Annotated in this window: 51 protein-coding genes, 2 pseudogenes and 1 riboswitch (1 of these 54 only partly in view); of the genes and pseudogenes, 14 read left to right on the top strand and 39 right to left on the bottom strand. The window is 68.6% G+C overall.

What is annotated here, in order from left to right:
- The 4 genes from KCH48_RS26735 to KCH48_RS26720 form a co-directional block, all read right to left on the bottom strand.
- Positions 1-506 carry the 5' portion of a hypothetical protein gene (locus tag KCH48_RS26735; RefSeq protein WP_210577303.1) on the bottom strand. Its footprint begins 88 nt before the window's first position, so only the first 506 of its 594 coding nucleotides appear in the window; its start codon is at positions 504-506; its stop codon lies beyond the left edge, outside the window.
- Positions 507-541: 35 nt separating this feature from the next.
- Positions 542-1,114 carry a GNAT family N-acetyltransferase gene (locus KCH48_RS26730; protein WP_210577302.1) on the bottom strand — a complete coding sequence of 191 codons (573 nt, stop codon included), beginning with the start codon at positions 1,112-1,114 and terminating at the stop codon, positions 542-544.
- Positions 1,092-3,326 (bottom strand): MMPL family transporter, encoded by a 2,235-nt coding sequence (locus tag KCH48_RS26725; RefSeq protein WP_210577301.1) that lies wholly within the window; start codon positions 3,324-3,326, stop codon positions 1,092-1,094. Before KCH48_RS26725 ends, KCH48_RS26730 begins: the two co-directional genes overlap by 23 nt.
- 195 nt (positions 3,327-3,521) lie before the next feature.
- The gene (locus KCH48_RS26720) at positions 3,522-3,809 is read right to left on the bottom strand and encodes a hypothetical protein (protein WP_210577300.1); all 288 of its coding nucleotides are present in this window, start codon (positions 3,807-3,809) and stop codon (positions 3,522-3,524) included.
- Between the two features lie 191 nt (positions 3,810-4,000).
- On the opposite strand from KCH48_RS26720, the gene KCH48_RS26715 reads away from it, so the two are divergent.
- Positions 4,001-4,813 carry a cyclopropane-fatty-acyl-phospholipid synthase family protein gene (locus KCH48_RS26715; RefSeq protein WP_210577299.1) on the top strand — a complete coding sequence of 271 codons (813 nt, stop codon included), beginning with the start codon at positions 4,001-4,003 and terminating at the stop codon, positions 4,811-4,813.
- Between the two features lie 72 nt (positions 4,814-4,885).
- Here KCH48_RS26715 and gatB read toward each other — a convergent pair whose 3' ends face one another.
- The 9 genes from gatB to KCH48_RS26670 form a co-directional block, all read right to left on the bottom strand.
- The gene (gene gatB, locus KCH48_RS26710) at positions 4,886-6,400 is read right to left on the bottom strand and encodes an Asp-tRNA(Asn)/Glu-tRNA(Gln) amidotransferase subunit GatB (protein WP_210577298.1); all 1,515 of its coding nucleotides are present in this window, start codon (positions 6,398-6,400) and stop codon (positions 4,886-4,888) included.
- A gap of 15 nt (positions 6,401-6,415) precedes the next feature.
- Positions 6,416-6,655: a hypothetical protein gene (locus tag KCH48_RS26705; protein ID WP_210577297.1), complete on the bottom strand. Its 240-nt coding sequence runs from the start codon at positions 6,653-6,655 to the stop codon at positions 6,416-6,418.
- Positions 6,652-8,151: an Asp-tRNA(Asn)/Glu-tRNA(Gln) amidotransferase subunit GatA gene (gene gatA, locus KCH48_RS26700; protein ID WP_210577296.1), complete on the bottom strand. Its 1,500-nt coding sequence runs from the start codon at positions 8,149-8,151 to the stop codon at positions 6,652-6,654. Before gatA ends, KCH48_RS26705 begins: the two co-directional genes overlap by 4 nt.
- 7 nt (positions 8,152-8,158) lie before the next feature.
- Complete coding sequence (gatC, locus tag KCH48_RS26695) at positions 8,159-8,455, bottom strand: Asp-tRNA(Asn)/Glu-tRNA(Gln) amidotransferase subunit GatC (protein WP_007384860.1); 297 nt, start codon at positions 8,453-8,455, stop codon at positions 8,159-8,161.
- A 170-nt stretch (positions 8,456-8,625) separates the two neighbouring features.
- Complete coding sequence (locus tag KCH48_RS26690; RefSeq protein ID WP_374104717.1) at positions 8,626-10,719, bottom strand: putative bifunctional diguanylate cyclase/phosphodiesterase; 2,094 nt, start codon at positions 10,717-10,719, stop codon at positions 8,626-8,628.
- A gap of 419 nt (positions 10,720-11,138) precedes the next feature.
- Positions 11,139-13,331, bottom strand: coding sequence for an NAD-dependent DNA ligase LigA (gene ligA / locus KCH48_RS26685; RefSeq protein ID WP_210577294.1), 2,193 nt, complete (start codon positions 13,329-13,331; stop codon positions 11,139-11,141).
- A gap of 15 nt (positions 13,332-13,346) precedes the next feature.
- Positions 13,347-14,348 carry a methionine synthase gene (locus KCH48_RS26680; RefSeq protein WP_210577293.1) on the bottom strand — a complete coding sequence of 334 codons (1,002 nt, stop codon included), beginning with the start codon at positions 14,346-14,348 and terminating at the stop codon, positions 13,347-13,349.
- A 218-nt stretch (positions 14,349-14,566) separates the two neighbouring features.
- Entirely contained in the window at positions 14,567-15,265 is a 699-nt protein-coding gene (locus tag KCH48_RS26675; RefSeq protein ID WP_210577292.1) for an SDR family oxidoreductase, read from the bottom strand.
- A gap of 7 nt (positions 15,266-15,272) precedes the next feature.
- Positions 15,273-15,812: a TIGR00730 family Rossman fold protein gene (locus tag KCH48_RS26670; protein ID WP_210577291.1), complete on the bottom strand. Its 540-nt coding sequence runs from the start codon at positions 15,810-15,812 to the stop codon at positions 15,273-15,275.
- 51 nt (positions 15,813-15,863) lie between these two features.
- Here KCH48_RS26670 and KCH48_RS26665 point away from each other — a divergent pair, with 51 nt between their 5' ends.
- Positions 15,864-16,187 carry a DUF427 domain-containing protein gene (locus KCH48_RS26665; RefSeq protein ID WP_210577290.1) on the top strand — a complete coding sequence of 108 codons (324 nt, stop codon included), beginning with the start codon at positions 15,864-15,866 and terminating at the stop codon, positions 16,185-16,187.
- A gap of 51 nt (positions 16,188-16,238) precedes the next feature.
- Positions 16,239-17,018 carry an alpha/beta fold hydrolase gene (locus KCH48_RS26660; RefSeq protein ID WP_210577289.1) on the top strand — a complete coding sequence of 260 codons (780 nt, stop codon included), beginning with the start codon at positions 16,239-16,241 and terminating at the stop codon, positions 17,016-17,018.
- Positions 17,019-17,097: 79 nt separating this feature from the next.
- Here KCH48_RS26660 and mnmA read toward each other — a convergent pair whose 3' ends face one another.
- A complete protein-coding gene (gene mnmA / locus KCH48_RS26655; RefSeq protein WP_210577288.1) occupies positions 17,098-18,228 on the bottom strand; it encodes a tRNA 2-thiouridine(34) synthase MnmA in 1,131 nt (376 codons plus the stop codon).
- A gap of 60 nt (positions 18,229-18,288) precedes the next feature.
- Between mnmA and KCH48_RS26650 the strand changes: the two genes are divergently transcribed.
- Positions 18,289-18,990, top strand: coding sequence for an N-acetylmuramoyl-L-alanine amidase (locus tag KCH48_RS26650; protein WP_210577287.1), 702 nt, complete (start codon positions 18,289-18,291; stop codon positions 18,988-18,990).
- Between the two features lie 19 nt (positions 18,991-19,009).
- Here the strand turns inward: KCH48_RS26650 and KCH48_RS26645 are convergent, their stop codons facing one another.
- From KCH48_RS26645 to KCH48_RS26635, 3 genes are all read right to left on the bottom strand, one after another.
- Entirely contained in the window at positions 19,010-20,179 is a 1,170-nt protein-coding gene (locus KCH48_RS26645) for a cysteine desulfurase family protein (protein WP_210577286.1), read from the bottom strand.
- A gap of 186 nt (positions 20,180-20,365) precedes the next feature.
- Entirely contained in the window at positions 20,366-20,632 is a 267-nt protein-coding gene (locus KCH48_RS26640) for a DUF4190 domain-containing protein (protein WP_210577285.1), read from the bottom strand.
- A 32-nt stretch (positions 20,633-20,664) separates the two neighbouring features.
- Complete coding sequence (locus KCH48_RS26635; RefSeq protein ID WP_210577284.1) at positions 20,665-20,829, bottom strand: hypothetical protein; 165 nt, start codon at positions 20,827-20,829, stop codon at positions 20,665-20,667.
- 121 nt (positions 20,830-20,950) lie between these two features.
- On the opposite strand from KCH48_RS26635, the gene KCH48_RS26630 reads away from it, so the two are divergent.
- A complete protein-coding gene (locus tag KCH48_RS26630; RefSeq protein WP_210577283.1) occupies positions 20,951-21,577 on the top strand; it encodes a TetR family transcriptional regulator in 627 nt (208 codons plus the stop codon).
- A gap of 84 nt (positions 21,578-21,661) precedes the next feature.
- On the opposite strand, the gene KCH48_RS26625 is transcribed toward KCH48_RS26630, so the two are convergent.
- Positions 21,662-22,519: a thioesterase family protein gene (locus KCH48_RS26625; RefSeq protein ID WP_210577282.1), complete on the bottom strand. Its 858-nt coding sequence runs from the start codon at positions 22,517-22,519 to the stop codon at positions 21,662-21,664.
- Positions 22,520-22,664: 145 nt separating this feature from the next.
- On the opposite strand from KCH48_RS26625, the gene KCH48_RS26620 reads away from it, so the two are divergent.
- Positions 22,665-23,873, top strand: coding sequence for an esterase family protein (locus KCH48_RS26620; RefSeq protein ID WP_210577281.1), 1,209 nt, complete (start codon positions 22,665-22,667; stop codon positions 23,871-23,873).
- On the opposite strand, the gene KCH48_RS26615 is transcribed toward KCH48_RS26620, so the two are convergent.
- The 9 genes from KCH48_RS26615 to KCH48_RS26575 all read right to left on the bottom strand — a co-directional run bounded on the left by KCH48_RS26615 (position 23,782) and on the right by KCH48_RS26575 (position 33,608).
- Positions 23,782-24,438, bottom strand: coding sequence for a trimeric intracellular cation channel family protein (locus KCH48_RS26615; RefSeq protein ID WP_210577280.1), 657 nt, complete (start codon positions 24,436-24,438; stop codon positions 23,782-23,784). The genes KCH48_RS26620 and KCH48_RS26615 overlap by 92 nt on opposite strands.
- Positions 24,439-24,516: 78 nt before the next feature.
- Entirely contained in the window at positions 24,517-25,710 is a 1,194-nt protein-coding gene (locus KCH48_RS26610; RefSeq protein WP_210577279.1) for an ABC transporter ATP-binding protein, read from the bottom strand.
- An 11-nt stretch (positions 25,711-25,721) separates the two neighbouring features.
- Positions 25,722-26,819, bottom strand: a complete 1,098-nt coding sequence (locus KCH48_RS26605) for an ABC transporter ATP-binding protein (protein ID WP_210577278.1) — start codon at positions 26,817-26,819, stop codon at positions 25,722-25,724.
- Positions 26,816-27,814: an ABC transporter permease gene (locus tag KCH48_RS26600; RefSeq protein WP_210577277.1), complete on the bottom strand. Its 999-nt coding sequence runs from the start codon at positions 27,812-27,814 to the stop codon at positions 26,816-26,818. Before KCH48_RS26600 ends, KCH48_RS26605 begins: the two co-directional genes overlap by 4 nt.
- 111 nt (positions 27,815-27,925) lie before the next feature.
- Positions 27,926-29,719, bottom strand: a complete 1,794-nt coding sequence (locus tag KCH48_RS26595; protein ID WP_210577276.1) for an ABC transporter substrate-binding protein — start codon at positions 29,717-29,719, stop codon at positions 27,926-27,928.
- Between the two features lie 69 nt (positions 29,720-29,788).
- Positions 29,789-30,796, bottom strand: coding sequence for an ABC transporter permease (locus KCH48_RS26590; RefSeq protein ID WP_210577275.1), 1,008 nt, complete (start codon positions 30,794-30,796; stop codon positions 29,789-29,791).
- Positions 30,797-31,113: 317 nt separating this feature from the next.
- On the bottom strand, positions 31,114-31,905 hold the full coding sequence (locus KCH48_RS26585; protein ID WP_210577274.1) for an enhanced serine sensitivity protein SseB C-terminal domain-containing protein: 792 nt from the start codon (positions 31,903-31,905) through the stop codon (positions 31,114-31,116).
- Between the two features lie 142 nt (positions 31,906-32,047).
- A complete protein-coding gene (locus KCH48_RS26580; protein ID WP_210577273.1) occupies positions 32,048-32,839 on the bottom strand; it encodes an enhanced serine sensitivity protein SseB in 792 nt (263 codons plus the stop codon).
- 64 nt (positions 32,840-32,903) lie between these two features.
- Positions 32,904-33,608, bottom strand: a complete 705-nt coding sequence (locus KCH48_RS26575) for an AAA family ATPase (protein WP_246885917.1) — start codon at positions 33,606-33,608, stop codon at positions 32,904-32,906.
- 195 nt (positions 33,609-33,803) lie between these two features.
- A riboswitch (glycine riboswitch) is annotated at positions 33,804-33,903 on the top strand.
- A 145-nt stretch (positions 33,904-34,048) separates the two neighbouring features.
- Between KCH48_RS26575 and gcvT the strand changes: the two genes are divergently transcribed.
- From gcvT to KCH48_RS26545, 6 genes are all read left to right on the top strand, one after another.
- On the top strand, positions 34,049-35,167 hold the full coding sequence (gcvT, locus tag KCH48_RS26570; protein WP_210577272.1) for a glycine cleavage system aminomethyltransferase GcvT: 1,119 nt from the start codon (positions 34,049-34,051) through the stop codon (positions 35,165-35,167).
- Positions 35,168-35,266: 99 nt separating this feature from the next.
- Positions 35,267-35,644, top strand: coding sequence for a glycine cleavage system protein GcvH (gene gcvH / locus KCH48_RS26565; RefSeq protein ID WP_210577271.1), 378 nt, complete (start codon positions 35,267-35,269; stop codon positions 35,642-35,644).
- A gap of 14 nt (positions 35,645-35,658) precedes the next feature.
- Positions 35,659-36,921 (top strand): serine hydroxymethyltransferase, encoded by a 1,263-nt coding sequence (gene glyA / locus KCH48_RS26560; protein ID WP_210577270.1) that lies wholly within the window; start codon positions 35,659-35,661, stop codon positions 36,919-36,921.
- Positions 36,922-36,996: 75 nt separating this feature from the next.
- Positions 36,997-38,364: an L-serine ammonia-lyase gene (locus tag KCH48_RS26555; protein WP_210577269.1), complete on the top strand. Its 1,368-nt coding sequence runs from the start codon at positions 36,997-36,999 to the stop codon at positions 38,362-38,364.
- Positions 38,365-38,486: 122 nt separating this feature from the next.
- Positions 38,487-39,101 (top strand): type IV toxin-antitoxin system AbiEi family antitoxin domain-containing protein, encoded by a 615-nt coding sequence (locus KCH48_RS26550; RefSeq protein WP_210577268.1) that lies wholly within the window; start codon positions 38,487-38,489, stop codon positions 39,099-39,101.
- Positions 39,101-40,000, top strand: coding sequence for a nucleotidyl transferase AbiEii/AbiGii toxin family protein (locus tag KCH48_RS26545; RefSeq protein WP_210577267.1), 900 nt, complete (start codon positions 39,101-39,103; stop codon positions 39,998-40,000). Before KCH48_RS26550 ends, KCH48_RS26545 begins: the two co-directional genes overlap by 1 nt.
- A gap of 210 nt (positions 40,001-40,210) precedes the next feature.
- Here KCH48_RS26545 and KCH48_RS26540 read toward each other — a convergent pair whose 3' ends face one another.
- The 4 genes and pseudogenes from KCH48_RS26540 to KCH48_RS43470 all read right to left on the bottom strand — a co-directional run.
- A complete protein-coding gene (locus KCH48_RS26540; protein ID WP_210577266.1) occupies positions 40,211-41,146 on the bottom strand; it encodes a hypothetical protein in 936 nt (311 codons plus the stop codon).
- Entirely contained in the window at positions 41,146-44,616 is a 3,471-nt protein-coding gene (locus tag KCH48_RS26535) for a hypothetical protein (protein WP_210577265.1), read from the bottom strand. The genes KCH48_RS26540 and KCH48_RS26535 overlap by 1 nt, the downstream gene beginning before the upstream one ends.
- 222 nt (positions 44,617-44,838) lie before the next feature.
- Positions 44,839-49,803: a DUF3320 domain-containing protein gene (locus KCH48_RS26530; protein ID WP_246885916.1), complete on the bottom strand. Its 4,965-nt coding sequence runs from the start codon at positions 49,801-49,803 to the stop codon at positions 44,839-44,841.
- A 262-nt stretch (positions 49,804-50,065) separates the two neighbouring features.
- Positions 50,066-50,161: pseudogene (locus KCH48_RS43470) on the bottom strand (IS5/IS1182 family transposase); the annotation flags it as partial.
- Positions 50,162-50,213: 52 nt separating this feature from the next.
- Here KCH48_RS43470 and KCH48_RS26525 point away from each other — a divergent pair.
- Together KCH48_RS26525 and KCH48_RS26520 are read left to right on the top strand one after the other, a co-directional pair.
- On the top strand, positions 50,214-50,780 hold the full coding sequence (locus tag KCH48_RS26525; protein ID WP_210577263.1) for a HEAT repeat domain-containing protein: 567 nt from the start codon (positions 50,214-50,216) through the stop codon (positions 50,778-50,780).
- Positions 50,781-50,932: 152 nt separating this feature from the next.
- Entirely contained in the window at positions 50,933-51,490 is a 558-nt protein-coding gene (locus tag KCH48_RS26520; protein ID WP_210577262.1) for a glycoside hydrolase family 25 protein, read from the top strand.
- A 117-nt stretch (positions 51,491-51,607) separates the two neighbouring features.
- On the opposite strand, the pseudogene KCH48_RS43465 reads toward KCH48_RS26520, so the two are convergent.
- The 8 genes and pseudogenes from KCH48_RS43465 to KCH48_RS26480 form a co-directional block, all read right to left on the bottom strand.
- Positions 51,608-51,736 (bottom strand): annotated as a pseudogene (locus KCH48_RS43465) (endonuclease domain-containing protein); the annotation flags it as partial.
- A 338-nt stretch (positions 51,737-52,074) separates the two neighbouring features.
- The gene (locus tag KCH48_RS26510; protein ID WP_210577261.1) at positions 52,075-52,629 is read right to left on the bottom strand and encodes a hypothetical protein; all 555 of its coding nucleotides are present in this window, start codon (positions 52,627-52,629) and stop codon (positions 52,075-52,077) included.
- A gap of 127 nt (positions 52,630-52,756) precedes the next feature.
- Positions 52,757-53,419 carry an NAD(P)-binding domain-containing protein gene (locus KCH48_RS26505; RefSeq protein ID WP_210577260.1) on the bottom strand — a complete coding sequence of 221 codons (663 nt, stop codon included), beginning with the start codon at positions 53,417-53,419 and terminating at the stop codon, positions 52,757-52,759.
- Between the two features lie 137 nt (positions 53,420-53,556).
- Positions 53,557-53,769, bottom strand: coding sequence for an EF-hand domain-containing protein (locus tag KCH48_RS26500; RefSeq protein WP_210577259.1), 213 nt, complete (start codon positions 53,767-53,769; stop codon positions 53,557-53,559).
- Between the two features lie 46 nt (positions 53,770-53,815).
- Positions 53,816-54,730, bottom strand: a complete 915-nt coding sequence (locus tag KCH48_RS26495; protein ID WP_210577258.1) for a MerR family transcriptional regulator — start codon at positions 54,728-54,730, stop codon at positions 53,816-53,818.
- Between the two features lie 49 nt (positions 54,731-54,779).
- Positions 54,780-55,382 carry an ADP-ribosyltransferase gene (locus tag KCH48_RS26490; RefSeq protein WP_210577257.1) on the bottom strand — a complete coding sequence of 201 codons (603 nt, stop codon included), beginning with the start codon at positions 55,380-55,382 and terminating at the stop codon, positions 54,780-54,782.
- Positions 55,383-55,483: 101 nt separating this feature from the next.
- The gene (locus KCH48_RS26485; RefSeq protein WP_210577256.1) at positions 55,484-56,659 is read right to left on the bottom strand and encodes a YncE family protein; all 1,176 of its coding nucleotides are present in this window, start codon (positions 56,657-56,659) and stop codon (positions 55,484-55,486) included.
- Positions 56,659-57,330, bottom strand: a 672-nt coding sequence (locus tag KCH48_RS26480; protein WP_246885915.1) for a polysaccharide deacetylase family protein, incomplete at its 5' end; no start/stop codon positions are given. The genes KCH48_RS26485 and KCH48_RS26480, both read right to left, overlap by 1 nt.

Genomic DNA, 57,330 nt, shown 5'->3' with positions numbered 1-57,330 from the left:
CAGGAAACCGACTTGATCCAGACCGGCTGCGGCTTGCCCGGGACGCCGAACGCCGGACGGGCGAGGACCGCGACGCCGACGAGCAGCGCGACCAGCGCGAAGGTCCCGGCCCACAGCGCGGTGGCCTCCCAGGCGTCGCCGTAGACCGACTGGAGCTGCGTGGCGACGCTCGCGCTCTGCGAGGCCTGCATCTCCAGCTGGCCGTTGATCTCCACACGCGCCGAGGCCACCGTGCCGACCCAGCTGCCGGTCAGCGAGACCAGGCCGAGCGCGGCGGCGACGATGGCGCCGGCGCCCTGGCCCACTCCGGACGACTCCTTCACCTGCGCCACGGGCAGCTCGTCACCGTCCTCGTCCTCGGCGGACTCGATGTCGGACGGCTCGGCCGTGCCCTCGGCCTCGGTCCCGGTCGCTTCGTCGGCCTTGGTGACGTCCACCTTCTCCTCGTCGGTCGTGGCCTCGGTGCCCGTCTCGACACCGGTTTCGTCGTCTGTCTTGGTTCCCATGCTGCGCACCGTACGGATCCTGTCTGAGAAGTCTCTTAATGATCGCTGTCAGCGGCACGCGCGCGTGCTTCACGCCATTCGGGGGCGAGGATCGACCACACCTCCAGGTCGTGCCTTACGCCACCATAGGGGTGCGCCTCCCGCCGTGTGCCGTCGCGGGTCATTCCGAGCCGCCGGGCCACATTCAGGCTCGGCTGGTTGCCCGAGGCGGCGACCCACTCGATCCGGTGAATGCCGCGCTCTTCGACCGCCCAGTCGATGAGGACGCGCATCGCCCGGGTGACCAGACCACGCCCGGTCCCGGCGGGCTCCAGCCAGCAGCCGACCTCGCAATTGCCGCTCGCGGCGTCGAAGTTGAGGAACAGCACGCCGCCCACGAGCTTGCCGTTCAGCCACAGCCCGTGCAGCGAGCGGGTGTCGGCGGCGCGCATCTCGGCGTACCGCTGGAGCATGGCGCGCGCGGACTCCACGTCCGTCTCCTGCGACCCGAAGTTGATGAACCGCCCGATGAACTCCCTGCCCCGCTCCAGGTGCGCGAAGAACTCCTCCGCGTGCCAGGGCTCCAGGGGCCTCAGCTCGGCGTCGTCACCCAGGGATATCGCGTACATCCTGATCCCGCTCCTTCTCCAGCTGCTCCACGACGTCGACGCCGGCGAGCCTCTCATGGGCGGCGCGGGACTCGGGCGGCTCGATGCTGATGCGCGGGAGGTACTTCTCCAGCGGGCGCGGCAGCCACCAGTTGGCGCCGCCGAGCAGGTGCATGAGGGCCGGCACCAGCAACGTACGCAGGACGAAGGCGTCGAGGGCGACCGCGGCGGCCAGCGCGATGCCGAACATGGCGATCACGCGGTCGCCGCTGAGCACGAAGGCGAGGAAGACCGAGATCATGATGACGGCGGCGGAGTTGATCACCCGGCTGGTCTCGGCGAGGCCGATCCGGACGGCCCGCCGGTTGTCGCCGGTCTCCAGCCACTCCTCGTACATCCGGCTGACCAGGAAGACCTGGTAGTCCATGGAGAGGCCGAACAGCACGGACACCATGATGACCGGCAGGAACGGCTCGATCGGTCCCGCCCGCCCCAGCCCCAGCAGCTCGCTCCCCCACCCCCACTGGAAGATCGCGACGACGACGCCGAACGCGGCGGCGACGGCGGCCACGTTCATCGCGGCGGCCTTCAGCGGGATGCCGACGGACCGAAAGGCGAGCAGGAGCAGCAGACAGCCGAGGCCGACGACGACCCCCACGAACAGCGGCAGCTTGCCGACGATGACCTCGGCGAAGTCGTCGTAGGCCGCCGTCACTCCGCCGACGTGCACATCCAGCGAGGTGCCCGTCTCGGCACGCGGCAGCACCTCGGTGCGCAGCCGGTCGACGAGGGCGCTGGTCGTCTGCGACTGCGGCGAGGACTGCGGGACGACGGTGAGATACGCGGTGTGGCCGCCGGAGCTGTAGGTCACCGGCGTGACGGCCGCGACGCCCTCGGTGGCGCGGAGGGTGGCGTCGAGGTTGTCGAGGGCAAGCTTTTGCTCGGCTCCGTCGACGGCGGTGACAAGGGTCAGCGGCCCGTTGACGCCGGGTCCGAAACCGTCCGCGAGCAGGTCGTACGCCTGCCTGGTCGTCGTCGCCTCGGGGTTGTTGCCCTGGTCGGAGGTGCCCAGGCGCAGCCCGAGCGTGGGCAGGGCGAGCAGCGTGATCACGGCGAGGGCGACCGCGCCGAGCTTCTTGGGGTGCCGTTCCACGAAGGCCGACCAGCGGGCCGCGAACCCGGTCGGCAGCTCGGGCTCGGGACCGTGCTCGGCGAGCCTGCGGCGCTCACGGCGGCTGAGCGCCCGCATGCCGATGAAGGACAGCAGGGCGGGCAGCAGGGTCACGGCGGCGGCGACCGTGAGGACCACGGTCAGCGAGGCGGCGATCGCGACGCCGTTGAGGAAGTTCAGCCGAAGGATCAGCATGCCCAGCAGGGCGATGCACACCGTGGCGCCCGCGAAGACCACCGCACGCCCGGTCGTCGCGACGGCGCTGGTGACCGACTCGGTGACGGACAGCCCGCGTTTCAGACCGCGGCGGTGCCGGGTCACGATGAAGAGCGCGTAGTCGATGCCGACGCCGAGCCCGATCAGCATGCCGAGCATGGGCGCGAAGTCGGCCACGGTCATGACATGCCCGAGCAGCACGATCCCGGCGTACGCCGTGCCGACGCTCACCAGCGCGGTGGCGATGGGCAGCAGCGAGGCGGCGAGCGAGCCGAAGGCGAGGAACAGCACGACCGCGGCGACCGCCACCCCGACGATCTCCGCGAGGTGCCCGCCGGACGACTCGGTCAGCGCGATGGCACTGCCGCCCAGCTCCACCTGAAGCCCGTCGGACCGCGCCGACTCGGCGGTGTCGACGACGGCCTGCGCCTCGGACCTGTCGATCGACTCGGCCGGGTCGTCGAAGGTGACGGTCGCGTAGGCCGTACGTCCGTTGCCGCTGATCTGCGCCGCGCCCTGGCCGGCGTACGGGCTGATCACGGTGGCCACGCCGGGCAGTTCCGCGATCTCGTTCAGGGTGCGGGTCATGGTCTGTTCGACGTCGGCGGCGCGGACGGTGCCGGACGCGGTGTGCCAGACCACGGTGTCGCTGTCGCCGCCGAGTTCGGGGAAGCCGTCCCGCAGCAGCTGGGTGGCGTGCCCGGACTCGGTGCCCGGGGCCTCGTAGTCGTTCGAGTACGCGGCCCCGGCGACGGCGGCGCCCGCGGTCACCCCGCCGAAAGCGAGGAGCCACAGCAGAACGGCGACCAGGCGGCGTCGGACACACCAGCGTGCGAGGGCTGCCACGAAACGTGCTCCCGGGGGTGGGGATTTGTGGATCTTTGACCGGGAACAGTCGTTCAGGACGTGAACGGCCCGCAAAGAACGTATGAGCAATGCGGGGACCACTCTTGCAGGCGGAAGTGATCGTTCATCGCGTTCGTGGGCTTATTCACAGGAGTGGGAGGCAGATCACAGGACAGTAACGGTCACTCTGTCACCTCAGTCGAACTGGTCGCCCAGCGCCATCACCATCGCCCCGATGATCAGCAGCCACAACGCCCTTCGGGTGCGCCCCCGGGACCCCAGGACCGACGCGAGCGCGCACACCAGCGCACCGAAGGCGTACGCCGCCGGAACGACCGTCGGCGCGGAGCCGCCGGCCCGGAGCGCCGACGCGGCCAGACCGGCGAGGGCGAGCAGCACCCCGGTCCCGGCCGCCGTCCAGCGGGCCCGCCGCACCTCCCGCAGGGAGTCCTCGGGGGTCTCGGATTCACCGCTTCCGTTCATGGCGGGCGAGCGTAGCGCCTCCGGCTGAGAAACCGGATGCGGGGCATTGGAGGCGGCTGTTAGCTTCCGAAGGTCCTCCGTCCTTCTCGCGGCACCTCGCCGCCGGCCCAAGCAGGTGCGTTGTTTGAGCGTCCGACCGAGCTCCTCCGTATCCCTCTCCGCTTCCCAGGACTCAAGGAGCCCGTTCACCGATGCCAGACATCACCCCGCCGACGATGCGGCCCTCGGATGAGGACCTCACCCAGCGGCTGACCCACGCCCGCTACCCGCGCAGCAACAGCTACGACGCCCGCTGGGTCATCGAGAACCAGATGGGCCCGAACGCGCTGTGGCTGCTGGAGTGGCTGGCCCCCGCCCTCGGCCTGGACACCCTCCGCCCCTGCGCCCGTGTCCTCGATCTCGGCTGCGGCCGGGCCATGACCTCGGTCTTCCTGGCCAGGGAGTACGACACCCAGGTCACCGCCGCCGACCTGTGGATCGACCCCCACGACAACGCCCGGCGGATCGCCGAGGCCGGTTTCGCCGACCGTGTGCTGCCCATGCGCGTCGAGGCGCACGACCTGCCGTTCGCCGAGGGCAGCTTCGACGCGATCGTGAGCATCGACGCGTATCAGTACTTCGGCACGAATGATCTGTATCTGCCCACGCTGACGCGGCTGTTGAAGCCCGGCGGGCGGATCGGTGTCGTCGTGCCCGCACTGCGCCAAGAGCCGGAGGGCACGGAGCCTCCGGCACATCTCAAGCCCTACTGGGAGCCCGACTTCTGGTGCTTCCACACCGCCGACTGGTGGCGACGGCACTGGACACGCTCCGGCGCCGTCGAGGTGGAGACGGCCGACTGGCTGGACGACGGCTGGCGGGACTGGCTGCTGTGGTGCGACGTGGTCGCCGAGGAGAGCCCCGAGGAGTTCCATCGCACGATGGCCCGCCGGGTCGGCGAGACGGTGCGGGTGGACGAGGGCCGCGCGCTGGGCTTCGTACGGCTCGTAGGGCGCCGCACGTAGGTAACCGCTGTAGGCAAGGCAACGGCCCCGGAGGAATTCACCCGTGCCTCCGGGGCCGTACTGCGTATGGGCTCAGCCCTCGCTGACGCCCAGCTTCTCCAGGATCAGCTCCTTGACGCGAGCCGCGTCCGCCTGACCCCGGGTCGCCTTCATGACCGCGCCGACCAGGGCGCCGGCCGCGGCGACCTTGCCGCCGCGGATCTTGTCCGCGATGCCGGGGTTGCCGGCGATGGCGTCGTCGACGGCCTGGCCGAGCGCGCCCTCGTCGGAGACGACCTTCAGACCGCGCTTGTCGACGACCTCGTCCGGGGTGCCTTCGCCCGCGAGGACGCTCTCGATGACCTGGCGGGCCAGCTTGTCGTTCAGGTCGCCCTTCGAGACCAGCCCGGCGACCCGCGCGACCTGCACCGGCGTGATGGCCAGTTCGTCCAGCGATGTGCCGGACTCGTTGGCGCTGCGGGCCAGTTCGCCCATCCACCACTTGCGGGCGGAGGCGGCGTCCGCGCCGGCGTCGATCGTGGCGACGATCGCTTCCAGCGCGCCGGCGTTGAGGATCGCCTGCATCTCGGTGGCCGAGATGCCCCACTCCTCGCGGAGCCGGTTGCGGCGCACCAGCGGCAGTTCGGGCAGCCCGGCGCGGATCTCCTCGACCCACTCGCGGGTCGGGGCGACCGGCACCAGGTCGGGCTCCGGGAAGTACCGGTAGTCCTCGGCCTCTTCCTTCACGCGGCCCGAGGTCGTCGACCCGGTGTCCTCGTGGAAGTGCCGGGTCTCCTGGATGATCGTGCCGCCGCCGCTGAGGACGGCCGCGTGCCGCTGGATCTCGTAGCGGGCCGCGCGCTCCACGGAACGCAGCGAGTTGACGTTCTTCGTCTCGCTGCGCGTGCCGAACTTGTCGGTGCTGTTCGGGCGCAGCGACAGGTTCACGTCGCAGCGCATCTGCCCCATCTCCATGCGGGCTTCCGACACACCGAGCGCCTTGATGAGCTCGCGCAGCTCACGGACGTACGCCTTCGCCACCTCGGGAGCTCGCTCGCCCGCGCCCTCGATCGGCTTGGTGACGATCTCGATGAGCGGGATGCCGGCGCGGTTGTAGTCGAGGAGCGAGTGCGAGGCGCCGTGGATACGGCCCGTCGCGCCGCCGACGTGCAGTGATTTGCCGGTGTCCTCCTCCATGTGGGCGCGCTCGATCTCCACGCGGAAGGTCTCGCCGTCCTCCAACTGCACGTCGAGATAGCCGTTGAAGGCGATCGGCTCGTCGTACTGGGAGGTCTGGAAGTTCTTCGGCATGTCCGGATAGAAGTAGTTCTTCCGGGCGAAGCGGCACCACTCGGCGATCTCGCAGTTCAGCGCGAGACCGATCTTGATCGCGGACTCGACGCCGGTCGCGTTGACGACCGGGAGCGCGCCGGGCATGCCGAGGCAGACCGGGCAGGTCTGGGTGTTCGGGTCGGCGCCGAGCGTGGTCGAACAGCCGCAGAACATCTTGGTCTTGGTGCCGAGTTCGACATGGACCTCGAGGCCCATGACGGGGTCGTACGACGCCAGCGCGTCCTCGTACGACACCAGGTCGGTCGTGGTGGTCACGGTGAAACTTCCCTCTCAGCCCAGCAGGACGTCGTCGTCGCCCAGCCGCTTCAGTTCGCGGTACAGGATGGCGAGGCCGGTGACGACCGCGACCGCGGAGACGGTGGCGTCGATCAGGACCAGCGTGTCCTTCTCGGCGCGGGCCTTCTTGAGCCGCTTGGCGACGCCGAACGCGCCGAACGCGGTGGTGGCGATCGACAGGTACGTACCGGACTTGGACTTCTTGAAGTCCTTGGCCTTGGACAGCTTGCTCACAGCGACGGTGCCTCCTCCAGAAGCGGGTGCCCCCACTTTTCCACGAAGGCGGCCTCGACGGCTGCCCCCACCTTGTACAGGCGGTCGTCCTGCAGCGCCGGGGCGATGATCTGCAGGCCGACCGGGAGGTTGTCCTCCGGCGCGAGACCGCAGGGCAGCGACATGGCCGCGTTGCCCGCCAGGTTGGTCGGGATGGTGCACAGGTCCGCGAGGTACATCGCCATCGGGTCGTCGGCACGCTCGCCGATCGGGAAGGCGGTGGTCGGCGTCGTCGGCGAGACGATCACGTCTACCTGCTCGAAGGCCTTCTCGAAGTCGCGCGTGATGAGCGTACGGACCTTCTGGGCGCTGCCGTAGTACGCGTCGTAGTAGCCGCTCGACAGCGCGTACGTGCCGAGCATGATCCGGCGCTTCACCTCGGGGCCGAAGCCCGCCTCACGGGTGAGGGAGGTGACCTCCTCGGCGGAGTGGGTGCCGTCGTCGCCGGTCCGCAGGCCGTAGCGCAGGCCGTCGAAGCGCGCGAGGTTGGAGGAGCACTCGGAGGGCGCGATCAGGTAGTACGCGGAGAGCGCCAGGTCGAAGGACGGGCAGTCCAGCTCGACGATCTCGGCGCCCAACTCCTTGAGCAGAGCCACGGACTCGTCGAAGCGCTGGATGACACCGGTCTGGTAGCCCTCACCGCGGAACTGCTTGACGACGCCGACGCGCATGCCCTCGACGCTGCCGTTGCGGGCGGCCTCGACGACCGGCGGGACCGGGGCGTCGATCGAGGTGGAGTCCATCGGGTCGTGCCCGGCGATGACCTCGTGCAGCAGCGCCGCGTCCAGGACCGTACGGGCGCAGGGCCCGCCCTGGTCGAGGGAGGACGAGAACGCGACCATGCCGTACCGCGAGACGGCCCCGTACGTCGGCTTCACACCGACCGTGCCGGTGACGGAGGCCGGCTGGCGGATGGAGCCGCCGGTGTCGGTACCGATGGCGAGGGGGGCCATGTGCGCGGCCAGCGCGGCGGAAGAGCCGCCGCCCGATCCGCCGGGAATCCTGGTGAGGTCCCAGGGGTTGCCGGTGGGCCCGTAGGCGCTGTTCTCGGTGCTCGACCCCATGGCGAACTCGTCCATGTTGGTCTTGCCGAGGATGACGACGTCGGCGGCCTTCAGCCGCTTGGTGAGCGTCGCGTCGTACGGCGGGATCCAGCCCTCGAGGATCTTCGAGCCGACGGTGGTCGGGATGCCCTGGGTGGTGAAGATGTCCTTCAGGGCCAGGGGAACACCGGCCAGGGGCCCGAGCTTCTCGCCCTTCGCCCGCTTCTCGTCGACGGCGCGGGCCTGGGCCAGCGCGCCCTCGCGGTCGACGTGCAGGAAGGCGTGCACCTTCTCGTCGACGGCCTCGATACGGGCCAGGTGGGCCTCGGTGACCTGCACCGCGGTGAGCTCACCGGAGGCGATCCTCGCGGCGGTCTCGGCGGCGGTGAGCTTGATGATGCTGTTGTCCGTCATGGTGGTCTTAGTCCTCCCCCAGGATCTGCGGCACCTTGAAACGCTGCTGCTCCTGGGCCGGGGCGCCGGAAAGCGCCTGCTCGGGGGTGAGCGACGGACGGACCTCGTCCGCCCGCATGACGTTCGTCAGCGGAAGCGGGTGCGAGGTCGGCGGTACGTCTTGGTCGGCGACCTCACTGACGCGTGCGACCGCGCCGATGATGTCGTCCAGCTGTCCCGCGAAGTGCTCGAGCTCTTCGGGCTTCAGCTCCAGACGCGCCAGCCGTGCGAGGTGGGCGACCTCCTCGCGCGTGATGCCAGGCATGCAGCGATCCTCTGGGGTGAGTGCGTGTGGTTTGGCCCAATCCTATGGGGCAGGGGGCCATGACCGTGAAACGGTTTCGGTAGCGCCCCGATAGGGGCGCGGGGAACTGCGCGACAAGCCACGACGGCGCAGCAGCCGCCCACGGCGAGGACGCACTCGGCGATGACGCGCTAGTCGGCCGCAGGCAACGCCGCCCGCGGCCGCTGCCACCCCCGCGACCCCCGCGCCCGCAACCACGCCGTCGTCTCCTCGGCAGGCATCGCGGCCGCGACCAACCACCCCTGAACCGCGTCACAGCGCAGATCCCGCAGCCGCTCCCACGTCTCGTCGTCCTCGACGCCTTCCGCCACCACGAGCAGCCCCAGCGAGTGGGCGAGATCCACCGTGCACCGCACGATCTCCGCGTCCTCGGCATCGACGGCCAGCCGCGCGACGAAGGAACGGTCGATCTTCAGCTCGCTCACCGGCAACCGCCGCAGATGCACCAGCGACGAGTACCCGGTGCCGAAGTCGTCCAGCGACATCTTCACGCCGTGCCCGGTCAGCCCGGCGAGGGTGTCCGCGGCCCGCTGCGGATCCTCCAGAAGCACATGTTCCGTTATCTCGAGCTGGAGCGAGCCCGCCGGGACGCCGTGCCGGGCGAGCCGCGCGGCCACCGAACCCGCGAACCCGGGGGTGTGCACGTCGCGCGGGGACACGTTCACCGCGACGGGCACGTACAGCCCCTGCGCCCGCCACCGCGCGACCTGCGCGAGCGCTGTGTCCAGCACGTACTCCGTCAGATGCGGCATCAGCCCGGACGACTCGGCGATCGCTATGAACTCGTCCGGCGGCACCCTCCCGCGCTCCGGGTGCACCCAGCGGACCAGCGCCTCGAGACCGGCGACCTGTCCGTCGAAGCGGACCTTGGGCTGGTAGTGCAGCTCCACCTCGTGCGCGTCGAGCGCGCGCCGCAGATCGCCCAGCAGGCCGAGGCGGTCCGGGGTGTTGGAGTCCCGCTTGGACTCGTAGACCTCCACGCCCGTACGGTCCCGCTTCGCCTGGTACATCGCCACGTCCGCCCGGCGCAGCAGACCCTCCGCGTCGAGGGCGTGGTCGGGGAAGACGGCGACTCCGGCGCTGGCCTCCAGGACGAGGGTGAGTCCGTCGAGGTCGAGCGGTGAGCTGAGCGCGGCGACCAGGCCCCGGGCCATCCGGGTCGCGGACGTGGTGGAGTCGGCGACCGGCAGTAAGACGGCGAACTCGTCCCCGCCGAGCCGCGCGGCCTCCGCCCCACGCGGCAGCGCCACCCGCAGCCGGTCGGCTATCTGCAGCAGCAGCCGGTCACCGGCGAGATGACCGAGCGTGTCATTGACCGAACGGAAGCGGTCGAGGTCGATCAGCATCAGTGCGGACCGTGCGCCGATGCGCTCGGCGTCGTCCAGCGCGGTCCAGATGCGCTCGAGCAGCCACTGCCGGTTGGGCAGCCCGGTGAGCGGGTCGCGCAGCTGCTCCTCGGCGCGGGCCCGGGCTATCCAGAGGGTGAAGTCCAGGGCGATGAGCGGGATCGAGAACAGCGGCAGCAGCACCGGCTTGGCCACGGCCACGACACACACCAGCGGTGCGATGCCGAGCAGCGCGACCGTGACCATGCCCTGTCTGACCAGGGCGGTGCGGGCGACCGTGGGCAGGCCGCCGGTGCGCGGGGCGTGCAGATACCAGAGCAGGGTGCGGGTGACCGCGAGGTAGGCGACCGCGACGAGGATGACTTCGGGGGCGGTGTAGAAGGTCCAGGTGTCGGGGTTCCAGGGGGTCTCGACGGACGGCACCCGGCCGAACGCGGCCAGGACCAGGGCGCCGGCGCCGATGCCGAGGATGTCCACCGCGCCGTGCAGCAGGCCCTGCCGCCAGCGGTTGCGGCGGGCGACGCCGACCAGGACGACGACGGTGAGGCTGACCATTCCGGCGGGCACCCAGCCGTAGAGCATCAGGACGGCGAGGGTGAGGGCGGCGCCGGAGCCGGTGCCGCCCCACCAGCGGGCGCGGCCGAGGGCGACCAGGTGGCCCACGATGATGCCGGTCAGCACGGCGAGCGACCAGCCGACGGCGCCGGACGGGAAGAGGGCGTGGTCCAGGGTGAACGCGCGGAAGAAGCCGCCGCCCAGGACGAATCCGGCCGCCGTCATGACCGCAGCGGGCAGTGCGGGCCAGGAGGTGTGCCGTTCCGCGTCGGTGCCCGGCAGTGCGCTGTGCGACCGGTCGGCGGTGAGCTGTGCGGTGTTCATCGCGTCGGCCGCGGGACGCTGCCCGGCGGTGCGCTCCCCCGTGCCCGGACGCTCCCCGGACCGCCCGCCCCATCGGCTCGCCTGCCATGCGTCGGTGACCCGGCGCAGGCGCAGCCGCGAGTATGGGGCGGCGCTCTCGGTCGGTTCCATTCCCGTCCCTCTCACAGCCGGCGGTGCCCACGCCACGCGGCCCGGTGCCGGACATCCCTCAGCGGCGCCGCGTCAGAAAACCCTTCCCCTCGCCCGTCAAGGCCCTCTCTGAGCAAGGGGATGCCCCAACCGCAGCTGGGCACGGCAGGCGCACCCCTCAACAGTAGGCCGCAGAAGGCTTCCACGGGCAGCGGTCGTCGACGGTTGCCCGATTGCGCCCCGGCCACCCGTATCCATCTGGTATGCGCCGATCGGGTGGCCTTCAACCGCTACTCCTCTGCCGGGAGGGCGACTTCGGCGGCTGCGTCCGGGCCTTGTTCCAACAGGACGGTGAATCCGTCCTCGTTCAGAACCGGCACCTTGAGCTGCATCGCCTTGTCGTACTTCGAACCAGGATTGTCACCCACAACGACGAAAGACGTCTTCTTCGAAACAGAACCGGTCACTTTGGCTCCCCGGACCTGAAGCGCTTCCTTGGCTCCGTCCCGTGTGAATTGTTCGAGCGTTCCGGTGACGACGACGGTGAGTCCTTCCAGGGGACGCGGGCCCTCGTCCTCGCCGGACCCCTCTTCCTCCATCCGGACACCTGCAGCCTTCCACTTACGGATGATCTCTTGGTGCCACTCCTCGGCGAACCATTCCTTGAGGGAGGCGGCGATGATCGAGCCGACGCCGTCGGTGTTCGCCAGCTCCTCCTCCGTGGCCTGCTCGATACGGTCGATCGAGCGGAAGTTGCGGGCCAGCGCCTCGGCGGCGACCGGGCCGACATGACGGATCGACAGGCCGGTGAGGATTCGGGCGAGCGGGCGCTGCTTGGCCGCGGCGATGTTCTCCAGCATCGCGGTCGCGTTCTTCTTCGGCTCGCCCTGCTGGTTGGCGAAGACCGTGGCGATCTTCTCCTCGCCGGTCTTCGGATCGCGCTTGGGCAGGCCGCTGTCCTGGTCGAGGACGTACGCCTTGATGGGCAGCAGCTGCTCGATGGTGAGGTCGAACAGGTCGCCCTCGTCGGCGAGCGGCGGCTGGGCGGGTTCCAGCGGCTTGGTGAGCGCGGCGGCGGCGACATAGCCGAAGTGCTCGATGTCCAGCGCCTTGCGGCCGGCGAGGTAGAAGAGGCGCTCGCGCAGCTGCGCGGGGCAGGTGCGGGCGTTCGGGCAGCGCAGGTCGACGTCGCCCTCCTTCATCGGCCGCAGTGCCGTACCGCACTCGGGGCACTCGGCCGGCATCTCGAACTCGCGCTCGCTGCCGTCGCGCAGGTCGGCGACCGGGCCGAGGATCTCCGGGATGACGTCACCGGCCTTGCGCAGCACCACCGTGTCACCGATGAGGACGCCCTTGGCCCTGACGACGTCCTGGTTGTGCAGGGTGGCGAACTCGACCTCCGAGCCCGCCACCGTCACCGGTTCGACCTGGGCGTACGGCGTGATCCGGCCCGTACGGCCCACGCCCACGCGGATGTTGATGAGCTTGGTGTTGACCTCTTCCGGCGCGTACTTGTACGCGATCGCCCAGCGCGGCGCGCGGGAGGTGGAGCCGAGCCGGCCCTGGAGCGGGATCTCGTCGAGCTTGACGACCACGCCGTCGATCTCGTGCGCCACGGAGTGGCGGTTCTCGCCGTAGTGGGCGATGAACTCCCTTACGCCGTCCAGGCCATCGACCACCTTGTTGTGCGTGGAGGTGGGCAGGCCCCAGCTCTTCAGCAGGTCGTACGCCTGGGAGAGGCGGGTCAGGCCCTCGAAGCCCTCCAGGGCGCCGATGCCGTGGACCACCATGTGGAGCGGCAGGGTGGCCGTGACCTTGGGGTCCTTCTGGCGCAGCGAACCCGAGGCGGAGTTACGGGGGTTGGCGTACGGCTTCTCACCGGCGGCCACGCGGCGTGCGTTGAGGTCCTGGAAGGCCTCCATCGGGAAGTAGACCTCGCCGCGGATCTCGACGAGCCGGGGGACGCGGTCGCCCTTCAGCCGGTGCGGGATCTCCGCGATCGTCATCACGTTCGGCGTGATGTCCTCGCCGATCCGTCCGGTGCCGCGGGTGGCGGCGCGGGTGAGCCGGCCGTCCTCATAGGTCAGGTTCACCGCGAGGCCGTCGACCTTGAGCTCGCACAGCAGGTGGTAGTCGGTTGTGCCGACGTCCTTGGCGACGCGGTCGGCCCAGGCCGCGAGGCCCTCGTCGTCGAAGACGTTGTCGAGGGAGAGCATGCGTTGGCGGTGCTCGACCTCGGCGAGGTCGGTCTCGTACTCGACGGCGACCTTCTGGGTCGGCGAGTCCGGGGTGCGCAGCTCGGGATGCTCCTCCTCCAGCGCCTCCAGGGTGCGCAGCAGCTGGTCGAACTCCGCGTCGCTGATGACGGGAGCGTCCTTCACGTAGTACCGGAAGCGGTGCTCCTCGATCTGCTCAGCGAGTTGCGCGTGCTGCTCCCGTGCCTCGGCGGGCACCGCCGTCTCCGCTTGCTTGTCGCCGGCCACCGTATTGTCCTCCCGTTACTCTGGGTTGTCCGCGAGGGATCTCGCCGCCTGGACGCAGTGGGCGAGGGCCTTGCGTGCGTAGTCGGGGGAAGCCCCCGCGAGTCCGCACGAGGGCGTGACCGTGACCGCCTCCGCGAGAAGCGCGGGAGACAGCCCCAGCCTGCGCCAGAGCGTCCTGACACCCATGACGCTACCGGCAGGGTCTGACAATGGGCCGTCCGTGCCCGGGACGACACCGGCGAAGAGCCGGGTGCCCCCTTCCACCGCTTCGCCGATCACGTCGTCATCACGCTCGGTGAGGAGGGAGAAGTCGAAGGAGATCGCGGTCATGCCCGCCCGGCGCAGCAGGGCGAACGGGACGTCCGGTGCGCACGAGTGCACCACGACCGGCCCGCCCGCGTGAACCCCGGCGACCTCGCGGAGCGCGGCCTCGACGACCTGCCGGTCGACGGCCCGGTGGGTGCGGTATCCGCTGGCGGTCTTCACCTGGCCGCGCAGTACGGCGGTGAGGGAGGGTTCGTCGAGCTGGAGGACGAGCCGGGCGCCGGGTACGCGCCGTTTGACCTCCGCGAGATGCTCCCGCAGCCCCTCGGCGAGCGAACCGGTGAGGTCGCGGCAGGCACCCGCGTCGGACAGTACGGACTCGCCGTTCTTCAGCTCCAGCGCGGCGGCCAGCGTCCAGGGGCCGACGGCCTGCACCTTCAGCTGCCCGTCGTACCCCTGCGTGAACTCCTCCAGGGCGTCGAGGTCCTGGCCGATCCAGGACCGGGCCCGCTTGGTGTCCCGCCCCGGTCGGTCCCCGATCCGCCAGCCGCTGGGCTCCACGCGCGCGTACATCTCGACGAGCAGCCCGGCGGTACGGCCGATCATGTCGGCGCCGGGGCCGCGCGCGGGCAGCTCCGGCAGGAACGGGAAGTCTTCGAGACTCCCGACGACGGTGTTGACGGCCTCGCGGGCATCGGCGCCGGGCATGGAGCCGATGCCGGTGGCGGGGGCGAAGGTGGGGTTTTCGTTCACGCGGTGAAGCCTACGTATGGTTTCGCCCCCGCCGCCCCTACCCGTCCCATCCCTGGGGGCTGCCGCCCCCAGACCCCCGCTTCGGCCTGAACGGCCTCGTCCTCAAACGCCGGACGGGCTGAAAAACCAGCCCCTCCGGCGTTTGAGGAGCGGGGTCCAGGGGCGGAGCCCCTGGGGGATGGGACGGGTAGGGGCGGCGGGGGCGAGAGAAACTTCCGTCAGCGCCCCGGTCGCACCGTCAGGTCGTTGATCTCCGCGTCCCTCGGCAGGTCCAGGGACATCAGGATCGTCGTCGCCACCGACTCGGGATCGATCCACTGGGCGGCGTCGTACTCCTTGCCCTCCTGCTGGTGGACCTTGGCCTGCATGGGGCTGGCGGTGCGGCCGGGGTAGACGGAGGTGACGCGGACGCCGTTGTCGTGCTCCTCGTTGCGCAACGCGTCCGCGAGGGCCTTCAGGCCGTGCTTGGAGGCGGCGTACGCGGACCAGTCGGCGCTGGCCCTGAGACCCGCGCCCGAGTTGACGAACACCACGTGGCCGTGGGTGGCGCGGAGTTGGGGCAGGAAGTGGCGGGTCAGCTCGGCGGGGGCGATGAGGTTGACGTTGAGCTGGTGGCGCCAGGACTTGGGGGTCAGGTCTCCGACCGGGCCGAGGTCGACGACGCCCGCGATGTGCAGCAGCGAGTCCACCCGCTCGGGCAGCGTCTGGTGCGAGAAGGCCCAGCTCAGCCTGTCCGGGTCGGCCAGGTCTCCGACCAGTGTCCTGGCACCCGGGAACTCCCCCGCCAGTTCCTTCGCGCGGCCCGCGTCGCGCGCGTGCAGGACGAGTTCGTCCCCGCGCGCGTGGAGGCGGCGGGCGACCGCCGAACCGATGCCGCTGCCCGCCCCGGTGATCACATGTGTAGCCATGTGCGCCATGGTCGCATCAGGCCACGCCCCGGCTCTCCTCCAGGTAGGCCATCGCCCCCACCGGCTCCTCCGCGAAGAACACCAGGTCGGTCAGCGGACGGGGCAGGAACCCCTCGTCCTCCATGCGGCGGAACTGTTCCTTCAGCCCGTCGTAGAAGCCGGCGGTGTTGAGCAGCACCACCGGCTTGTCGGTATGCCCGTGCTTCTTCAGCTCGAGGATCTCCGTCGCCTCGTCGAGCGTCCCCGTGCCACCCACCATGATCACCACAGCGTCGGCCTTCTCCAGCAGCAGCTTCTTCCGCTCGGCGAGGTCTTTCGCGATCACCATCTCGTCGACCCCCGGACGGACCTTGGCGGACAGGAACTCGACCGAGACCCCGACGAGCCGCCCGCCCGCCTCCTGCACGCCGTCGGCGACCACCTTCATGAGCCCGACATTGGACCCTCCCCACACCAGCGTGTGGCCGCCCTTGCCGATGAGCTTCGCGAACTCCCGCGCGGGGCGCGTGTAACGGTCGGACAGGTCGGCGGCGGAGAGAAAGACGCAGATTCGCATGGGAATCACCGTACGCGGGAAGAACCGGCGCCCCGCGGGTGCTGTCCGGGTATGGCTGATGGACACACGATCACGATCGAACAGGGCACTCAGCGCGTGCGGGTGGTCAGCGGCGACCAGGTACTGGCGGAGTCCGACCGCCCGTTGATCCTGCGCGAGACCGGCTGTCCCGAGCGCTACTACCTCCCCGCCGAGGACGTACGCCTCGACCTCCTGTCCCCTTCGGAGACCCACACCTACTGCCCCTTCAAGGGAACCGCCTCGTACTGGTCGACGCCCGACGCGGCCGACCTCGTCTGGTCGTACCCCGACCCCAAGCCGGACGTCGCCCAGATCAAGGACCATCTCTGCTTCTACGACGTCGAAGTGGTGTGAGGAGCGGTGTCGTGACTGACTAGTTCACCGCCGGGTGGCAGTCTTCCCGGCATGGACAAGAAGACGCTTTCGCGCGACGGCACCCCGATCGCATACGAACGCACGGGCCGGGGCCCGGCGGTCGTCCTGGTGAGCGGCGCGATGTCCACCGGCCACACGGTGGCACCGCTGGCCGGCCGGCTCGCCGACGGCTTCACGGTCGTCGTGTACGACCGCCGGGGCCGCGGCGAGAGCGGTGACACGCCGCCGTACGCCGTGGAACGGGAGGTCGAGGACCTCGCGGCGCTCATCGAGACGGTCGGCGGTCAGGCGGCGCTGTACGGCATCTCGTCGGGTGGCGCGCTGGCCCTGGAGGCCGCGGCGAACGGGCTGCCGGTCAGCAAGGTCGCGGTGTACGAGACGCCGTTCGCGGTGTACGAGGGCGGAGCGCAGGAACGCGCCGAGTACACCGAGGGGCTGACGCGGGCACTGGCGGAGGGCAGGCGCGGGGACGCCGTCGAGCTGTTCCTGAGGCTGACCGGGCTGGCCGAGGAGATGATCCAGGGCGCCCGCCAGTCCCCCATGTGGTCCGGCATGGAGTCGATCGCACCGAGCCTGGCGTACGACAACGCCGTCATGGGCGACGGGCTCGTCCCCCGGCACCGGCTGGCCGCGATCACCGTCCCGCTCCTGGCCGTCGCGGGCGGCGAGAGCCCCGCGTGGCTGCGCGAGGCGACGCAGGCGGTCGCGGAGACGGTGCCCGACGGGACCTACCGGAGCCTGGAGGGGCAGACACACCTGGTGGATCCGCAGGTTCTGGCGCCGGTGCTCGCCGAGTTCTACGCGCAGTAGCGCAGTAGCGCAACAGGAGGGCATCCGCCGACGCGGCACGCGCGCGTGGAGAGCGGTTACGCGCTGCGTCCCGCGCGGGTCACGCCGGTACGGCCCTCGCCCGCGTCGTCGACGCGATCGTCGCCGAGCCCACCACGCGCGTGCCGTCGTACAGGACGATCGCCTGGCCGGGGGCGACTCCGCGGACCGGGGCGGTGAACGACACCTCCAGGGAGCCGTCGATCAGTTCGGCGGTGACCTCGGTCTCGCCGCCGTGGGCGCGGAGCTGGGCCGTGTAGGTGCCGGGGCCGGAGGGGGCCGCGCCGCACCAGCGGGGCTTGATCGCGGTCAGTGCGGCGACGTCGAGGGCGGAGACGGGGCCGACGGTCACCGTGTTGTCCACCGGGGAGATGTCGAGGACGTAGCGCGGCTTGCCGTCGGGTGCCGGGTGGCCGATCCGCAGGCCCTTGCGCTGGCCGATGGTGAAGCCGTACGCGCCCTCGTGCGTGCCGAGCTTGGCGCCGGACTCGTCGACGATGTCGCCCTCCGCCTTGCCCAGCCTGTTGGCCAGGAAGCCCTGGGTGTCGCCGTCGGCGATGAAGCAGATGTCGTGCGAGTCGGGCTTCTTGGCCACCGCCAGCCCCCTGCGCTCGGCCTCCGCGCGGATCTCGTCCTTCGTCGTCACGGTGTCGCCGAGCGGGAACATCGCGTGGGCGAGCTGCCGGTCGTCGAGGACGCCGAGGACGTACGACTGGTCCTTCGCCATGTCGGAGGCGCGGTGCAGCTCGCGGGCGCCGTCCTCGTTCACGATCACCTGGGCGTAGTGGCCGGTGCACACCGCGTCGAAGCCGAGCGCCAGGGCCTTGTCCAGGAGGGCGGCGAACTTGATCTTCTCGTTGCAGCGCAGGCACGGGTTCGGGGTGCGGCCCGCCTCGTACTCGGCGACGAAGTCCTCCACCACGTCCTCGCGGAAGCGGTCGGCGAGGTCCCAGACGTAGAAGGGGATGCCGATGACGTCCGCGGCGCGGCGGGCGTCGCGGGAGTCCTCGATGGTGCAACAGCCGCGCGCGCCCGTACGGAAGGACTGCGGGTTCGCGGAGAGCGCGAGGTGGACGCCGGTCACGTCGTGGCCCGCCTCGGCGGCGCGGGCGGCGGCCACGGCGGAGTCCACGCCGCCCGACATGGCGGCGAGTACGCGGAGGGGGCGGGGGCGCTGCGGGATCTCAGTCATAACCCTTCCAGGGTAAGGGCCCACGGGAACCAAGACTGCCGAGTATCCGTTCACGATCACATGGGGGCGAGAAGAGCGACCGAGAACTCCGGGCACACGGCTGAGAACTCCGGGGGCAGGGACGGCGACCGGCGCATCGGGCGGCGGGCGCTGCTGGCCGGCCTGGCCGCGACCGCGGTGGGCACGGCCGTGCTGGCGCGCGACGAGCTGGGGCGCCTGTGGTGGCGGGTTCCGGGCGTGGAGAAGCCGCGCAAGGCGGGCGCGGTCGACTACGCGGGCGCGAAGTGGGAGGCGGCGTCGGACGCCAACTGGCGGATGGCGGACCGGCCCGACGACTACGGCGTCGACATGGTGATCATCCATGTCACCCAGGGCAGCTTCGACAGCGCGGTGAAGGCCTTCCAGGACCCGGGCCACCAGGCCGCGGCCCACTACATCGTCGGCCAGGACGGACGCGTCCTGCAGATGATCCGCGAGCTGGACGTGGCGTACCACGCGGGCAACCGCGACTACAACGAGCGCAGCATCGGCATCGAGCACGAGGGCTTCGTGGACCGGCCCGAGGACCTCACGGACGAGATGTACGAGGCGTCGGCGCGGCTCACGGCCCGGATATGCGCGCGGTACGACCTACCCGTCGACCGCGAGCACATCATCGGGCACGTGGAGGTACCGGGCACGGACCACACGGATCCCGGGGAGCACTGGGACTGGGACCGGTACATGAAGCTCGTACGGCAGGCCCGTACGGCGTCGGCCTGAGGCCGGTCTACGGCCTGGCCTACGTCAGCCCCGCCGCCCGCGCCCGTTCCACCGCCGGGCCGATGGCCTTGGCCAGCGCCTCCACGTCGGCTTCCGTGGAGGTGTGGCCGAGGGAGAAGCGGAGGGTGCCGCGGGCGAGGTCCGGGTCGGTGCCGGTGGCCAGGAGGACGTGGCTGGGCTGGGCGACGCCCGCGGTGCAGGCCGAGCCGGTGGAGCATTCGATGCCCTGGGCGTCCAGGAGAAGGAGCAGTGAGTCTCCCTCGCAGCCCGGGAAGGTGAAGTGGGCGTTCGCCGGGAGGCGGCCCTCCCGTGCGGGGTCCCCTCCGAGCATCGCGTCCGGGACCGCCGTACGGACCGCCTCGATCAGGTCGTCCCGCAGACCGCCGATCTCCCGGCCGAACCACTCGCGCTGTTCGGCGGCGAGGCGGCCGGCGACCGCGAAGGAGGCGACGGCCGGGACGTCGAGGGTGCCGGAGCGGACATGGCGCTCCTGGCCGCCGCCGTGCAGAACCGGTACGGGGGTGTACTCGCGGCCGAGGAGCAGGGCGCCGATGCCGTACGGGCCGCCGATCTTGTGGCCCGAGACCGTCATCGCGGCGAGGCCGGAGGCGGCGAAGTCGACGGGGACCTGGCCGAAGGCCTGGACGGCGTCGGCGTGCAGGGGGACGTCGAACTCGGCGGCGGTCTCGGCGAGTTCGCGGATCGGCATGACCGTGCCGATCTCGTTGTTCGCCCACATGACGGTGGCCAGGGCCACGTCGTCGGGGTTGCGGACGATGGCTTCGCGCAGCGCCTCGGGGTGGACCCGGCCATAGGGGTCGACCGGGAGGTACTCGACCGTGGCGCCCTCGTGTTCGCCGAGCCAGTGGACGGCGTCCAGGACGGCGTGGTGTTCGACGGGGCTCGCGAGGACCCGGGTGCGGGCCGGGTCGGCGTCTCGGCGGGACCAGTACAGGCCCTTGACGGCGAGGTTGTCCGCCTCGGTGCCGCCGGAGGTGAAGACGACCTCGCTGGGGCGGGCAGCGAGGGCTTCCGCGAGGGTTTCGCGGGCCTCCTCCACGGTTCGCCTTGCCTGGCGGCCCGATGCGTGGAGGGAGGACGCGTTGCCGGTGACGCCGAGGTGCGTGGTGAGTGCCTCGACTGCCTCGGGGAGCATCGGGGTGGTTGCGGCGTGGTCGAGGTATGCCATGGTGACGCCGATTCTACGGGGCCGCTGCGCTGGGCTTGGGCGCCGGTTACACGTGGACTTCCTTACGACGCACCCGGCGCTGCAGGCTGCGCCCACCCTCCCCCATCGCCCTGCGGAACGACTGCCCACAGCGGTGCCATTCAGGAACGGCTGCGCACAGCGGTGACGGCGCCTGGAGCCCTTACCTCAGAAACTCCACGACACCGTGTTGTCCGCCTGCATGAAGGCCACCAGGACCAGGAGGTCGGCGATTCCCAGGCCCAGGCCCAGGTAGGCGCGGCCCTTGCGGTTGGTGCCGCGCCAGAGGGCTGCGGAGGCGAGGGCGATGGCGATCGGGCCGAGGAAGACGTTGAGGACGAGGAGGCCCACGAGGCCGAGGATGAAGGAGGCGACGGCCATGCCGTCGGTGTCGCGGGCGGTGGTCTGACGGGTCGCAGGTGCGGTGAGTTGCATGGTGTTCAGCTCCCGACGGGCTGGATGGGCGGTCAGTTGACGGATGAGCGCCGACGGCCGTGCCGCTCGCGGAGCGCGAAGATGCCGAGCCAGGCGGCGATCACCACGGCGGCGACGGCGGTGAAGCTGAGCGGTGCGTGGGCCACGGTGCCCAGCACGACGCCCAGCAGCAGAAGTGCGGCGACGATGAACAGCATGGGTGGGTTCCCCCTCCGTTACGGTTCAGTGAACGGTTGTAGTTACAAGTGTTCACTGACTTACAAGTCTAGCGCGTCCTACGGCTTTTCAATTACGGAGAACAGTTGTTAACTGCATGGCATGAGTCACACTCTCGGCGTCCGGCAGGCCCAGAAACAGAAGACCCGCCAGGCGCTCCTGGACGCCGCCCTGGGGCTGTTGGAGGAGCAGAGCCTGAGCAGCCTGGGCCTGCGTGAGGTCACCCGCGAGGTCGGCGTCGCCCCGACCGCCTTCTACCGGCACTTCCGCTCCATCGCGGACCTCGGCGTCGCACTGGTCGAGGAGGCGCTCGGCAGCTTGCACCCGATGATCCGGATGCTCGTGTCCGCGACGGACGATCCCGACGAACGCATAGCCCGCGCCATCGAGTTGATCGTCGGTCATGTGGAGGCGCACCCCGCCCACATCCGCTTCATCGCCCGTGAGCGCAGCGGCGGGGTCCGGCCGGTGCGCGAGGCCATCCGCGACCAGATCGCCCTGTTCGCCGAGGAGGTGAAGGTCCAGCTGGTCAAGGACCCCGAGGCCGAGGGATGGACGGACGACGACCTGTCGATGCTGGCCAGCCTCTACGTCGACCAGATGCTGTTCACGGCCTCCCTCTTCCTGGAGGCCCTGGACGCCCCGCCGGAGGAGCGCGAGCGCGTCGCCCATGTCGCGACCCGGCAGCTGCGGCTCATCAGCATCGGCCGGCAGCACTGGCTCGACTGACACACCTCGGCTGACACACACGAACAGGCGGCGCCCCCGTTCACCGGGGGCGCCGCCTTCGTCGTACGAGATCCAAAAGCGCCGTCAGAGCCGGACGCGCGCCAACTGCCGCGACTGTGCGACCAGTCGGTCCGCGCTGTCCCAGACCTCGGCGTCCTCCTCCAGGAAGCCGCCGGCGAGGTTGCGGGTGGTGATGGACACCCGCAGCGGGCCCGGTGCGGGGTGGCAGCGGACGTGGACGGTCAGTTCGACCGTGGGGACCCAGCCGCCGAGGCCGAGCTCGAAGGCGGTCGGCGGCAGCGCGTCCACCGCGAGGAGCAGCGCGAAGGGGTCGGCGTCCCGGCCGTCGGCCAGCCCGAACCAGGCCCGCATCTCGCCCTTGCCGGACGGGGATCCGAGCGCCCAGCCCAGGGTCGAGGGGTCAAGCTTCACCATCAGCCGGTCGGCGATCGCGGGGCTGCCGGAGGCCGGGGCCGGTCCGTCCTCGGGGCCGAAACACTGATCCATGGGCGGGATCGCGGGCTGGAGGGCCGCAGTACGAACGTCGTCGGGGAGGGTGTCGAGGTCGCCGTAGGAGGCGAGGACGCGGATGCGTTCGACTTCGCGGCCCTCGTCGTCGTACTGGAAGAGGGAGGCCTGGCCGGTGGAGAGGGTGCGGCCGGTGCGGACGACGTCCGTGCGGACGGTCGCGGGACCGGGGCGGGAGGCGGTGAGGTAGTGCGCGGAGACGGTGAAGGGGTCGCCGTGCGGGAGCGTGTCCGCGAGGGCGCGGCCCAGGACGGCCAGCAGATAGCCGCCGTTGACGGCGTTGAGGATCGTCCAGCCGGCGGAGAGGTCGATGCCGTAGACGCCGGGTCCGCGTGGGGTGAGCGCGGTGTCGCGGTCGAACTCGCTGTCGCCGATCGTGGCCCGTGCGGCCGGGGCGGAGGCTGCTTCTGGCATGGGTGAACGGTACAACAGTTGACTACTAAGCGGTAGCTTTTCTCAGTTCGCGGGCACCCCGCTCCTGGTGAGGACCGCGCAATTTATCGGTAAGTGTCCGTGCTGGTCCGTAAACCTGAGGCCCCGTCTTCCCCTCTCTAGGGACATGAGCCTCACCGGGACCCCGTTCCTCTACACCCTGGTCGCGCTGGCCCTCGTCGCCGTCGTGCTGCCGCTCGTCGTCTGGTCGCGGATCCGCGGCCCTCGGGCCCTGCGCGCGCTGGCCCGGATACTGATGCTGCTGTTCGCCCAGGGCACGGCCGTCGCGCTCGTCTTCGTGCTGGTCAACAACCAGAACATGCTGTACGACAACTGGGGCGATCTGCTCGGCACGAGCGACCACGTGGAGCAGGCCGCCGACCTCGGCCCGGACGGCACCGGCGGTATCGCGCTCGACAAGCTGCCCCCTGTCCGGCAGTCGTTCGCCCCCGCCCTCGGGCCGGGCATGGGGTCGGCCGGCGGTGTGCGCGTCACGCATCTGACGGGCCGTGTCTCGGGCGTGCACGCCGAGGTCTACGTCTGGCTGCCGCCGCAGTACGACCAGCCCGCCTACCGGAATCACAAGTTCCCGGTGGTGGAGCTGCTGCCGGGCTATCCCGGCTCGGCGAGGGCGTGGTTCAGGACGATGGACGCGCATGAGCAGTTGCTGCCGCTGATGCGCAGTGGCCGGGTCGCGCCGTTCATCCTGGTGGCGCCGCGCACCAACCTGCTGCCCGGGGTGGACACCGGCTGCGCGAACATCCCGGGCAAGGCGAACGCCGACACCTGGCTGAGTGTCGATGTGCCGCGGATGGTGATGGACAACTTCCGGGCGCAGTCCGCGCCCGAGGGCTGGTCGGTGGCCGGGTACTCGGCGGGCGGGCACTGCGCCACGAAGCTCGCCGTCGCCCATCCCGACCGCTACCGGGCCGCCGTCAGCATGTCCGGCTACAACGACCCGAAGGCCGAACGCGCCGCGCTCACTGCGAAGTCCCCGGCCCTGCGCCGCGCGAACGACCCGTATCTGCTGCTGCGCAAGGCCCCCACCCCGCCCCCGGTCGCCCTCTACCTCTCCGGCCAGCCGCACGACGGATACGAGGCGGCCATGGCCCTGAAGCAGGCCGCGAAGCCGCCGACCTCCGTGGACGTGGTGTTCGTGCCGCGCGGCGCGGGCGGCCACACGATGGCGCTGTGGAAGCCGCAGGTGGTCCCGGCCTTCGAGTGGCTGACCCGGCAGCTGCCGGTCACTCCTCGCGTACCGTCGAGCGCCGATTCCACGCGCGCGGCGCTCGCCAGTGGAAGCGCATCGCCAGCAACCGCAGCGCGAAGGCCGTGACGGCCGCGAACCCGCTGGCGAGCGGGGTCAGCACGTCGTAATGGATGCACAGGACGACCAGCGTGGCGCCGACCATCGCCGGAACCGCGTACAGGTCGCGGTCCCAGCGCAGCAGCGACGGCACCTCGTTGGCGAGGACGTCCCGCAGCACGCCCCCGCCGACGGCCGTCGCCAGGCCCAGCGTCGCCGAGGCGGTCAGCCCGAGCCCGTACTCGTACGCCTTCGTCGTGCCCGAGACGCAGAACAGGCCGAGGCCCGCCGCGTCGAAGACGTTCACGCCGACCTGGATCCGCTCCACGTGCGGATGCAGGAAGAAGACCAGGAGCGTGGCGAGCAGCGGGGTGAGGAAGTACCCCAGATCCGTGAAGGCCGCGGGCGGTACGGCGCCGATGACCAGGTCGCGGAAGAGCCCGCCGCCGAGCGCGGTGACCTCGGCGAGTACGGCGATGCCGAACACGTCGAAGTTCTTGCGGACGGCCAGCAGCGCGCCGGAGATGGCGAAGACGAAGATGCCGATCAGGTCGAGCGTGTGCTGGACGGATGGGGTGAACAGTAGCTGGAGCACCCATACATTCTCACCCAGCAGTGAGCCCCCGCCTTATAAACGAAGGCGGGGGCTCACATAGGGACTCACTGAGAGGGCTCACTTCTCCTTGGCGGGCGCCTCGTCCGCAGCGGCCTCCACCTCGGCCGCCACCGCCGCGCTGGTCTCCGCCGACTCCGCGAGCACCTCGTCCGACACCAGCTCCGCCGCCTCCTTGGCCGCGGTCAGCAGGACGGTGTCCTGCGGTGCCTGGTCCTCGAAGTTCTCCGGGTGGTGGCAGGCGACCTGCTGTCCGGGCTTCAGCTCGATCAGCGGCGGCTCGGTGGTCGTGCAGATCTGCGTCGCCTTCCAGCACCGGGTGTGGAAACGGCAGCCGCTCGGCGGGGAGATCGGCGAGGGGACGTCGCCCTTGAGCAGGATGCGCTCGCTCTTGGCGTTCTTGCGCCGCGGGTCCGGGATCGGCACGGCCGACATCAGCGCCTTGGTGTACGGGTGCATCGGCGCCCGGTACAGCGATTCACGGTCGGCGAGCTCGACGATCTTGCCGAGGTACATCACCGCGATCCGGTCCGACACGTGCCGGACGACCGACAGGTCGTGCGCGATGATCACGTACGTCAGGCCCAGCTCCTGCTGGAGGTCGTCGAGGAGGTTGACGACCTGCGCCTGGATGGACACGTCCAGCGCGGAGACCGGCTCGTCGGCCACGACCAGCTTCGGGTTGAGCGCGAGCGCGCGGGCGATGCCGATGCGCTGGCGCTGTCCGCCGGAGAATTCGTGCGGATAGCGGTTGTAGTGCTCGGGGTTGAGACCCACCACCGACAGCAGCCGCTGCACTTCCTTCTTGATGCCGCCCTCGGGCGTGACGCCCTGCAGCTTGAAGGGGGCGCCGATGATGGTGCCGATGGTGTGGCGCGGGTTCAGCGACGAGTACGGGTCCTGGAAGATCATCTGGACATCGCGGCGCAGCGGACGCATCCCGCTCACACCCAGGTGCGTGATGTCCTTGCCCTCGAACTCGACCTTCCCGGCGGTCGGTTCGAGCAGCCGGGTGATCAGCCGGCCCATCGTCGACTTGCCGCAGCCCGACTCGCCCACCACACCGAGGGTTTCGCCGGACTTGACCTCGAAGTCGAGGCCGTCGACCGCGCGCACCGCGCCGACCTGCCGCTGGAGCAGGCCTTTACGGATCGGGAAGTGCTTCTGGAGCCCGGTCACCTTCAGCAGGGTCTCGCCGGGGGCGGCGTCGCCCTTGGTGATCACGGCGCCTTCGCTCTGCGCAGGGATGCTCACTTTGTCCTCGCTCACAGCTTCGGCGCAATCTCTTCGGTCCAGATCCGCTCCCGCTGTTCCCTGGTCATGTGGCAGGCGGCCCAGTGCTGGCTGCCGACCTCTGCCAGCTCGGGGCGGACCGTGCGGGTGAGGTCGTCCTTGGGGATGTCGGCGTACGGGCAGCGCGGGTTGAAGGCGCAGCCGGACGGGATGTTGATCAGGGACGGCGGGGAGCCCTTGACCGGGATGAGCCGCTCCTGCTGGTCACGGTCCAGGCGCGGCATCGAACCCAGCAGGCCCCAGGTGTAGGGGTGGCGGGGCTCGTAGAACACCTTCTCGGCGGGGCCGCGCTCCACGCAGCGGCCGCCGTACATCACCAGGATGTCGTCGGAGAGCTCGGCGACGACGCCCAGGTCGTGGGTGATGACGATGACCGCGGAGCCGAACTCCTTCTGCAGATCGCGGATCAGGTCGAGGATCTGCGCCTGGACGGTCACGTCGAGGGCGGTCGTCGGCTCGTCCGCGATGAGCAGTTCGGGGTTGTTGACCAGCGCCATGGCGATCATCGCGCGCTGGCGCATACCACCGGAGAACTCGTGCGGGTAGCTGTCGACCCGCTTGTCCGGCTGCGGGATGCCGACCCGGTCGAGCATCTCGACCGCACGCCGCTTGGCGACCTTCTTGTCCACCTTGTGGTGGACGCGGTACGCCTCCACGATCTGCTGGCCGATCGTGTAGTACGGGTGCAGCGAGGACAGCGGATCCTGGAAGATCATCGCCATGTCGCGGCCGCGCAGCTTGCGTACGTGGTCGGGGTCGGCGGAGAGCAACTCGGTGCCGTCCAACCAGATCTCGCCGGAGATCTGCGCCTTGCGCTTGCCGTACTGGCCGGCGGTGTGCAGGCCCATGATGCCGAGCGAGGTCACCGACTTGCCGGAGCCCGACTCGCCCACGATGCCGAGGGTCTTGCCCTTCTCCAGCTGGAAGCTGAGCCCGTCGACGGACTTGACCAGGCCGTCGTCGGTCGGGAAGTGCACCTTCAGATCGCGTACTTCGAGGAAGGCGGTCGGGGCGGGCGAGGTGCCGGTGGGCTCCCCGACGGCCGCGCCGGTCTTGCTGAGTTCCGTCATGCGAGCCTCACTCGGGGGTCGATCACGGCGTACAGGATGTCCACCACGAGGTTGGCGAAGAGCACCGCGAGGGATGTGATCAGGGTGACGCCCAGGATGACGGGCAGATCCTGGTTCCTGATCGCCTGGAGCACCGCCTGGCCGAGGCCGGGCAGATTGAACGTCGTCTCGGTCAGGATCGCACCGCCGATGAGGGCGCCGAGGTCCATGCCGAGCATGGTCAGGATGGGCGTCATCGTCGAGCGCATGGCGTGCTTGCCGATGACGGTCTGCTCCTTGAGGCCCTTGGCGCGCGCGGTGCGGATGTAGTCCTCGCCGAGGATCTCCAGCATGGTGGCTCTGGTGATCCGGGCGTACATCGCCGCGTACAGGAACGCGAGGGTGATCCAGGGCAGGATCATGCCGCCGAGCCAGCCGCCGAAGCTGTCTTCGAGGGGCACGTACGACGCGTCGATCCAGTTCAGACCGAAGGCGAAGATCGCCAGGCTGAGCAGGCCGGTGAAGTAGATCGGCAGGGAGACACCGGCGAGGGCGACGACCATGGCGCCGCGGTCCCACAGGGTGCCCCGCTTGAGCGCGGAGAGCACACCGGCCGCGACACCGAAGATCAGCCACAGCACGGCGGCACCGAGCGCGAGGCTCATGGTCACCGGGAAGCGGTCGGTGAGCACCGGCCAGATGGCCTGCTCACTGCGGAACGAGTAGCCGAAGCAGGGCGCGGCGCACTCGGTGACGTCGCCGCCGCCCGAGTAGGTGCGACCGACGAAGATGCCCTTGAAGAACTCCCAGACCTGGGCATAGATCGGGTCACTGAGACCCAGCTTCTGCCGGACCGCCTCCACCGAGGCGGGGTCGGCCTGCTTGCCCACGAAGCTCGCGGCGATGTCGACGCCCGCCCACTTGGGGACGAGGAAGAAGATGCCGAAGACCACCATGATGATGACCACGAGCATCACTGCGGCGGCGAACAACCGCCTGATGAGGTAAGCGAGCACAGCTCTCGGCCCGCCGCGGACCGCGGGCCACCGGAGATCGTCCGGTGGCCCACGATCACGCTGCGCCGGCCTTCACCTGCCTTTCGTGCCGTATGGCGGGTGTGCCGGGTGTCAGCTTGCGGACTTCAGACCGAGGTTGACGAAGTCGTACATACCGCTGTAGCCGTCGGTGGTGTAGACGTTCGCCAGGCGGTCGGAGCGCCAGTTGATGAACTTCTCGAAGACGAAGGGCAGGTAGTACGCGCCCTCCATCACCTTGTGGTTGATCTCCGTGGAGATCTCGGTCTTCTTCGCGTCGTCCAGCTCGGTGACGTAGTCGTCGAACAGGCCGTCGATCGCCTTGTCCTTGATCAGCGCGAAGTTGTTGTTACCGCTCTCCAGGATGTACTTGCTGTCCCACAGCGGCATGCCGTAGCCCTGGACGGTCGGGAAGTCCGGGCCCCAGCCCATGATGATGATGCCGTAGCCCTTCTTGACCACGTTGGAGGGGCTGCCGATGATGCCGGAGGTCTGCGAACCGTCGAACTGGTCGATGTCGGCGGTGATGCCGATCTTCTTCAACGACGCCTGCAGGGACTGGGCGGTGGCCACCTCGACCGGCTTGTTGTTGCGGACCGCGATGGTGGTCTTGAAGCCGTTCGGCTTACCGCAGGCCGCCAGCGCCTTCTTGGCCTCGGCCGCGTTGCCGTCCTTGTTGTCGGTCGCCATCTTGTACGGGTCGTACTTCTGGCCCTCGGAGCCCGGGACGGACGGCGGCAGCATGTTGGTGCCGATGTCACCACCGGCGATGGGGCCACCGCGCGCGGTCTGCAGCGACACGTGGTTGGCGCCGTAGAGCACGGCCTTGCGGCACTCGATGTTGTCGAACGGCTTCACGCTCTGCGGGAAGGTCGCGTAACGGATGTAGCCGGAGACCGGGTTGTCCAGGTTGGCCTTGTGCTGCTTCAGGGCGGTGGTGCGGCCCTGCGGCGACATGCCGGTCTGGTTGATGTCGAGGTCCAGGTCACCGTTGATCAGGCGCTCGTCCAGCTGGTTGGCGTCCGAGAAGAACTGGACAGTGATCTTGTCCGGGTACGCCTTGCGGATCGGGTCCGACTCCTGCTTCCAGCTGGTGTTGCGGACCAGCGTGAGGTCCTTGCCCGGGCTGTACGACTCGAACTTGTACGGGCCGGAGGAGAACGGCTTCAGGCCGTACTTCGACTTGGTGTCCTTGTCCTGACGGACGGGGGACGCCGAGATCAGGGCCAGCACCTCCTCGAAGTCCGAGTTGGGCGTCGGCAGCTTGAAGGTGATGGTCTTGTCGTTCGGCGTCTCGATCGCCTTCAGACCCAGCTTGTCCTTGGACGTGTCCTTGTACGGGCCCTTGTACTCGCCCTTGGGGTCGAGCATGTCCTTCAGGTAGACCGGGCCGCCGGACAGCACGTCCTGCGCCCAGACCCGCTCGATGCCGTACTTGATGTCCTTGGAGGTGATCGGCTTGCCGTCCTCCCAGGTGATGCCGTCACGCAGGGTGTACGTGTAGCTCTTGCCGTCGTCGGAGACCTTGGCGAGCCCGGTGGCGAGGTCCGGAGTGAGCTCGGCGCCGGCCTTGCCGGGCTCCGCCTTGCCCGTGACGAGCTGGCGGCTGTAGTAGCGCGCGAAGTTCCACATGAAGCCGTAGTAGCCGCGCGTGGTGTCCCACGAGTCGGCGTCCTGCGCGCCACCGAACTTCAGCGTGCCGCCCTTCTTGGCCAGGGATGCCTGGGCGACCTTGTTGTTGGCGGCGTCGAAGCCGGCCGCGCCGTTCTTCGAGCCCTCGCCGTCGCTGTCGCCACCGCCGCACGCCGCCGTGGTCAGCAGCGCGGCGACCGCGGCGACAGCGGCAAATGCCTGCTTACGCCGCCCTGAGGTGCGTTTGGTAGTCACGATCTCGGATCCTCCGGTTGTGATGAGAGACCCCGTGTCAGTGCCACGGGACGCTTTAGGTACGGCAGTTCAGCGGGAGCCCTTCGGGTCCAGCGCGTCACGCACGCCGTCGCCGAAGAGGTTGAAGGCGAGGACAGTGATGAAGATCGCCACGCCGGGGACCACCATGTACATGGGGTCCGACTCGTAGTAGTCGATCGCGCTCGAAAGCATCTGCCCCCAGGACGCCGTGGGCGGCTTGACGCCCACGCCCAGGAAGCTGAGTGCCGCCTCGGTGAGGATGTTGGTGGGGATCATCATCGTCGTGTACACGACGATCGGTGCGACGAGGTTGGGCAGCAGCTCCTTGAACAGGATGTACAACCGCCCGGCGCCCAGGGAACGGGCGGCTTCCACGTACTCGCGCTCGCGCAGCGACAGCGTCTGGCCGCGCACCACGCGGCCGATGTACGGCCATCCGAAGAAGCCGATGACCAGGATCATCACGAACACACGCACGCTGGACCCGGTCAGGCCCAGCATCTCGTTCGGCATGACGGAGACCAGCGCGATGATGAAGAGCAGCTGCGGGAAGGCCAGCAGACCGTCCATCACCCGGCTGATGACCGAGTCGACCCAGCCGCCGAAGAAGCCGGCGAGGATGCCGAGGATGGTGCCCAGGATGACGGCGACGACGGCCGACAGGAAGCCGACCAGCAGCGAGATCCGGGCGCCGTAGAGGATCCGGGCGAGGATGTCGCGGCCGTTGACCGGCTCGACGCCCAGCAGGTGATCGCCGCTGATGCCACCCAGCGAACCCGTGGGGGTGCCGAACAGCGGGTCGATCAGCTCCTCGTGATACTCGTTCGGATCCTGCCCGAGCAGGTTGGTGATGACCGGCGCGAGCAGGGCGACCACCACGAGGAGGAGCACCACGGCGCCGCCCGTCAGAGCGAGCTTGTCCCGCTTCAGGCGCTCCCAGGCGATCCGGCCCAGGGAGCGACCCTGTACGGCCTTCGCGCCGGTGCCTGCGACCGCCGCTTCCTCGGCCGCGCTCGGGGCCGCCTCGGCGGTCGGCTCGTGCAATGGTGCCGTCATCTGGCAGGGACCCCTCTCAACCGGTGGTAACCGGCCCGCACTTGCCGCTGTGGCGGCGTGATCAGTCCGTCGTACTGGGGTTTCGAACACCCCTGGTGGGGGAGTCTTCAACGCTTTGGCGACGAGTTGCCAGACTTGGCGGTGAAAGGATGCGTAACCGTGATGCGGCGTCCCGGGTTCCGCTATCCGGACAGCGGGTAACGGGGGCCGGACGAGAACAAGTTGGACATCCGGCGCAGTTCAGGTCTTTCCGTCATGGTCTACGCGCGAAGAAGGACTCCGCCTCTGCGACGGAGGGTGGCCGCGCGCCATGTGTTTCAGTATCCGCCGTGGACCGGCGGATAGCCGTACCCGGCTGCCGGCGCCTGGGCCGGGGCCCCGTGGGCCTCGCGGTCGTAGAAGGGGCGGGCCTGGGCCCGCATCCACATCGCGACCGGGTCGTACTCGTCGGACATGGCGACCGTCGACACCGGCAGGCCGTCCGGGACCGCGCCGATGGACTGCTGCATCATCGCCCGCACCGAGTCGACGGCGGCCGGGCTGGCGTCGTATACATCGAGGCCGATGGCGAGGTACGGCGCCCCGAGCGCCGGCTGCACCCAGGCGCGGCGCAGGGAGCGGACGGCCGGGGTGCGGTGGGCGTTCTGCGCGAGCTGGGCGTAGAACTGCGGGATCTCGATGCCGGGCTCCGACAGCCGCAACGGCCCCGCGGGCTGCCGCTCCAGGCCGGTGGCGATGCGGCGCAGGTCGAGCCAGGGGATGCCGACGCCGCCGCCGGGCGCGTGCGGGTTCAGCCAGAGGCCGTAGTGGTCGGGGTAGAGCGTGCGGGCGACGTCCACTCCGTCGACGACTTCGTAGGAGCGGTTCCAGCCGCTGGCCGAGAGTTCCTGGGCGGAGGTGACACAGGGGGCGTAGCCGTGGCCGTCGACCTCCATGTTTCCGTACTGCGCGTCCGGTGAGCCTGCCTGGCCGTGCCAGAGGAGCATCCAGACCTGGCCGGCGGAGGGGGTCGCGAGGGCGCGCAGCAGTGCCTCGTAGGCGTCGTAGCGCCCGGGCGTCACCTGGCGCAGCATGTGCTCGACCTGGCCGGTCGCGATGCTGGCGCTCACCTTGTACCGCCCCTTCACTGAGGTTGCCCGGATTATGGAACCAGCTTAAGCGCCCAAGAGCTCGGGGCTTGTTGCACGTGGGCGAGTGCGGGTTCGTTGTGGCTTGTCGCGCAGTTCCCCGCGCCCCTTTAGGTACGTGCAGTCACCGTTGGTAGAAGGGGCGGGCCCTGTTGCGCATCCATTCGGCTACCGGGTCTTGTGTTACGTCCAGGAGAACCAGGTTTACGGGCCACCTCACGGGGACCCTCGCCAGGGCCCGGCCCAGTGCGTCCAAGGGGAGGGCCCTGATGTCGCCCTCCCACTGGTTGAGTTCGACGCCTACGAACATGACCGGGTCGGCTGTTTCGATCGCCGCGAGGCAGCGGCGGGCCGTGGTCACCACGCCGGTCTGGTCGAACTCGGTGGCTGCGGCGGACAGGAAGTCCACGGGGTCGTCCTGCCAGTCGGGTTCGTAGAGCTTGACCCGGCCGCCGGTGGTGAGGCCGTCCAGGGGGGTGCGGCCCACGCGGCAGAGTTCGGCGACGGCGGGGGGCGGGAGGGGGATGCCGACCACGCCGTCGGGGTTCACGGCGATGCCGACCTGTGGGGGCAGGCCGCGGGCGAACTCCACGGCGGGGGCGATCGTGTACGACATGTGGGAGCCGGCGACCTGGCGGAACTGTTCCTCGGAGCTGAAGACCGGGACGTAGGCCTGGCCGCCGAGTTCGAGGGTGGGCAGGTCGAGCGGGACGCTGTGCGGGCCGCCGCCGTTGGGGAGCGGGACCCAGATGAAGCTGCGTCCGAGGACTTCGATGATCCGTCCGCCGGCCCCCGGGACGTTGAGGGAGGCGGAGAGCACCTCCTCCAACTCGTTGCCGGGCCAGCCCCCGTGCGGGTGGGGGTGTGCCTGTGCCGGGAAGTCCGGGAAGTCCCCTGGGAAGTCTGGGAAGTCCATCTGCTGTCAACCGCCTGCCGAGATCACTGCTGTGACTCAAAGGCTAGCGGGTGGAATACCGGGTTCAGCCCGTGAAGCCGATCCTGCGCAGCACGTCCGCCGCGTCGCGGTCGAGCAGGACCGCCGAGCCACAGCCGTCGGGCAGGTCGCCGCGCTCCACGGCGCGGATCAGCCGGGCGGCCGCCGTGCGGTGGCGCAGGAAGGCGTAGCGGGAGACGCCGCGGCCGCGTTCGCGCTGGCCCTCCAGGGCGGTGCCGGGGGCGACGTCGAGGAGCAGGAGGTGCAGGGTGCCGCCGCGGCGGCGGGCCTCGCGGGACAGCCAGCGGCGCACCCAGGACTGCGTACCGCAGTCGTGGACGACGACTCCGGTGCCGGTGCGCAGGGCGCGGCGCAGTCCGGTGTAGTGCGCGAGGCGGACCAGGGGACGGTAGACCGCGTACGGCAGGAAGCGGGACGCGCGGGAGTCCCAGCGGTCGCGGGTGTCCTGGGAGTCGATCCGGAGGCCCTTCACCGTGCGCGCCATCAGTGTGGACTTTCCGCTTCCGGGCAGGCCGGTGATCACGACGAGGTCCTTGGGGCCGAAGAGCAGTGCGTGCGGGCTGCGGCCTCCACGGTCGCGCAGGTCCCGGACGACGGGCGCCCGGTGCGCGCCGCAGGCCTCCCTGGCCGGAGCCGTGTGCTGCTCGGGCAGCGCGACGGCCGAGCTGGTGGCGTACGCCGTGATCCTGTTCACCGTGATCGTCCTCCCCATGGGGTCGGGAGTTCCCATCCCCGTCGAGTGTAAAGAGAAGGTAATACGCGGCCCTCCCGATTACGTCCGCTTCCCGCAACAAGGCTGCTACAGGCCACTGTGCCCGACTGTGAACCCTGGACGGTCCCTGCGGACGGCCCCCCTTGAAAGGTCCCCCTGCCGCGGTCGGCTGATGCGTGCAATGATGTGCGCGCCAACTGCATACCGGCCGCTTGAATCCGCGCGGGAGAGTTCCCAGCACCGCTGTCGCTGGGACGCCGAAGGAGCAAGTCCCTCCCTTGAATCTCTCAGGCCCCGTTACCGCGCGGGCGAGGCACATCTGAAAAGCGGGCCGCTGCCGCAGTGGCTCCACCCAAGGTGCAAACCGTGATCCTCACCGGTCACGGCGAACCTCTCAGGTTCCGATGACAGATGGGGAGGAACTTTCCTCGCCTGTCATGCCTTTGGGAGCAGATCCGATGAGCAGTACGCCTCTCCGTCACACCGCGCTCGATGCCCTGCATCGTTCGCTGGGCGCGACGATGACCGACTTCGCCGGCTGGGACATGCCCCTGCGCTATGGCTCCGAGCGCGAGGAGCACCTCGCCGTACGCGCCCGGGCCGGGCTCTTCGACCTCTCGCACATGGGCGAGATCACGGTGACCGGCCCCCAGGCCGCCGCCCTGCTGGACTACGCCCTCGTCGGCAACATCAGCGCCGTCAAGCCCGGCCGCGCCCGCTACACCATGATCTGCCGCGAGGACGGCGGCATCCTCGACGACCTGATCGTCTACCGGCTGGCCGAGACCGAGTACCTGGTCGTGGCGAATGCCGGTAACGCGCAAATTGTCCTGGATGGGCTTGTGGCGCGCTCCGAGGGGTACGACGCCGAAGTGCGCGACGACCGCGACGCCTACGCCCTCATCGCCGTCCAGGGTCCCGAGTCCCCCGGCATCCTCGCCTCCCTCACCGACGCCGACCTCGACGGACTGAAGTACTACGCCGGCCTGCCCGGCACCGTCGCCGGCGTCCCCGCTCTCATCGCCCGCACCGGCTACACCGGCGAGGACGGCTTCGAGCTGTTCGTGAAGCCGGAGCACGCGGTCGAGCTGTGGCAGGCGCTGACCAAGGCGGGCGAGAGCGCGGGCCTGGTCCCGTGCGGCCTCTCCTGCCGGGACACCCTGCGCCTGGAGGCGGGCATGCCGCTGTACGGGCATGAGCTGTCGACCGCGCTGACGCCCTTCGACGCCGGGCTCGGCCGGGTGGTGAAGTTCGAGAAGGAGGGCGACTTCGTGGGGCGCGCGGCGCTGACCGAGGCTGCCGCCCGGGCCCGGTCGAACCCGCCGCGCGTCCTCGTCGGGCTCGTCGCCGAGGGCCGCCGGGTGCCGCGCGCCGGGTACGCCGTCGTCGCGGGCGGCGAGGTGATCGGCGAGGTCACCTCCGGCGCCCCCTCGCCGACGTTGGGCAAGCCGATCGCGATGGCCTACGTCGACGCCGCGCACGCGGCGCCCGGTACGGCCGGGGTCGGTGTGGACATCCGCGGCAGCCACGAGCCGTACGAGGTCGTGGCGCTGCCGTTCTACAAGCGCCAGAAGTAGACACTGGGCTGTGATGCCGGGCACATCCTCCCTGCTCACAACCGTCTTTCGCAGTCCCCCATTCACCAGCACTCCCCCGCGTACAGGAGAATTCAGGACATGAGCAACCCCCAGCAGCTGCGCTACAGCAAGGAGCACGAGTGGCTGTCGGCCGCCGAGGACGGCGTCGCGACAGTCGGCATCACGGAGCACGCGGCCAACGCGCTCGGCGATGTCGTCTTCGTCGACCTCCCCACGGTCGGTGACGCCGTGACCGCGGGCGAGACCTGCGGCGAGCTGGAGTCGACCAAGTCGGTCAGCGACCTTTACTCCCCGGTCAGTGGCGAGATCACCGAGGTCAACGAGGACGTGGTCAACGACCCGTCGCTGGTGAACTCCGCCCCCTTCGAAGGCGGTTGGCTGTTCAAGGTACGAGTCGCCGAGGAGCCGTCCGACCTGCTCTCCGCCGACGAGTACACCGCCTTTTCCGCCGGCTGAGGAGTCGTACAAGCATGTCTGTCCTGAACACCCCCCTGCACGAGCTCGACCCGGATGTCGCCGCCGCCGTCGACGCCGAGCTGGACCGCCAGCAGTCCACGCTCGAGATGATCGCCTCGGAGAACTTCGCGCCGGTCGCGGTCATGGAGGCGCAGGGCTCGGTCCTGACCAACAAGTACGCCGAGGGCTACCCAGGCCGCCGCTACTACGGCGGTTGCGAACACGTCGACGTGGTCGAGCAGATCGCGATCGACCGCGTCAAGGAGCTGTTCGGCGCCGAACACGCCAACGTGCAACCGCACTCGGGCGCCCAGGCCAACGCGGCGGCGATGTTCGCGCTGCTCAAGCCCGGTGACACGATCATGGGCCTGAACCTCGCGCACGGCGGGCACCTGACCCACGGCATGAAGATCAACTTCTCCGGCAAGCTGTACGCCGTGGTCGCCTACCACGTGGACGACTCCGGTGTCGTCGACATGGCCGAGGTCGAGCGGCTGGCCAAGGAGTCCAAGCCGAAGCTGATCGTGGCGGGCTGGTCGGCCTACCCGCGGCAGCTGGACTTCGCCGCGTTCCGCCGGATCGCCGACGAGGTCGGCGCGTACCTGATGGTCGACATGGCGCACTTCGCCGGTCTGGTCGCGGCCGGGCTGCACCCGAACCCCGTCCCGCACGCGCACGTGGTCACCACGACCACCCACAAGACGCTGGGCGGCCCGCGCGGCGGTGTGATCCTTTCCACCGCCGAGCTGGCGAAGAAGATCAACTCGGCGGTGTTCCCCGGTCAGCAGGGCGGGCCGCTGGAGCATGTGATCGCCGCCAAGGCGGTCGCCTTCAAGGTCGCCGCATCGGAGGACTTCAAGGAGCGGCAGCGCCGTACCCTGGAGGGTGCCCGCATCCTCGCCGAGCGTCTGGTGCGGGAGGACGTGAAGGCGGAGGGCGTCGACGTGCTCTCCGGCGGCACGGACGTACACCTGGTCCTGGTCGACCTGCGCGACTCCGCGCTGGACGGCCGGCAGGCCGAGGACCGCCTCCACGAGGTCGGTATCACGGTCAACCGCAACGCCATCCCGAACGACCCGCGTCCGCCGATGGTGACCTCCGGCCTCCGCATCGGCACCCCCGCCCTCGCCACCCGCGGCTTCACCACCGAGGACTTCACCGAGGTCGCGGACATCATCGCCGAGACGCTCAAGCCGTCGTACGACGTCGAAACACTCAGGGCCAGGGTCACCGCGCTCGCGGACAAGCACCCGCTGTATCCCGGCCTGAACAAGTAAGTCCCCCTGGTGGGACACCCGGCCACGCGGATGCCGGGTGGCCGGGTGTCCCACCACCCGTTGTGAGGAGTCCCCGTGGCCATCTCGGTCTTCGACCTGTTCTCGATCGGCATCGGCCCGTCCAGCTCCCACACCGTGGGCCCGATGCGCGCGGCCCGTATGTTCGCCCTGCGGCTGCGGAACGAAGGCGTGCTGGACTCCACCGAGTCCGTACGGGCCGAGCTGTACGGCTCCCTGGGCGCGACCGGCCACGGCCATGGCACGCCCAAGGCGGTCCTGCTCGGACTGGAGGGCGCGTCACCGCGCACGGTGGACGTCGAGACCGCCGACCAGCGGGTGGAGGACATCAAGACGGCGGGCCGGCTCCGGCTGCTCGACGAGCGGGAGATCGCCTTCACTTTCGACAAGGACCTGGTCCTGCACCGCCGTAAGGCACTCCCCTACCACGCGAACGGCATGACGCTCTGGGCGCACGACGCCTCCGGCGCCGAACTCCTCTCCAAGACCTACTACTCCGTGGGCGGCGGCTTCGTCGTCGACGAGGACGCGGTCGGCGCCGACCGCATCAAACTCGACGACACGGTCCTCAAGTACCCCTTCCGCACGGGCGACGAGTTGCTGCGCCTCACGCAGGAGACCGGCCTGTCGATCTCCGCACTGATGCTGGAGAACGAGCGGGCCTGGCGCACCGAGGAGGAGATCCGCGCGGGTCTGCTGGAGATCTGGCAGGCGATGCGGGAGTGCGTGGCCCGCGGCATGTCCCGCGAGGGCATCCTGCCGGGCGGCCTGAAGGTACGGCGGCGGGCCGCCAACACGGCCCGCAAGCTGCGCTCGGAGGGCGACCCCAAGGCCCTGGCCATGGAGTGGATCACGCTCTACGCGATGGCCGTGAACGAGGAGAACGCGGCGGGCGGCAGGGTCGTTACGGCCCCCACGAACGGCGCGGCCGGCATCATCCCGGCGGTCCTGCACTACTACATCAACTTCGTGCCCGGCGCCGACGAGGATTGCGTCGTCCGCTTCCTGCTGGCCGCCGGCGCCATCGGCATGCTCTTCAAGGAGAACGCCTCCATCTCCGGCGCCGAGGTCGGCTGCCAGGGCGAGGTCGGCTCCGCCTGCTCCATGGCGGCGGGCGCCCTCGCCGAAGTCCTCGGCGGCAGCCCCGAACAGGTCGAGAACGCCGCCGAGATCGGCATGGAACACAACCTCGGCCTCACCTGCGACCCCGTCGGCGGCCTCGTCCAGATCCCCTGCATCGAACGCAACGGCATGGCCGCGGTGAAGGCCGTCACCGCCGCCCGCATGGCCATGCGCGGCGACGGCTCCCACAAGGTCTCCCTCGACAAGGTCATCAAGACGATGAAGGAGACGGGCGCCGACATGAGCGTGAAGTACAAGGAGACGGCTCGGGGTGGGTTGGCTGTGAACATTATCGAGTGCTGAGCGCATAACGGGCTTCTGACCTGCGAGTTCGCGGCGCATAGTCAACATCGGGAGCTCCGCCCCCACCATCCGGATGTATCAAATCGACCCCCTCGATCAACTTGAGGGGTATCATTCGATACATGAGTGGTACGGAAAACTCCCGTGTGCAGCAGCGACTGGTCGGCCTCTCCCCTACGTTCACGACGGCGCAGGCACGTCAGGCCCGGCTCTCGCCCCGCGATCTGGCGCACCTGGTCACGGAAGGGGAGATAGACGAGCTGTCCCGTGGGGTGTATCGGCGGACAGACGCCCCGGAGACTGCGCACGTAGATCTGCTGGCCGTGTGCACACGGGCTCCGCGCGCCGTCGTGTGCGGCGAGTCCGCCCTGGCCCTGCATGAGCTGATCGACGACATCCCCACAGCGGTACACATCGCCGTGCCCCGCGGAGCACGCCGTCCCACGATCTCCTACCCGCCGACCGTGGTGGCGCAGTACGCCCCGACGACCTTCGCCCTCGGCGTCGAACGATTCGAAGCAGCCCCGGGAGAGACCATCCCCGTGTACAACGCAGCGCGCAGCGTCGTCGACGCGATGCGCCACCGCAGCCGTATCGGCGAGACCCTCGCCCTGTCCGCACTAGGCCGCTACCTGCGCCGAGACGGACGCAGCGGGGTCAGCGAACTCCAACACGTCGCACGCGAGTTGGGCGCCCTCTCCGTCATTCGCCCCGCCGTAGAGGCGGTGCTCGCCTGATGGCCAACCCCACGCGCGACACCACCGCCGGCCGCGTCTACAACGACCTACGCAACCTGGCCCGCCGCAACAGCCGGTCCACGGACGAGATCATGGTCGAGTACGTCCTCGAACGGTTCCTCTACCGCTTGGCCGCATCGCCCCTCGGCCGGGAACACTTCGTCCTCAAGGGCGGCCTGCTCCTCGCCCAGTTCGGCGCACGCCGGATGACCCGCGACATCGACATCCTCGGCCGCTCGTTCCCAGGCACCGAAACCGAGATCATCCACAGGATCGCGGCCATCGCCGCCACCGAGATCGACGACGGCGTCCTATTCGATCCCGCGACGCTCAAGACCGTCCCCATCCGGGAGGAGGACGAGTACCACGGTCTGCGCCTGTCCATGGCCGCCTCCATCAGTCGGGCCCGCCTCAAGCTGCAACTGGATGTCAGCTTCGGCGACCCCGTTACCCCCGGCCCTCGGATCATCGACTACCCACAGCAACTCACGACGGACAGCTTCCAGATCCTCGGCTACCCACTCGCCACAGTCATCGCCGAAAAACTCTCCACTGCCGTCTCCCTCGGTGACCTCAATACCCGCGACCGCGACTACGGCGACCTTTACCGCCTACTCACCCTCAACGACCTCGATGGCCAGGAACTCACCACGGCTCTGACCGCCACCGCCGCACACCGCGGTATCACCCTGAAACCCCTCAGCGCCACCATCACCGACCTCGGCGAGCGTCGCCAGACCTCCTACACCGCCTGGCGCCGCCGACAGGGCCCCGCCGCACCCGGCTACCCCGAACGCTTCACCGACGTCATCCGGCAGGTCACCGCTTTCGGAGACACCCTCCTCAACGGCGACGCCGTCACCGTCAAATGGAAAGCAGCGGACCTCACATGGTCGTGAATCAGGTCTGACCGGCCAACCAGGCCTTCGGGATTCGAACTCGAGACCTACGCATTGCGAGAGCCTGCAAGATCGTGATAGGGGTACCGGGACGTACCTCCGTGTCATTTTTCCCCAGGTCAGCCAGCCCTAGTGGCTGCATCGATGCCACCGAGTCCTACTGATGCCGTAGGGTCCGCTCACGCATAAGAATGGAAGCAGTCGGAGGTACTACTGCCCTTGCAGTTGTTCCCACTTGATCGCCAAGGTGTCGAGCAGAGACCTGCGATCCAGAGCCGGATGTAAGCTGTAAAGAACCTGAGCTAGGCGCAGCGCCACCTCTACCGACTCGCCCGGTTGGAGCACAAGCCGCTCCATGGCGTCTGCAGCAGTGATGGGCAACAAGCGGCCAGTCTCGGCAATCAGGGTCTGCTCGATGTGACGGGTGGTCACCTCTTCGATGTCGGCCGTTGCCGGCACCAGAGACAGGGCTTCGGCCCAGCGTTTGCTGTACCGGTCTCTCACCTGGTGCAGGTTGAGGCCGTCACAGCCCAGATCACCAGCCGCTCTCTGCAGAGAGCCCAGATAGTCGACCACAACATCCGTGCGGCTGAGTCGGTCCTTCCACAGATTGGACAGGGACTTGCTGTCCGGGTGCTGCTCGATGGCCCGAGCAATTTCGATTGCCATCATCAGGTAGCGAAGGGCCGATCCAAGCAAGACCTCCAAACACTGTTCCCATTGGCCATCGCCTGGGACCCGTGATCCACACGCATCCCTGAACCAGTCGTAGCAGGTGTCACGGGTCTCTCGGTCGCGAGTAGTTGCGGGATCCAAGTTGTGCGCGAAGAATGTTCGAAGTCGTCCAAGCACATGCTTGAATTGCTCAGCCTCGACAGGGTCTATATTCACCCTCCTGGCCTGAGCCAGGAGGTATTTAATGCTCGTCCTCCATGCCTCATCCAACCAAGAACTGAGCCAGATGGTCGTGGTAACAAATCCATGTTGAGGGCTAGACAGGACCGGGCGCGGTGCCGTGACGGTGAGGCCAGCTGGACAGGAAGTCAGGGCGTCACACAACATCTCCAACTCGGTTTTTCGGCTGTCGAGTTCAGCAAGGATAGTGAGCGGTCCATGCGCCGTGACTGTCTGATTGGCGATGCTCATCAGTCCTCCACCGATCCAGCCTCGTCTGACGGCAAGGGGACATCGTTGCGGGAGATGATATTGGGGCCCCGCCTGTCACCTGGTTGGCGTGCCGGTTCAAGTAAAGGCCCTCGAAGGTTAAAAGTCACATAGGCATCAGGTAGCGCCATTCCTTGCGACGGATCTGTGACACCGAAGTCATAGGGCTGGAAAGCTACTTCACGAGCCAACTCCTCAACCCAGCAGAGTCCCTTGCGCTGATCCAGATCCACACGACGGACCACGGGATGAAATCTCTGCGGGCTGCCCGAAGGGTCACTGGCCACGTACATTGCAACAACACGCCGACGATGCGAGTATGACTGCTGTTCAGCCTTACGGAAGGCAGCGAACGCCGCAGCTACCTGGTCCAGGTGGAATAGCGCGAGGGCGCGCATGAACTCTACTCGCAGCAACGATAGTTCATCTGCAGCTTGGAGCCTGCCGGCGAGATCGAGGCATTCCGTCCAGTCTGCACGAGTGAGCGGCAGGGTAAGTCGTTCCTCCTCCATAAACCGGTGACCGGTCTTGGCCAGCCAGAAAAGATCCACAAGCAGTCGAAGGCAACGAGGGTCGTTCACGGCCGCGCTATGCACCTGCAGATGCTTTAGCGCAGCCACGATGCCGGACGGCTCAGGCGCGTTCCGAATGAGGCCGCTCACTCGGAGCGCGTACAAGTAGGCAGCGAGGGGCTCGTCGTGCTTTGCCAGCTCTTGCAGCCGCTCGTCAGCGACCCGGTCATCGCTTGCGATACTTGCTATATCCGCAAAGCGTGCATTGTACTTGGCTTCTTGTTTCGGGCTGAGGTCGGCAACGTCGATAAGCAACAGCCGTGAAATACATTCCGCGAGCAATCTGGTTGCTTCGTGCCGCCTTAGGGCTTTCTTATCGAACACATCGATGGTGACCCAGCACAGGACGTCCATCGGGTAATATTTATCAGTCGATAGACGCGTTGAATCCGCCGTAATTCGGAGCACGCGGCTTACAAGCTCGCTAACTCTATCGAACGGCAGCGGCGACGGAATCGCTCCTTCGGGACCACTGCGCAGCAGTTCGTAAATTTTCGCACCAGCAACACTGGCCTGCTCCACCATCAGATTGGCGCGTACGCCAGTCCGTGACGAGGGCGAGAGAGTTACGAGAGCATCTTCAACAACCCCCTCGGCTCGCTCCAGGGTCTGAATCCGTTGCTCCGCATTGGGAAGTCGCTTACGCTGAGCAAACTTGACCCACTCTCGGCAGAGGTTCGTTTCCAATAACGCCAGTCGCGGGTTGAATACGACACTGGCTCCATTGGCATGTGCGATCGCATCTGCCATCCGGAGGAAATTCCGTGCGTAGCGTGCTTCCTGGTCCCCTTGCGGGCCGATACGGTTGAGCAAGTCCACCGCAAATTGAACCTCGGCCCCACCAAAGGAGGTGCTGTCAGGACGAATTTCCGATAGGACCTCCGCGATCGCCTTAATCTCAGACTCATCGCTGATCTGCTCTTCGGTGACCAGGATTTGTGCTTCGAGTTCATTTCGAGCAGACAGCATATAGTTGCCGTCGGCGCCCTCGATCCATCGAATAAGATCGACCTTCCCCAGGAGTTGGGGGAGGTTACGGACGCCGTCGCGTCCGACAACACGGAGGGCAAGCTCTAGCGGGATAGACTGCCCATGCCGTGAGGCTACAAGCACAATATTTACTAGACGCTCGTAAGGACCTCGGTAAACCGACGCTTCAGACGTCTCTCCAATTTCACGCAATGCAATTTCCAGATCATCGACAAGGCCAGCCTTTGCCAGAGCTGCTGCCATCGCAGTTGGTGGCTCATACTCGGATGACTCACGGACGGCAGAGATCAGGGTCGACTCCGTGTGCCTGAGTTCGAGCACCAGGCCACCACTGACCGGACCTCGACTTTCCGGAAGAAGTCGATAAAGAGCGGATAGGAAAGTGCTATCCTTTTGGATCAGCCTTTTGTCTCGGTCGGGGATGGTGATCCCCAGGGACTCAAGATGGCGTGAGAACCTCCGCATCTCGCCGCCGGTCAAAGACGCGGGAGCCTCGATGATTTGCCGGGTATTCTTAAGGTCGCCAGTCCGATAGCAGCTGCCAACCAATACAGCCCTACGCCCTCGGGAATCGAGGTACTTAGCCAATCTGAAGTATTCATCGGGGTCGACCATTCCATCCCAGATCAGCAGGGTTCCTGGCATGGAAACCTTCTCGACCCATTCACAGAAGGAGTCGATTGCCTCGAATGAGGGACGATTTGCACGTCGTGAGATATGCAGAACTGCATGCTGTCCCCCACGTGCGATAGAGTGCGCTAGTGAGGCTAGTGCGATTGTTTTTCCGCTGCCTGTCTGCCCCCAAATCAGGAGAGGGCGCTCCAATAGCCCCCGGCTCGACAGTGCCGCCTCAACGCGCTTGCGCAGGACAGCCTCAAAGTCCCTCTGAAATTGGAGTCCGCTATTAATTGCTGACCAGATATTCGATGATTCGGTTGCTCCGAGGAATTCCCTGAACCGAAGGTAGCGCAACTCTTCCGATTGGGCCGGCGGGGTCGTTAGGAGGTTCACATCGATCGGCTGCCCAAACGACACCACCGCGTTCCAGATTTCCCTGGGGACCGCGTGCAGCTCCCTGCCGTGGCGGATCTGGTGACCATCGGATTCGAAGCGTTGAAGGTCAGTCAGCCGCCCACGGCGCCTTGCTCCCTCGATATAACTTGCGAAGTCCTCAGCGTGTGTGACAAGCGTTCCCTCCTCAACGGCTGCCGCGATGTACTCGTCTTCGAGCTCCGCAGAAGTCGCCGAGAATAGATGCGCCTGCCCGCGGCCTAGGCGGTGCAAAATTCCATAGAGATCTTCGGAATTGAGCCAGTCATGAATTCCCCAGGCTTCGATTACCAGTACACCACGCGGAGTGATCAGCTCGTCGGGGAGGCGCTGTGCGAGAGCACGTGCCTCTGTTTTACGTGCGCCAAGTTCAAGGCGGCTGGTCGGAGGTTGGCTTTCGGGAGGCTGGTCGGCACCTCCAAAGAGCAGTACGGCTTGGACCTGACGGGTACTTCTGGGGGCAGAGGGGCGATAGGAGGACGAAGCGACGGGCTGAACCTGGCGCCATTCGCTTCGCAGAGCGCGCAGAAACAGTGAGTCAACCGCAGTACTGAACACCCCGTTCCACGGCAGACTGAAAACCACACGAAGCCATGCTGGTGCAGTGAGTTCGGCGGCAGACTTGGAGAGGGCAGCGATGGCAGCGTCTCTCCGTTCACGGGGGATACGCAGCAGGAGCTGATACAAGTCGATGGGATCGACGGTGACGCCCCCGGCTCGCGAGACAGGCCCAACCAGTGGATCTTCGCCACTCTCCAAGCGTAGGTACTTCTGTCCGAGTAGAAGAAAGCCTGGCCCTTGCTCGAGGCGGTTAATCAGATCCTCGTAGTGGACAGTCATGTCTCTCCTCACGAGTGATACGAAGCCCTGCCAGCATAAGGATATTTGGATCGACTCGGTTGCGATTCAGCAGAACTGCAACTTGCCGGGATGGTCTCTATACCGGGAGGAGTTCCTGCAAGGGTGCTGGCTCGCGCCGTACTGCGCATCTGGCGCCAAGCGAACGTTGGCGGCAGTGGCCGCCACGCCGGGGATCACGGAGGCCGGTCCGCCACGGTCCCATCACCCGACCGCCGTGATGTGCCCGTCCGCCTCCCTCAACCTGCCTCGGCGGTGCAGCTCATCGATGTCGGAGTCCAGGAAGCTGCGGATGTCCCGGCCCATGCGACGCCAGCCGAAGAACTCGCCCGCGTGCCGGACCAGTTCGTCCCGTGACATGCCTGGGCACTCCGCGGCAAGTTCATACAGCGCCAGCTGCCGCTCGGTCGGAGCGATGTGCGCGGCCTTGCGGGGGGTGTCGCCCTCTCCCGGAGCGCGGGCGTCCAGCTCCTCTCGGCCGGCCATGTCCAGGAACTGCCCGTCGACGGTGACCTGCCCCGAACGGACGAGACCGCGCACCACTTCCCGCACGTTGTCGCGGATCCTGTTGCCCGCCCGGGCAACGCCCCACGCCTCCCTGGCACGCTGCACCAAGAGCTCCTCGTGAATGGGTCCCTCGATCCCGATGACCCTGGTCAGGACGTTGCGCAGCGCGGGCCGGGCTTCAGAGGTGTGCAGTTCGTACGGTGAGGACACCGTCATCTCGCATGTCTCGTACATGGAGCTCCACGGCCGGTCGGGATCGGTGTCGACGGGAACGCGCTCATGGTCCGGGGGCGCCAGGGTCGTAGGCGGCGCTCCGTCCCCCGGTCCCGGAGCACCAGGCCCGTCCGAAGCGCCAGAGAGCGGAGCGGTCGGCCTCGTGCGTGAGGTCTCCTCCGCCTGTTCCTCGGCGGCCACCGCCGGATCTACCGAGGTGGAGTCGGAGTCCGACATCGGTCCCCGCTCGACCGCCTCACGCAGTCTCAACTCGGCAGCAGCCCGGCCGCGATACCAGTCAGTGCCCCAGATGCGGTGCAGCCGCCAACCCAGCCCAGCCAGCACCTCCTCCCGCAGCCGGTCGCGATCCCGAGCCGTCCTTGACGAGTGGTACATCGCACCGTCGCACTCGATACCGAGCGCGTAGGCACCGGGGAACTCCGGATGGCGCACGCCGATGTCGATGCGGTATCCGGCGACGCCGACCTGCGGCTGCACGCGGTAGCCCCAGTCGCGAAGCACCTGCAGGACCGACTCCTCGAAAGGGCTGTCCGGTTCGGCGTCAGCCTGTGTCACGTCCTGCGCGAGGACTGCGGGACCGGTCTCGGCGTACTCCAGATACCGCTTGAGGTGCTGAACGCTCTCGTTGGCGCTGTCGGCCAGGCCGCTGCCCCGGAACGACGCGACGACCTCCATGCGGAAGCGCGCCCGGGTCACTGCGACGTTCAGGCGCCGCCAGCCACCCCCCTTGTTGATAGGCCCGAAGTTCGTGCCGAACTTGCCGTGCTCGTCGGGGCCGTACCCGATCGACATGATCATGATGTCGCGCTCGTCGCCCTGGACTGACTCGAGGTTCTTGACGAAGAACCCGTCGAGCCGGTCCTCGGTGAAGCAGTGGTCCAGGTCGGGGCGGAGCAGCCGGGCCTGCTGAACAGCCTGGTCGATGGCCGCCGCCTGTGCCTGAGAGAGGGCGACGACACCCAGAGTGCGGCCGGGGCGGGTGTCGAAGTGATGGATGACCCGCCGGGCGACGAACTCCGCTTCCACGCGGTTGTCGCGTCGGCCGCCGCGGTCGTACATGCCCTGTGCGTGGAAGAAGTCGACGCCGATGTCGTTGCCGTGGTCCAGCGCTCCGGGGAAGGTCACCATGGAGTTGCCGTAGAAGGACCTGTTGCTGAACGTGATCAGGTCCTCGTGACGGCTGCGGTAGTGCCAGCGCAGGGACAGCTCGCGCAGGGCGCCCGCCTTGCATGCGTGCAGCAGCGATTCGAAACTGTCCGGAACGTCCTCGTCGTACTGGTCGGAGTCGTCCTCGACGGCCGAGTCGAAGAAGGAAGTGGGCGGCAGCTGCTTTTCATCGCCGGCCACGATCAGCGAGTCTGCCCGGTATACGCAGTTGACCGCGTCGGCCGGGCGGACCTGTGACGCCTCGTCGAAGATCACCACGTCGAAGTGATAGTCCGCAGGCAGGAACTGGCTTACGGTCAGAGGGCTCATCATGAAGCACGGCTTGATCAGCCGGACGACTTCGCGGGTCCGGCCAAGCAGTTCCCGCACTGGCATGTGGCGTCGCTTCAGCTCCGCCTGCTTCTTGATCACCAAGGCCGCCCCGCCGCTGAATCGTCGCGGCCGACGCTTGTTGCACGCTTCGATCACGGCGCCGCTCGCGGCAGCGACCAGTCGGCGGTCGGCCTCCCGGAAGTCGGCCACCCGGGCGTCCAGATCCGCGGAGCGGGTGGTGGCGAGACGCGTGTCCGTGGCCAGGAGGTCGTCGGCCCAGCACTTCAGCACCGCCTGCTCCACCACTGCAGGCAACTGTTCGGGCAGGACGCCTCGTTCGACGGCACGCGGGACGAGCTCATCGATGCCGTGACGCGCCAGGACGTCCACTCCAGAGCGGTATGCCTGCCACTCCTCCGGGCCACGCGGGTCGGCCCGGAGTTCGTCCACGGCCTGCTGGGCCTGGTCGAAAGTACCGAACAGGGCGAAGGACAACTGAGCCTGGCGGGGCTCCTCGAAGAGATCGTGTAGCGCGGTCGAGGACTCCGACCAGCGAGCGGCACGGCGCGTCGCCATGTCGCACCAGCCGGCCAGCGCGCCGCGAATGCCACGGGCCAGCAACCCCAGCAACGGGTCGGGCTCGGTGTCGTCGTCGAGGCGGGCAGTGAGCAGGTCCCGGTGAGCCGTCCCGCGGGTGAGTTCCGCTATGCGGTCCGCAGCAGCCAGCGCCGCGTCCATTGCGGGCAGTTCACCTTCGTCGCGGGGGACAAAGCCGCCCAGCGCCTCCTTGTGATGTGCCACCAACCGAGCGAACTCAGCCGCAGTGTGCTGCCAGGCCAGGGCATCGTTGAGGCGGTGGGGCAGTGTCTTGTCCCAGGCGCCGCCGCGCGTGAGCGCGGCCACCGCCGCACGATCCCTCCGATACTGGCCAGACAGACGCGCGAACACACCCCGATGCTGTTCCGTGAACCTCTCGACCAGGGCGGGCAACTCTCGAGCTTCCAGCACCTGCTCACCGAAGACGTCTCCCGCTGCAGCGTGGGCAGCCGCGCGGGCTGCATGCGCGTCCCGCAACTCCTGAGCCGCTCGATGTGCCTCGCGCAGCCCTTCCTCGTCGAACCATCGCGCAGGTGGCCGTTTCGCCGCGGAGGCCAGATCGGCGAGTTCCAGTAGGCCGAACGCCTCCTGAGAGGTTTCCGGCTTGGGTAGCCCGAACAGCTCGGCCAGTTGGGCGAGGCTTCCCGAGAAATCGTCCGACAGTCCGCCGCCGACCGTGCCGACCATGGCTGGATCCCGGTCGGGCAGGCCCGCTTCCAGAGTCCGTACGGTCTGCCGTACGTCGTGCACGGTACGTGGTTCGGGGGTCGTGACCGCAAACGGGCGACTTTCGGCAGCCGCGCGCAGGTCCGCGAGCGCATCGGTGGCCTCCGCGAGGACTGTGGTGGGGACGGTGGTCCCCTTCAGCTTCAGCCCGCGCCAGACGAACGCTTCGCCCTCCGCTGCCGGGCGCCAGGCCCGGCTGACGGTGCCGGCGGCTTCCCTGAGCGCCTGCAACTCCCCGGCGCCAAGCCGCCGGACCGTGGCGGTGCTCCTTGCTCCGAGGGTGAGCTGCGGGGTGTCGGCCTGCTCCAGGAGAACCAGGCTGCCCAGGACGTCATGGAGGGTACGGCCGAGCGGTTCACGGGTCTGGTTCATGGCCGCCGCGTAGGCCGACAGTTCCTCGCGCAGTCGGCGCGCCCTGTCCAGTTCGTGCTCGGCCGCTCCGGTAATCCGCACTTCGGTGGTCAGCACCCGTTCGAGCTCCGTCGCCACAGCTTTCTTGCTGGTGTCGCCGCTGTGCAGGGCCAGCACGAAGTCTCCGAGGCCGACGCCTCGCAGTCTGTTACGGACCACGTCGAGCGCTGCGGCCTTTTCACTGACGAAGAGGACGGACCGGCCGGCGTGCATGAGGGCGGCGATCATGTTGGTGATCGTCTGGCTCTTGCCCGTACCGGGCGGGCCGCTGACCACGAAGGAACGGCCGTCCAACGCGGCCGCGATGCACTGCCGCTGTGAGGAATCCGCGTCCAGCACGAGGGGGGTCCGCTCAGGCAGCTGGATCTCGTCGATGCGGTCCAGCTCGGGCGGCTCGAAGCCGATCAGATCGTCGGGCAGCCCAGAGTCGGGTCCGAGGCCGACGGCCCGGACCAGCGGATGAGCGAGGATGCGGTCCTCGTTCTGCTGAAGATCCTGGTACATGGCCTCCTTGTGCGAGGCGAAGAGGCCGAGTACCACGCGCTCGTCAACCGACCAGCCGTCCTGCGCACGCGCGACGTCCCGTGCGGCGGCGAAAACCGCGCTCGGATCGGCCACGTCGCAGTCGGCGACCGAGCTCCAGTCGACGCCCAGCCGCTCCAGCTTGACCGCGAGCGCGGGGTTGTGGATCCGGTCCTGGTCCTCCGCCAGGTGCAGACGCGTCTGCCGCCGCCCGTCTCGGCGAGGCTCCACAGGTACGAGCAGCAGCGGAGCGGCACTCGTCTCCTCGGCGCCCTCCTCCCGCCAGTCCAGCATGCCCACGCCGAGCCAGAGCACCCACAGGCCGTAGTCGTTGTACATCTGTCCCGACTTCTGGCGCAGTTGGTAGAGCGACGCATCAAGACCAGCCTGGGTGTTCTTCTGAGTCACCAGGCCTGAGGCGTGATGGGAGCCGCCGACCGTGGAGGTGGAGTCGTACTCGTAGAACACGCCGCTGCCCCGAGCCAGCTCTTCTCCGTCCACGCCGCTGTCGACGGACTCGTCGCCCGTGACGGGAGTGAAGGACCAACCGCGACCGAGCCCGGCCAACACCGCAGAGGCGTCAGGGGCCGTGATCTCCAGGGTGGCGGTCCTCGTATGACGGAAGTTCAGCAGACGGTTGCGCCCACCAAGGTCGAGCAGGGAACTGCGCCAGCTGCCCAGAACAGCTTTCAACCGGTCGAGCGCGGGGTCACTGCCGCCTGCAAAGCCACCGCTGTCACCACGCGCGGCTCCGGTCGTTCGCGAACTGGGCATAGTGACGTACCTCCGGAACGGAAAACGCACAGGAGGCAACACACCTCGCCCCCCCCAAGTGCCGTAATTATTCAGTGCTGGCAGCCCAACACACCAGTATCAGCACACGGTTGAGGCTGACATCCGCGGAGCATGCGCAGTTGGGCGCTAACCATCGCTCGCCCCTACTCGACGCGGGCGTTTGACTCTTGCGCACCGGATCCGCGCCGTCGCGCCGCAGCGCGGTGATCAGCTTGCCGAACTTGGCCCAAGGGGCAAGGCCGTCTGCCGGCCCCATGGGCGTAGAAAATCCTTTGCCGGGATTCGCCGCGTGACTCCAGACTGAGGCCATGCTCGGGTTCATTAGGACCGACGACGAAGCCCTCGTTTCCTGCTTGGGCGATCCTCAGCGCACCGTTGCGGCCTACCGCGAACTGCTGCGACGCGGGGAGAACGCGCTGGGCGCCATCCGCGCCGGCCTGCGCGACGCGAATCCGGCCGTCCGTGAGGGCTGCTGCCGCCTACTCGATCACCTGGTCGACACCGAATCGATGGGCGAACTCATCAACATGGCCGACGATCCCGACGCCCGCGTCAGGATCGCCGCATGCCACGCTCTGGCCTGTGACCGGTGCAAGGGCGACGTTTGCGCACCCGGCCCGGACCGGGTCCTCGAACCCGCACTGCGCCACCTGATCTCAGACCCCGACCCGCACGTCCGAGGAATGGCTGCCGAACTCGTCGGCAAGTTCGCCCACTCCGACGCACGCGCCGTTGCGGCCTTGAAGGCGTCTCACACCGACGACCCGAGCGCAGCGGTGCGGAAGAAGGCGGGTTGGTTCATACCCGGCGGAGCCATCTACGAGCGGGCCCTTCCCCCCCGCGTCCAGATGACAGGACAGCCTCTTTGTAGGTGACTGTCGGCCAGCCTGTGGTGGCGCAGGCAACTTCCGCATGACAGCCGAGGGTGAGATTCCGCCGCACCGCCCTCGCGGGCGGATCACACGTGCCATGGTGGGGCATACATCCAACAACTCCTGTTCCCCCACGAGCACTTCCGGGAGCGCCCATGCTGCGCGGCATCGACGTGAGTTCCTACCAGTCCTCCGCTTACGACACCGACGGCCTCTCCTTCGTCTTCATCAAGGCGACGGAAGGCCGTTCGTACGTCAACCCGAAGCTCGCCGCCCAGACGAAGAGGGGCCGCGACGCCGGACTGGTCGTCGGCTTCTACCACTTCCTCTGGCCCGGCAACCTCACCGCCCAGGCCGAGTACTTCGTCAAGCACGCCCCGGAAAAGGGCAGCGACATCCTCGCCGTCGACTGGGAGACCACCGGCGACGGCACGCACGCGAGCAACGCGGAGAAGGACCGGTTCATCCGGAAGGTGAAGGAGCTTCGGCCCAATCACCGGGTGATCTTGTACTGCAACCGGCACTTCTGGTTGACCGTCGACGACACCTCATACGCAGGTGACGGCCTCTGGATCGCCGACTACGTCGCCGCCGGCAAGCCCCGCATCCAGGCGAAGTGGCGCTTCCACCAGTACACGAGCAACCCGATCGACAAGAACGTGGCGGACTTCGAGAGCAAGGCGGCGCTGCGGGCATGGGCCGACAAGGCCTGATTCGTCTAACCGCCTGCTGAGGCAGCCAGTTCGCACCGGAACGGGCGGCAAGCCCTCGTACCACCCAAGGCCATGGGCATTGCAGTCGTTGCAGATGAGACCTCGCACGCATTCACCGCAGCTTCGCCCACCGGAACAACATGCGTGATCGTGATCGATGTCCATGGCCCGCAGACCCATATGGGTCGTCCCGCAAACCGCGCATCTGTCCTGCTGAAACCGGCGCAACTGGTCAATGAACTCCATGGTCACGTCGGCGAGTAGTCGGTTACGGGCTTGTGCTCGCCGCACCCCAGGCACTCGATGAGTCCGCGCTTGATCATCATCTGGACGGCACCACAGAGCTCTCTGGAAGACACAGCCCTTGCACATCCCTCGAAGGAACATGTACGGCCCTCAGCCGTTGCGCGGCCACGATTGATGGGCGCCAGGTCTCGCCCCCTCAGATGCTGCGTGTAGTGCGTCCTGCACAGCCCTTTCGTCAGGGGATACCTGTCGGAGGTCCGGTCGCAGGACCATCCTTTCCCCGCTGCCGCACACACGAGCCGCCCGAACATGCGTAACGCGCACGAACGTCTAAGGGTTCAGCCGGTGGCTCCTGGAGTGTCCAAGGACCGGGCGAAGTCGGCGAGCGTGCGGAAGTCGTCCTCGCGCAGGCCGATGCGCGGGTTGACGTGGTGCAGAAGCTCAGGCCCGCGGTGGTGGGTGGTCACGTATGCCTGGTCCAGATCGCTCTGTTCGTCGTCCACCCAGGCGAAGGGACGGCCGTTGGCGTAGTCCACGAGGGGACCGGTCTTCCAGTGGACCCCGTCGGGGCGGTCCTGGAACAAGGCGTCGCCGAAGTCGACGAAGGGGAGTTCGGGAAGACCGAGCACCGGGGCGATCCACCGGTTGGCTTGGTCCATCCATGTGGTGGCCCAGCACAGGTCGTAGCCGAGCTGGAGCAGGTGTCGCCCGTGCTCTGGGTTGAGCCAGACCCTCAGGGGTCGCCGCCGGGCCGAGAGTCCTCTGTGTTCGTCCGGAGTTCCGCTGTCCTGGGGCACTCTGAGGGTGGTGTAGCCGTCGGGGCGTTTCTCCGGCTTGGCCGCATAGGGGTTGAGTGGCCCGTCCACGTCGAGGAACAGCAATGGTCGGTTCACGATTTCCCCGGTCTGGCTCAATATCGGCTGCGCGGTGGAAGCGTAGCTGCAGGGATCCGGCGTGGAGCCGGTCGCCGGAAGACCGGCCATCATCAGCCACCTCGGACCCCTGCTCGCGCTCCGGGTGTCAGGCGCGGAAGGCTGCCGGGCGTTCGCTTGATGCCTCCGCCAGGGCCTTCGTCACCGCGTCGATGCCCGCCCGCAGGCCGTACACCGGGGTGTCGGGCTGCTGGCGCCAGGAGTCGTCGATGCCGCCGGAGTCGACGGTGTCGAAGCCGAGGTCGTCGATCAGGGCACGCACCTTGCGCTTGGCCGCCTCGTCGTCGCCCGCGACGGGGAGGGCCATGCGGTCGGGGTCGCCGGCCGGGCGCGGGCGTTCCAGGATGTCCTGGGCGTAGGTGCCGTTGAAGGCCTTGATCACGGGGTGGCCGATGTTCCGTTCGGTCCAGCGGCTTTCGGTGAGGCCCTCGTCCTCGATGGCGGCGATCCTGCCGTCCCGCTGCTTGGGGTAGTAGTTGTTGGTGTCGATGACGGCGAACCCGTCCGCCGCCCCGTCCAGCAGCCCGGCCGGCAGGTCGGGTACCGCCTTCGTGGGGACCGTGATCACGACGATCTCCGCACCCCGTGCCGCCTCTTCTACCTTGACGGGCGTGGCGCCGGTTTCCTCCGCGAGCGCGGTGAGGGTGTGCGGTCCGCGGGAGTTGGCCACGGAGACGTCGTGACCGAGGGCGGTGAGCCGCCGGGTGAGGTTGCCGCCGATGTTGCCCGCGCCGATGATGCCGATCTTCATGACAGGCCCTTCCGGGGTTGGTGCTCCTGACGTGCGTGACAGGGAGCAACAACTCCGGGACCGGGCGTGCTATTCCGCCGGGCGTGGTGAAGGGGCGCCCGTCCGCTGCCGGACGGGCGCCCCTTCATCAACTCACGTCACTTGTTCAGGTACGACCAGAACTCGTCGAACGACAGGAGCTTGTCGCCGTTGAGGTCCCGGCTGCCGATGATCACCTCGGCGACCGCCTCGGTGACGTTCCAGTCGCCCTGCTGGGCGAGGGCGGTCTTGAACTCGGCCGCGGTGATGAAGCCGTCACCGTCCGTATCGATCCGCTCGAAATGCTTGCGTGCTTCGTCGATGTCCGCCACCGATCCGCCCCTTCGTCATGCATGGTCCGTGTGTGCGGGGGTCAGATTATCGGGCCACCCGGTGACGCAGCGCGGCGACCACCCAGGCGAACTCCTCGCGGTGCGCGGGCAGCGGCTCGGTGCCCCGCACCAGGGCGGTCAGTTCCCGGAAGCGGGCCACTTCGACGTGTGCCGCGGACTCCATGCGGTCGAGTACGGCGGCCCGGTCGGCGTCGCCGAGCAGCCCGTTCAGCACGGCTTCGGCCTCGGGGGACTCGGGGGTGACGCCCTGCTCCAGCGCCTCGCCCGCGAGCTGCACGAGTCGGCTCATGAACCACAGGGACGTCCCGGCGGGTACGTCCGGTCCCCGGTCCGCCGCGTTGAACTCGATCATCTTCCGCATCCGGGCGCGGAAACCGAGGTCCTGCATCAGTTCGGCCATCTCCACCCAGGCGTCCACCTGCTCCGGCGTGGGATCCTCGGGCAGATCGGACAGGCCGAACCGCATCCGGGTCCGGATGTCGGGGTCCGCGGTGTCCAGCCCGCCGAAGGTCTCCTCCATGAAGTCGTCGATGATGCGCCCCCGCTCCGCGGCCGACAGCCGCGCCAGTTTGTTCATCAGGGTCATCTCCTCCGCGGTCGAGCCGCGTCGCGCCACGGTCGACAGCACCGCACGGGTCACCTTCAGCGACCGGATCTGCGCGTCCAGCGCCGCCACGTGCGTGGCGGCGACGGACGCGATGTCCTGCTCGCCGCTGACCACCTTGCGTACGTCGTCCAGGCCGAGGCCCAGTTCGCGCAGGGTGCGGATCAGCTCCAGGCGGGCGACGGACCCGGCGTCGTACAGGCGGTAGCCGCCCGTCGACCGGGTCACCGGGGGCAGGGCGCCCTCGTCCGACCAGTAGCGGATGGTGCGCACGGTCAGCCCGGTGGCCCTGGCCAGCTCGCCGATGGTGAACAGTGCGGTGCCGTCTTCGCTCATGTCCGCGAGTCTGGGGCTTCCAGTGGGTGGAGACTCAAGGGGTCCCGGTTCAGTGCCAGGCCTCGTAGTGCGGGTTGCTCTGGCAGCCGCTCATGATCTCGACCTTGGTCGTCTTGTTCACCGGGCAGACGCCGATGATGTACTTCCGGTGGATACCGCCGGGGAAGGCGACCTCGACCTGGTCGGCCCACTTGTGGGTGTCGCCGATGGTCTTGTTGACGTCGATGCCGCCGGGGGCGTCGATGTAGTAGTTGTAGCCCGACTTCCACCAGGTCTTGTACAGGTCGTGGTCGTACGACGTCGACACGTACGGCGAGGGCTGGTTGACGAGGACGTAGCTCTCGATGTCGTACTGGCCGTTGATGACGTCCTTGGGCAGGAAGCCCTCTTCGAAGACGACCGCGGGTCCGCGGCCGTCGGCGCGGTACAGCGTGCCGCAGGTCTTGCGCCAGACCGGGGTGGGTGTGATGCGGGAGATGTCGACGCGACGGTCGGCGGCCGCCTTGACGGGGTCGTCGAACTGGGGACAGGCGGGAGCTGCGGCGGCCTTCGCGGGCGCCGTCGTGGGGACCGTGGCGGCCGTCGTGGAGAAGACGGCCGCGAGGGACAGGACGGCGGCAACAGCCCGCCGCCGCAGACGAGTTGTGATCATGCGGGGCACGATTCCGGGTCTGCGGCGGCGGGCTGGGGATCTTCACTCGTACGGCGGCGTGTCCGTGCGAGCGTCTTTACGGAAGCGCCTCTGTGCCACCGTCACCGGAAGATGCCGGTGTGGCCGAGTGAGTAGCGGCCCGGTTGTGGGTAGACCGCGAGGCCGTGCGGGCCGTCGCCGACCGGGATGCGGGCGAGCTGGGTGCCGGTGCGGGTGTCGATGGCGTAGACCTCGGCGTCGTACCGGCCGGACAGCCACAGGACCTTGCCGTCGGCGGAGACGCCGCCCATGTCGGGGCTGCCGCCGTCGGGGAGGTGCCACTTCTTGGTGAGCTTGTTCCGCGTGAAGTCGAAGACTGAGATGGAGCCCTCGCCTCGGTTGGAGACGTACATCTCGCGGGAGTCCCGGCTGACGTACAGCCCATGGCAGCCCTTGCCGGTGGGCAGGAGGGTGGGCTCGGTGAACTTCTCGCCGTCCAGCACCCACATCCCGTCGGCCATCATGTCGGCGATGTAGAACTTCTTGCCGTCCGGGGAGATCTTCACGTCCTGCGGCATGGCCCCGTCGAAGGGGAGCTTCTGCTGTCCGACGACCTCCATCTTCTCCGTGTCGACCTTCAGCAGTTCGCCGCTGAACTCGCAGGAGACGATGAAGTACTTGCCGTCGGCGGAGAAGTCGGCGTGGTTGACGCCGTAGCAGGTGACCGGTTCGGTCTTGATCCGCTCCATGGTGTGCGGGTCGCGGAAGACGAGTTCGCGGTCGAGGGAGGCCATGACGACGGCGTACTTGCCGTTGGGCGTGAAGTAGAGGTTGTACGGGTCGTGGACCTCGACCTCCTTGCCCGCCTTGCCGGTCTTCGGGTCGATGGGGGTGAGGGTGTGGCCGCGGTTGTTGTTGACCCAGAGGGTCTTCAGGTCCCAGGACGGGACGACGTGCTGGGGCTGGCGGCCGACGGGGATCGTCTCGATGATCTCGTACGTCTTCGGGTCGATGACCGAGACCGTGTCGGACTCGGTGTTGGGGACGTATACCCGGGACGGGAAGTCCTTGACCACGGGCGAGAGTTGGTTGGGTCTGTCCGCCGCGTAGACGTCCTTCGGATCGAGGACGGGCGGCATGCCGGGCAGGCCCTGGACGGGCTTCTTCGGCGGTGCGGGTACGGCCGCCTTGGTGTTGAGGGCCTGGGGTGCCGGGTCCGGGGACTGGGTGCCGCAGGCGGCGAGCGCGATGAGGGCGGCGCCCGCGATCAGGGTGCGTGTGACGAGGTTCCGGTGCATCAGCTCAGCAGCTCCGTGGTGGTGACCGCGCGCAGTCCGCGGTGGTCGAGTTCTTCCAGTACGGCGGGGAGCGCGGCGACCGTGTCCGCGTAGCCGAAGTGCAGGCTCACGATCGATCCGCCCCGGATCCCGGCCATGACGTTGCCGGTGACGGCGTCGGGGCCGGGCGAGGTGAAGTCGAGGGAGTCCACGTCGTAGGAGAGGACGTGGGGGTAGCCCGCGGTGCGGGCCAGCCGTTCGACGAGCGGGGAGGCGCGCGCGGCGCGGGACGGGCGGAACCAGGTGCCGATCGATCCGGTCAGCCGCTTCAGCCGCTCGGCGCATTCGGTGATCTCGGCCTGTGCCTCGGCCTCGGACATGGCGTTGACGTCCAGGTGCCGATGGGTGTGGTTGCCGAGGTCGTGGCCGCCGTCGAGGATGCGGCGGGCGAGCTCCGGGTGCTCGTCGAGCCAGGTGCCGACGGCGCGGCGGGGGGGCCGGGGGCGGGGACGGGGGGGGGGCGAGGGGGGGGGGGGGGGGGGGGGGGGGGGCGGGGGGGGGGGGGGGCGGGGGGGGGGGGGGGGGGGGGGGGGGGGGGGGGGGGGGGGGGGGGGGGGGGGGGGGGGGGGGGGGGGGGGGGGGGTGGGGGGGGGGGCGGGGGGGGGGGGGGGGGGGGGCGGCCCCCCCCCCCC

The organism is Streptomyces sp. GESEQ-4 (assembly GCF_017948455.1).
In the GTDB taxonomy this organism is placed as follows: Bacteria; Actinomycetota; Actinomycetes; order Streptomycetales; family Streptomycetaceae; genus Streptomyces.
This window is presented reverse-complemented; position numbering and strand designations above follow the sequence as displayed.

Coding starts and splice junctions, on each gene's coding strand:
- KCH48_RS26730 (WP_210577302.1), bottom strand. CDS start 1,114: ATGTACGCGATATCCCTGGGTGACGACGCCGAGCTGAGGCCCCTGGAG.
- KCH48_RS26720 (WP_210577300.1), bottom strand. CDS start 3,809: ATGAACGGAAGCGGTGAATCCGAGACCCCCGAGGACTCCCTGCGGGAG.
- KCH48_RS26715 (WP_210577299.1), top strand. CDS start 4,001: ATGCCAGACATCACCCCGCCGACGATGCGGCCCTCGGATGAGGACCTC.
- gatA (WP_210577296.1), bottom strand. CDS start 8,151: ATGACGGACAACAGCATCATCAAGCTCACCGCCGCCGAGACCGCCGCG.
- gatC (WP_007384860.1), bottom strand. CDS start 8,455: ATGCCTGGCATCACGCGCGAGGAGGTCGCCCACCTCGCACGGCTGGCG.
- KCH48_RS26690 (WP_374104717.1), bottom strand. CDS start 10,719: ATGAACACCGCACAGCTCACCGCCGACCGGTCGCACAGCGCACTGCCG.
- KCH48_RS26675 (WP_210577292.1), bottom strand. CDS start 15,265: ATGGCGCACATGGCTACACATGTGATCACCGGGGCGGGCAGCGGCATC.
- KCH48_RS26670 (WP_210577291.1), bottom strand. CDS start 15,812: ATGCGAATCTGCGTCTTTCTCTCCGCCGCCGACCTGTCCGACCGTTAC.
- KCH48_RS26665 (WP_210577290.1), top strand. CDS start 15,864: ATGGCTGATGGACACACGATCACGATCGAACAGGGCACTCAGCGCGTG.
- KCH48_RS26660 (WP_210577289.1), top strand. CDS start 16,239: ATGGACAAGAAGACGCTTTCGCGCGACGGCACCCCGATCGCATACGAA.
- mnmA (WP_210577288.1), bottom strand. CDS start 18,228: ATGACTGAGATCCCGCAGCGCCCCCGCCCCCTCCGCGTACTCGCCGCC.
- KCH48_RS26650 (WP_210577287.1), top strand. CDS start 18,289: ATGGGGGCGAGAAGAGCGACCGAGAACTCCGGGCACACGGCTGAGAAC.
- KCH48_RS26645 (WP_210577286.1), bottom strand. CDS start 20,179: ATGGCATACCTCGACCACGCCGCAACCACCCCGATGCTCCCCGAGGCA.
- KCH48_RS26640 (WP_210577285.1), bottom strand. CDS start 20,632: ATGCAACTCACCGCACCTGCGACCCGTCAGACCACCGCCCGCGACACC.
- KCH48_RS26635 (WP_210577284.1), bottom strand. CDS start 20,829: ATGCTGTTCATCGTCGCCGCACTTCTGCTGCTGGGCGTCGTGCTGGGC.
- KCH48_RS26630 (WP_210577283.1), top strand. CDS start 20,951: ATGAGTCACACTCTCGGCGTCCGGCAGGCCCAGAAACAGAAGACCCGC.
- KCH48_RS26625 (WP_210577282.1), bottom strand. CDS start 22,519: ATGCCAGAAGCAGCCTCCGCCCCGGCCGCACGGGCCACGATCGGCGAC.
- KCH48_RS26620 (WP_210577281.1), top strand. CDS start 22,665: ATGAGCCTCACCGGGACCCCGTTCCTCTACACCCTGGTCGCGCTGGCC.
- KCH48_RS26605 (WP_210577278.1), bottom strand. CDS start 26,819: ATGACGGAACTCAGCAAGACCGGCGCGGCCGTCGGGGAGCCCACCGGC.
- KCH48_RS26590 (WP_210577275.1), bottom strand. CDS start 30,796: ATGACGGCACCATTGCACGAGCCGACCGCCGAGGCGGCCCCGAGCGCG.
- KCH48_RS26580 (WP_210577273.1), bottom strand. CDS start 32,839: ATGGACTTCCCAGACTTCCCAGGGGACTTCCCGGACTTCCCGGCACAG.
- KCH48_RS26575 (WP_246885917.1), bottom strand. CDS start 33,608: ATGGGAACTCCCGACCCCATGGGGAGGACGATCACGGTGAACAGGATC.
- gcvT (WP_210577272.1), top strand. CDS start 34,049: ATGAGCAGTACGCCTCTCCGTCACACCGCGCTCGATGCCCTGCATCGT.
- gcvH (WP_210577271.1), top strand. CDS start 35,267: ATGAGCAACCCCCAGCAGCTGCGCTACAGCAAGGAGCACGAGTGGCTG.
- glyA (WP_210577270.1), top strand. CDS start 35,659: ATGTCTGTCCTGAACACCCCCCTGCACGAGCTCGACCCGGATGTCGCC.
- KCH48_RS26550 (WP_210577268.1), top strand. CDS start 38,487: ATGAGTGGTACGGAAAACTCCCGTGTGCAGCAGCGACTGGTCGGCCTC.
- KCH48_RS26545 (WP_210577267.1), top strand. CDS start 39,101: ATGGCCAACCCCACGCGCGACACCACCGCCGGCCGCGTCTACAACGAC.
- KCH48_RS26540 (WP_210577266.1), bottom strand. CDS start 41,146: ATGAGCATCGCCAATCAGACAGTCACGGCGCATGGACCGCTCACTATC.
- KCH48_RS26535 (WP_210577265.1), bottom strand. CDS start 44,616: ATGACTGTCCACTACGAGGATCTGATTAACCGCCTCGAGCAAGGGCCA.
- KCH48_RS26525 (WP_210577263.1), top strand. CDS start 50,214: ATGCTCGGGTTCATTAGGACCGACGACGAAGCCCTCGTTTCCTGCTTG.
- KCH48_RS26520 (WP_210577262.1), top strand. CDS start 50,933: ATGCTGCGCGGCATCGACGTGAGTTCCTACCAGTCCTCCGCTTACGAC.
- KCH48_RS26505 (WP_210577260.1), bottom strand. CDS start 53,419: ATGAAGATCGGCATCATCGGCGCGGGCAACATCGGCGGCAACCTCACC.
- KCH48_RS26495 (WP_210577258.1), bottom strand. CDS start 54,730: ATGAGCGAAGACGGCACCGCACTGTTCACCATCGGCGAGCTGGCCAGG.
- KCH48_RS26490 (WP_210577257.1), bottom strand. CDS start 55,382: ATGATCACAACTCGTCTGCGGCGGCGGGCTGTTGCCGCCGTCCTGTCC.
- KCH48_RS26485 (WP_210577256.1), bottom strand. CDS start 56,659: ATGCACCGGAACCTCGTCACACGCACCCTGATCGCGGGCGCCGCCCTC.